This is a genomic window from Salinicoccus sp. Marseille-QA3875 (assembly GCF_054950095.1).
Genome location: NZ_CM143103.1, coordinates 2,648,550 through 2,706,220 on the forward strand (window position 1 = coordinate 2,648,550; position 57,671 = coordinate 2,706,220).

A 57,671-nucleotide genomic window follows, 5' to 3' on the forward strand; every position below is an offset into this window, starting at 1 on the left:
TCGAAACAGCCAGTCTCATCAGTACAGTCAGTTCTGATGAAGATTCTACATTTGTCCATAAGGCTTATGTTTCACTTCAAAATGAAATTACTGAAAAATACACTTTGATTGATTCACCGGGAATCAACTCAATCAACCAGAGACATACGAAAGAAACAAGAAATATCATCGCAGACAGTGACCTTATCATCTATGTCTCATATTATAATCACGTCTTCTCAAGAAGCGATGAAGCATTTTTAAAGTATATCCAATCAATCAAAGGGGAAAATTTCCCGATCATATTCATTATCAATGCGGTGGATCTCATGAAAAATGAAGCAGATAAAAATCAGGTCATCGACTACATGTCGAATGCATTGATTTCTCTCGGCATCACCAACATGATTTTCCCTGTTTCAAGCAAGCGTGCGCTCAACTCAGAAGACAGCATGTTCAATGAAGCTAAAGAGAACATACTGAACATCACTGATAAGCTCGCTTCCAATGTCCAGGTACAGTCCATCAGAGAGACCGCGGAGCAGCTCAAGTTAAATATTGAAAGCAACATCCGCCAGTATGAAAATGCGGATCTTGAACGCACACGCATTGAAAGCACCAGACACAATATTTTCACTGACCTGGAGACTTTCAGTGCACTCGATATAAAGAGTAACCTATACCAGGAGATAGATGTACTGCTGGCATTCATCACAAAACGGTTTGAATTGAAGTTGTACGATTATATGAAGGGGCTTATTACAGTTTCCGATATACAGGATAAAAACTATCTGGTCAAAAATCAGTCGCTCATTAAAAATGAGCTTGAACATTTCCTGACGATTGAAGTCAGTACTGTCTTCAATACCGTATACCGCCAGGCTGAAGAGCTGATGATTCAAAATATTACCCAGTTCAATGAAAGACTCAGTGCGGCGAATACTACGCATTCACTGGTGTTCAACCGCCAGGCTGAAGAGGAACCAAAAATATCGGTTGATGTATCTGAATTTGGTAAGTATGGCAAACTGCTTCACCAGGCACGCAATAACCAAAAAGCATTCAGAGACAGCCTTTTGGACTTTGCCGGACATATAAGCACTACACTGGACATAGATGGACTGAGCGCTGATATGAAGCACTTGATTGACGAATATTTGAATAAAGTTCAGGAAGATATTTCAGAACAGAAACCTGTAATGATCGAGGAGTTGAAGAAACCACTCCCGGTCATCGAAGAAAGTGATTACGAAGAGGACCAGAAGCTTCTTGAATCTTTATCTGAAATTAAGGGTGATTAAATGTCTATTGTAAATAAAAATGATTTGAAAAAAATGAATCAATCCAACACAATACTCGTTGACTGCCGGAATATAATGGATAAGTTTGACGAGTCAAAGCAACTTGTGCAATCGGATAAGATAAGCCGGGCTGTTCATATTCCACAGATGCCGTTCATGTTTAAATTCGATGGGATTAATGAAGGCAGGCATCCCTTGCCGGACCAGAATGTCATAGATGATTTATACCATACACTGTCAAAAGAAGGCAGATATGAGCTGCTGCTGTTTGCAGATGATAACAGCTTCTTCCATACGCGCTTGTATTATCTTTTCCTGCTGTACGGCCATGATGTTTATTTATTCAATGATGATCTGAATATAATCAAAGGGCAATCGGAGGAATTTCATGACATTGATGTTGAACTGCCGATCCAATTTGATTCGGGAGATTCTATATTCAAGCGTGACATCCATTATTCCATGGAAGCTCTTGAAGGGATAATCAATGAAAATATACTGCTCATTGATGTTAGAAGCGAAGACAGATACTTGGGAATTACAGAACCGATCGATTATAAAAAAGGGCATATCCCAGGCGCGGTAAATATACCGAACAGTCTGATTTATACGGACGGTCTTCTGAACCTTAATGCGCTTGACCATGCTTTGGAAAAATTTAAAGAGTATGACGAAGTAATTGTCTACTGCGGTTCCGGCATGAGTGCGACACCTATGTTCACACTGCTCAATCACTACGGCATCAATGTCAAAGTTTACACAGGCAGTTTCTCAGAATGGATTACAGATGACTCCAATACAGTGGAAACATCGCCAAATACTATAGAGGGTGTTCATTTTAATGATAAATAAGACTTTGGTAATAGATGGCATGGCATTATTATTCCGACATTTCTATGCAACAAGTTTCAGGAACCAGTTTATGATCAACAGCAAAAACATTCCAACAAACGGAATCCAGGGCCTCATCAGACATACGATGAAGCTCATTGAAATCACCCGGCCTGAAAACTTGGTAATCACATGGGACATGGGAAAAGAGACGATACGCAACGAATGGTTCAAAGGTTATAAAGCAAACCGTACAGCGCCTCCGGAAGAGATGATACCCCAGTTTGATTATGTCAAAGAAATCATTCATGATATGGGGATTTATCAACTCGGCATACACGGCTATGAAGCGGATGATATCATCGGCACACTCGCAGTGAATTATGATGATCTGATCATAGTCAGCGGAGACCGGGACTTACTGCAGCTGCTCGGAAAGAATAATGATATATGGTTAACGAAAAAAGGGTTCACCGAATATCATTACTATGACGAGGAAAAATTCGTAGAGGAATATGACATCACTCCGGAGCAATTTGTAGATGTCAAAGCATTGATGGGTGATTCCGGGGATGGCTATTTTGGGGTGAAAGGCATCGGGGAAAAGACGGCATTGAAATTAATCAGAGAGTACTCGAATGTAGAAAACATCATTGAAAATATTGATTCGCTGAGTAAAGGTCTCCAGACTAAAATATTGAATGATATGTCATCGCTTCAGATCTCCCACAAGCTGGCCAAAATCATTACAGATGTCGAGTTCTCACACGATGAATATATGGACCACCGCAAATTGGTCATCGATAAGGAAAAGATTGATCAGACACTCGTCGACCATGACCTGCGCATCACCCAGAAATATATCCATACTTTAAATATATAGGAGGACAAGATGGCACTTATATATACCGATGCTGCGGCCAGACAGAACCCGGCGTATGCTGCAGGTGCTGCGGTCATCAATGATGAAGGGTCGAGGCATGAATTCAAATTTGATCTGGGCGCACTTGATAATCATGAAGCGGAGTGGGCAGTACTCGATAAAGCTGTCGATGAGGCGATTGCATTAAACATTACATCTGTCATCCTCCATACTGATTCTAAAATAATCAGCGACAGTTTTGACAGACATTTTGTTAAAAATAAAAAATTTCAGCCATATTTCAACAGTATCCGAAAAAAATCTGTGCAATTTGATTTGTTTCTGGTCACTCATATACCAAGAAACAGAAATAAATCAGCAGATCATCTTGCGAAAGAAGCCCTTTATAAGTACACAAAGAGATGATGAAAGTCATTTCTTTTTTTATCTCGTGCTTTTCTGTATAATTAATTAAGGAGGTTGAAGATGAAACAGGAAACATTATATAAAATCAACCAACTTGAAGAAAAATATTGTCATGGCTGTTTATTGAAAAAGTTAAACCGCGACCGGGGAAATCACACGAGTGCACATAAATTTTGCATCAGCGAATGTTCTGTCGGTCTGAAAATCCGCAGCCACGGCAACCAATTACAATAGGAGGATATATTAAATGGAAATTATAAGAATTGAACCAACACCAAGTCCAAATACTATGAAAATTACTGTGAGTGAAGAGAAAGAGGATATGAAATCAGCGACATACAGAAAAGCTTCTGATGAAGCGCCTGAATTCATCAACAGAGTATTGGAACTTGAAGATGTTACAAGTGTCTTTCATGCAATGAATTTCATTTCAGTGGATAAATCTCCAAAAGCTGACTGGGAAACATTGATTCCTGAAATTGAAAACACTTTTAATGCAGACAGCAATGATTCCGATGTAAAAAAAAACCAATAAATAGTTCCCCCTTTGGTGAAGTAAATGTTCAAGTACTGACTTTCAAAGGGATTCCTTATCAGATTAAGCTCAATGACGGGGAAGAACACAGGCAACAACTGGATGAGAGGTTCGTAAACGCTGTTGAAGAAGCTACTCTGCCCGAAGATAACATTATCATGGGCCGCAAGTGGGAACAGAATTCAACACGTTACGGTACACCTGATGAAGTTTTCACTGAAGTCATTGAAGAGATCAACGCACTTTATAATGAGGAAACCCTTCAAAAGTTGGTTGAGGAAGCAAAAAGCAAACTACCGCCGGCTCCAAAAGAGTACCGTAAAGTGAGCGTCCAGGAATTCAAAGACGCAGAGGACTGGAAAGAGCGCCTGAACCTGCTTGACCATATGGAAAACCCGACCAAGGATGATTATGAACTGCTTGAACTGGCATTGCAGGATGAAAAAATGCAGATCAGAAGAACAGCAGTATATTTACTTGCCATGATTGAAGATAAAGAGACTCTGACTTATTTAAAAGCAGGACTTGAAGATAAAGCTGTACCTGTAAGAAGAACAGCAGGAGACGGCTACAGTGATCTCGGATTAAAAGAGGGATTGGAAGACATGTATCCACTGCTTGATGACAGAAGCCCAATCGTCCGCTGGCGGGCTGCAATGTTCATCTATGAAGTAGGCGATAATGACAGTCTGCCTTATTTGTATGAATATCAGGATGATTCGCAGTATGATGTCAAGTTACAAAAAGAGATTGCAATCGCACGCATAGAAAAAGGCGAAGAAGCCATGGGCAGTGTGTGGAAACAAATTCAGGAAAGGGAGAGATAGATTGAATCCTTATGAAGAGTACATGAAGGAAGTAGCGAAGCCGATGCGGGATGAACTGACAAATCGCAACTTTGAAGATTTGACGACACCTGAGACTGTGGATGAATTCATGGATACTGTAAAAGAGGACGAGACAGCATTCGTCGTCATCAACAGTGTCTGCGGCTGTGCAGCAGGTCTTGCACGTCCGGCTGCAGTTACAGTTGCTGAACAAAACCCAAAACAGCCCCATCATAAAGCAACAGTTTTTGCCGGACAGGACAGAGAGGCGACAGCACGTCTGAGAGAATTCATCGGAAAAGAACCGTCCAGCCCGTCATACGCATTATTCAAAGGTAAGAACCTTGTTCATTTCATGCCTCGTGAACAGATTGAAGGCCGGGATATCAACGATATAATGATGGATATCAAAGAATCATTCGACGAAAATATTTCATAAAAAAACCAGGAATAATATTCCTGGTCATCATTTATCCTATTCAGTAATGCACAGTGATACGAACCATGCTGCCATCAGGGCTAATCCAATTGAAAGTATCATTTCCATGAGTCAACACTCCAAGTAGTCATTTTTATTATCATAATCAATTATATAGAAGTTCAGTGAAAAAGAAAAGAGGGGTATCATGAATAATTTTGACAAGGTCTATCATCAACTTCTCGAACGTGTCAAATCAGAGGGCGCTTTTAAAGATGACCGCACCGGCACAGGCACGTATTCTGTTTTCGGTCATCAGATGCGTTTTGATTTATCGGAAGGTTTCCCTTTACTTACTACAAAAAAAGTCCTGTTTAAAATGATTGCAACAGAGCTCATCTGGTTTATACGTGGAGATACGAATATAAAATTCTTACTCGAATACAATAATAATATATGGAATGAGTGGGCTTTTAAAAATTGGGTTGAGTCGGCTGAGTTCGATGGTCCGGATATGACCGATTTCGGCCGCAGAGCATTGCAGGATGAAGTATTCAATGAAACATATAAAAAGGAAATGGATAAGTTCAAAGAACGGATTCTGACTGATGAATCATTCAGTGAAAAATACGGTAATCTGGGCAATGTCTACGGGAAACAGTGGAGAGACTGGATCGGTCCGGACGGAAATTCAATAGATCAGTTGAAGAATGTAATCGAAGCGCTTAAAACAAACCCTGATTCCAGAAGACATATCGTCACCGCTTGGAATCCTGCTGAAATTGATACGATGGCTCTTCCGCCATGTCATTCCTTTTTCCAATTTTACGTCAATGACGGCAGACTGAGTCTGCAGCTGTATCAAAGAAGTGCAGATATATTTCTGGGTGTACCATTCAATATAGCGAGCTACTCACTGCTGCTTCTGATGGTTGCCAAAGAATGTGGTTTAGAAGCAGGCGAATTCGTGCATACTATGGGTGACGCACATATATATTCCAATCATTTGGAGGCTGTGGACAAACAGTTATCAAGAAACAGCTATGAACCGCCTGCGTTAAAGATAAACAGCGACGCTTCTATTTTTGAAATTGAATATGAAGACTTTGAAGTGGTGGATTATAAATCACATCCATACATCAAAGCAGCAATTGCAGTCTGATCAAGGAGGGTTAAAATGGTATCACTAATCGTAGCGCATGCAAATCAGAATGTTATCGGTTTTAACGGGGATATGCCCTGGCATCTCCCTGCAGATCTGAAAAACCTTAAAAATCTGACTGAAGGTAACACGATTGTAATGGGCCGTAAAACTTTGGAAACTTTAAAAAAACCATTGCCGAACCGCAAAAATGTCGTATTGACACGGAATAAGGATTACGAATTTGATAATGTAGAAATCATTCATGATATCGATGAAATAAAAAATCTTGAAGGCAAGGTCTTTATTTTCGGCGGCAGCAACGTCTATAAACAGACTATGCATCTTGTAGATGAAATGTTCATCACAAAAATTCACGAAACTTTTGCCGGTGATACTTTCTTTCCTGAATATGATGTAACTGAATGGGAAATTGAAAAGATTGTCCCGGGAACAGTTGATGAAAAAAATAAATATGCACATGAATTTATGCATCTGAAAAGAAACCTGTAAAGTGTAAAGACGATGAATATCTGGAAATGGGCATTTATAAGTCTTTTGTTGTTCAATATACTTGCAGTCGGTGCACTTTATATATTTTTAACAGGAAATTATGATGAAGTGGATATCGGGGAAACCGGTGAATCTTCAGCTGAACATGTTGTGATATTACAAAATAACAGCGTAGAAACTATATTGAATTCTTTCTTACGGGAAGACTCAGCAAATGATATCTCGGTTTCTATTGATGAGAACAACATTGAACTTTTTTCTGAAAATGAATATTTGAATATGAATTTTGATACGACATTCAATCTGAACCCGCAAATAACCGACAGCTCCATCATATTTGAAATCAGTGATATTTCAGTGGGACAGCTGCCTTTAACAGAAGATATGCTGTACACCTTAATAAGAACCAGTGCCGATCTGCCAGATGGTATTGTATTCAGTACAAATTCGAAAGCATTGATAATAGATAAATCACTGTTCGATGATTATAGTGATTTATCATTGGATATTGAAGAAATAGATCATCAGAATAATGCGTGGTATTTTTCTATTGAAAATTTAAACTGAGGTGAATTAATTTGACAAAAGCAACATTGGGAGGCGGTTGTTTCTGGTGTCTCGTTAAACCTTTTGATCAGTGGGATGGCGTAAATGAGGTCCTCTCAGGCTATTCAAACGGTGAAGTGGACAACCCGACCTATGCCCAGGTGAGTACAGGAACAACCGGCCATATAGAAGTAGTACAGATTGACTATGAAGAAGATATCATCAGTTTTAAAGAAATTTTGAAAATATTCTTTAAAACTTTTGATCCGACTGACACTGAAGGACAATTCGGTGACCGTGGAAGCCAGTATATGCCGGCTATTCTTTACCATGATGACGATCAGAAAAAAACTGCTGAAAAAGTAATAGAGGAAATAGACAACAGCGGCGTATTCGATAAACCGATCAATACACCTGTCATACCGCTAAAATCATTTTATGCAGCAGAAGAGGAACATCAGGATTTTTACAAGAAGAACCGTGGACATTATAATGCATATTATAAAGGCTCCGGACGTAAAGCATTCATAGAAAATCATTGGGGTGAATCGTAATGAGTGTAAGAAAAAATATTGATGAATTAAGTTCAACAGAATACAATGTAATGAAGGAACAAGGCACAGAACCGCCATTTCAAAACGAGTATTGGGACCATTTCGAAGACGGTATCTATGTTGATAAAATTAGTGGAAAACCATTATTTACATCGAAGGATAAGTTCCATTCTTCATGCGGCTGGCCAAGTTTTTCAAAAGGTGCATCCGATGATATCACGGAACATTTTGATGATTCCTTCGGTATGAGACGCACAGAAGTGCGCAGTTCAGAATCAGACAGCCACCTGGGACATGTGTTTGAAGATGGACCGGAAGAGCTCGGTGGACTACGTTATTGTATTAATTCTGCGGCAGTGACTTTTATACCCAAGAATGAACTTGAAGAAAAAGGGTATAATGAATACGTAGATTACTTTAATGACTAAATAGGAGTTGATTCAAATGTTCAAGAATTTATTCGGGAAAAAAGACGAATCACCTGTCGATAGTACACTTGAAATTAAAAGTCCTTTTAACGGAAAATATGTAAAACTGGAAGATATACCTGATCCGGTATTCGCTGAAAAGATGATGGGGGAAGGCTTTGGTATCGAACCCTCTGAAGGTGAAGTCGTATCACCGGCTGCTGGTGAAGTAATGCAGGTTTTCCCGACAAACCACGCGATAGGTATAAAAACAGCAAATGGAATTGAACTTTTGATTCATATCGGCCTGGAAACTGTCGCAATGGAAGGTGAAGGCTTTACAGGACATGTAAGCGAAGGCGACAGCGTCGAAGTCGGGGATAAGCTGGTCACTTTTGATATGGAGCTTGTAAAAAAAGAAGCGAACAGTACTATTTCACCAGTCATAGTCACTAACAGCGACATTTTAAAATCGTTCGAAATAGTTGAAACCGGAGATGTCAGCAAAGCATACACTGTTGTTGCCAAAGCTGAAGTGAATTAATGAAAAATTATTCATATTATCAGTATATTAAAATACGGGCCGGTGAAAAATCCGATATCGGTATTTTGAGTGATTTTATTAAAAATGACAGCATGTTTCCCAAACAGGAAACCGACTACCATCAACTTAGTGATTATTTAGAAAGAAACCCTTATCCTGATATAAAATTAAGTGCATTCGATGAATCCTACCAGAACTATCAAAATTGGTTAAACCACTGACAAAAGGAGATTTAAAATGAGTATCCATATTAACGCGCAAAAAGGTGACATAGCAGAAACAATTTTACTGCCGGGAGACCCGTTACGTGCAAAATATATTGCCGAAAATTTTTTGGAAGATGTGACCTGCTACAACGAAGTCAGAAACATGTTAGGTTTTACAGGAACTTATAAAGGTAAACGCATTTCTGTGCAGGGCACAGGTATGGGTGTACCATCCATTTCAATCTACATCCATGAATTGATGGAAGAATACGGTGTTAAAAATCTTATCCGTGTCGGTACTTGCGGTGCAATTCAAAAAGATGTAAAAGTCCGCGATGTCATATTGGCACAAAGTGCATCAACAGACTCTTTCCAAAACAGGAAATTATTCGGAAACTTTGATTATGCTCCGACTTCCGACTTTGATCTATTACTTTCAAGTTACAATGAAGCAAAGAAAAAGGGTCTGGAAGTCAAAGTGGGTAACGTATTCACTGCTGATTCTTTCTACGATGAAAAAGGCGATGTGGAAATGATGGCCAAATACGGTGTTCTTGCTTTGGAGATGGAATCTTCGGCACTATTTACGATCAGCAAAAAGTTTGATGCAAGAGCTTTAGCCATTTTGACAGTTTCTGATCATGTACTGACAGGCGAAGCGACTTCAAGTGAAGAAAGACAGACAACATTCAATGAGATGATTGAAGTAGCACTTGATGCTGCACTGCCATTTGCAGGTGAATAATTTTTCAATAATTTATAATTTATTAAAGAACAGTGGATTTTCCACTGTTCTTTTTCTTTTAATATTGTCAACTACCTGATAAACTATAAGATATTATGCTCTTTGAAGTTAGGTGTGTGTAATTTGGACGAGAATAAAAATAATAATGAAACAAGCCATAAATCCAAAAGAATAAGTATCAATCCTTTTTGGCTGATTATAACCATATTGGCCGCCGTCATACTTTCCAGTGTGATTACGGCGTTAAGCCTGGAAGCCGGCTCTGAGAAGGCTGTCAATGTCGGCACTGATACAAGAAGTGAATTCTCGAAATTGTATAGTGTATATGATACGATTTCCACAGATTTTTATGATGAAGTCGATAATGAGGAATTGATTGAATCCGCCATAGAAGGTATGGTGCAGGGTTTGGATGATCCTTATAGTGAATATATGAACATGGATGATACTGAAGCATTCCAGGAAACTGTCACCGGAGATTTCGAAGGCATCGGTGCTGAAGTGATGCAGGAAGGCAATCGTATTGTAGTGACGTCCCCGATGAGGGGCTCACCTGCAGAAGCTGCTGGAGTTGAACCGGGAGACCAGATCATTGCAGTTGACGGTGAGAGCATAGAAGGCATGACGACCACGGAAGCTGTCCAGCTGATCCGGGGTGAAAAAGGCACGGATGTAGTATTATCAATCGTTCGCGGTGAAGGCGAGCCGATGGACATAACAGTGACGAGAGATACCATTCACATTGAGAGTGTCACTTATGAAGAGATTGATAATGTTGGCCATATCAGTATAAACAGGTTCCAGGAAGGAACAACTGACGAGTTTGAAGAAAGCATCAATCAGGCTTCAGAAGATGAGGTCGAAGATATCATTGTCGATTTCAGATATAATCCTGGCGGATTGCTTTCTGAAGCTGTATCAATGATCAATCAGTTCATACCGAAGAATGAAGTTGCCCTGATGCTGGAGGACAGCAATGGTGAGCGAGTCGAACTCGAAACTGAAAACCGTCGAAATGACAATACAGAAGATATGAATGTTTATATTTTGATAAATGAGGGTTCTGCGAGTGCTTCGGAAGTATTCACAGGTGCTCTCGATGATCATTTTGATGATGTTGTCATTGCCGGCACTCAATCTTTCGGTAAAGGTGTCGTACAGCAGACACAGAACTTCAATGACAACTCCATGTTGAAATACACAAATACCAAATGGTTGACACCGGAAGGTACATGGGTTCATGAAGAGGGCATTACACCGGATATTGAACTGGTCAATCCTGATTATTACCGTGTGGAAGTACTTGATGAAGACGATGTCTTTACAGAAGGACAGGAAAGCGAGACAATTACGTCCATAAAAGTGGCCCTTGAAACTCTCGGCTATGATGTCGGAACTATCAATGAAACTTTCGATGAGAAATTGAATGATGCAGTCAAAAGCTTCCAGGAAGATAATGATATGGAAGCAGACGGTAATGTGACGGGCGATACTTCAGTAAATCTGATGTCTGAGCTAAGAGAATTCATCAATGAAAATGATGCACAGCTGGAATATCTCGTTGATTACATCAATGGGGAGCACAGCGCAGAAGAAATAGAAGATGAAGCACAGGAAAATGCACAAAATATTGAAATCAAATCAATAGAAGAGCTTCAGGAAGAAGCTGAACAATAACCATTCCCAGTCGCACAAAATTTTTTGTGCGACTTTTATTGTGCCAAAACTCTAAATGGTTTAAAGTTATATCATAAAGATAAATGGAGGTTATTATGGAAACTTCAAAAAGAAAGGTTATTTTAACCGGCGGTGGGACAGTAGGCCACGTCATGTTGAATAAATTACTTATTCCCAGTTTCCTGAATAACAATGTCGAACCCGTCTACATAGGTTCTAAAACTGGAATTGAAAAAGAAATTATCAGCTCTACTTCAATAAGATATTGTAATATTTCCAGCGGTAAATTAAGGAGATATCTTTCATTTGAAAACTTGAAGGATATCTTCAAAGTGGCAAAAGGAATATTCGATGCCCGTAAAATATTAAAAAAGGAAGGTCCTGATCTAGTGTTTTCCAAGGGAGGTTTTGTAAGCGTACCGGTTGTACTTGCTGCAAAATCTTTGAATATACCGGTTTATATTCATGAATCTGATTTGACACCGGGACTTGCAAATAAAATTTCAACAAAGTTTGCCACTAAATGCTATGTCACGTTCGAAAAAACGATGGACTATCTTCCAGAAGAGAAGACCGAATATCTCGGACCTGTCATCCGGGATGAATTATTGAATGGCTACAGCGAAAAAGGCTACGAACTGTCCGGCTTTAATCCGGAGAAACCGGTTATCATGTTCATGGGCGGGTCGCTCGGTTCAAAATCCATAAACGAATTTGTCAGAGAGAATATTGATATTCTGACACAGGAGTTTCAAATAATTCACCTTTGCGGCAAAGATAATATCGACGGAAGTCTGACCCAAAATGACAATTACATCCAGTTTGAGTTCGTCAAAGACGAACTTGCCCATTTCATTAACATTTCAGATATTGTCATCGGCCGCAGCGGATCCAATGCCATATATGAATTGCTTTTAAATCTCAAGCCAATGATACTGATACCTTTACCTCTCACTCAAAGCAGGGGTGATCAGTTGGAAAATGCACAGTACTTTTCAGAAATGGGCTATGCGAAAGTCATTCAGGAAGATGATTTGACACTGCAGAATTTCAATTCTGCCGTCAATGATATTAACGAGACACGTCATGACATCATTATGAATATGAAACAATATAAAGGCGGGTTTAAACCTGACACATTGGTCTCAAAGCTGCTAAATGAGGAGGAAGTTTAGTGAGCCGATTAAAAAAATTATCATTGTTCCTGGTATTCACTTTAATATTCGGCGTCATTGCCGTCTTCCACGAATCCAGACTTGGACAATGGATAGACAGAGAAGTATATGAATTCATATATGCCTCGGAAAGTTTCATCACAACAGCATTCATGCTCGGCTTCACTCAAATAGGAGAAGTGCTGACCATGGTGATCCTTTCCATCATCATGATTGCCATACTGATGCTCTACAAACTTAAATTCCATACTCTGTTCTTTATCATTTCAATGCTGGCAAGCAGTATAATGATACCTGTGATGAAAAATGCTTTCGACAGGGAAAGACCTTCATTATTAAGATTGATAGATATCTCAGGCTTCAGTTTTCCGAGTGGGCATGCCACAGGCTCTACGATATTCTTCGGCTCCCTTATGGCGATTATAAATAAAACTTCTTTGAATAATAAAAGTGTGCTGTACGCTTTATGTGCGTTCTTTATCCTGATGATTTCTTCATCAAGAGTATATCTGGGCGTCCATTATCCTACAGATGTCATAGCAGGCATAACAATCGGTACAGCTGCAGTTATAGGTACAAGCTATCTGCTTCACAACAAATTTAAGAAAAGTCAATATGTCTAATATTGAATGGCAATGCAAACATTTTTGCATTGCCATTTTTCATTCACACAATTATAATTAATCTGCATTATATAATTGTAAAGAAGGTGATTTCAAATGGCTGTAAATCTATATGAATCCATTACGCTTGAAAATGAAAGGATCAGGCTCGTCCCACTTCAACTGAGCCACGCAAATGAACTTCAGGACATCAACCATGAAAGTATATGGTCATACATGTTATTTCAAGCAACGACGCTTCCTCTCATGACAGAATGGATTAAAAGTGCCATCGAACTTAGAAATCAATTGGAAAGTATACCTTTTGCAGTTATATTGAAAACTACGGGAGAAGTGGTCGGCAGCACGAGAATACAATATATTGACTATGAACGTCAAAGCTGTGAAATCGGTGCGACCTGGTTCGGTACAAAATCACACCGCTCCTTCGTAAACTCAGACAGCAAGTTCCTGCTGCTCGAATTCTGTTTTGAAACTTTAAATATGATGAGAGTTCAAATCAGGGTGGATGAAAGAAATGTCAGAAGCAACCGGGCAGTTGAAAGACTAGGCTTCACCAAAGAAGGTGTGCTGAGAAAAGAGCGTAAATTACACGGTATTCCGCGTAACTTGATCGTCTATTCCATAATCGATGACGAATGGGCCGATGTTAAGATGAATTTGATGATAAAACAGCAGAATTACATGCTGGATGTGCCTGATTCTACGGCAAGCTGACACATAATTCATATTATGTGTCTTTTATTTTTCATATAAATAAAAAATGGTATGATAGCACAAAGGAAGTGAATGAATTGAAGCATGTACTGGTTATAGAGGATGAGCTCAATCTGGCACGCTTTATAGAGCTTGAGCTGACTCATGAGGGGTACTCCGTCACTTTGAGTGCGGACGGTGAAGATGGGCTCGATAAAGCATTGAATTATGATTACGACTGTATCTTATTAGATTTGATGCTGCCTGCTTTAAATGGTCTTGAAGTCTGCCGCAGAATCCGAAAATCCAAAAACACTCCAATCATCATGATTACTGCTAAAGGTGAAACTTATGACAAAGTGGTGGGGCTGGATTACGGTGCAGATGACTACATAGTCAAACCATTTGAAATCGAAGAGCTTCTCGCAAGAATCCGCGTGATGCTCAGAAGAACAAACGATCCTGAAACTAACAATAATAAAATCCTTTCACTTCATGGCATTTCAGTCGATATATCTGCTTACAGAGTAACGATTGATGATACAGAACTGGAACTGACCAAGACGGAATATGAGCTGCTTCACCTGCTTATTAAAAATGTGGGAATCGTTCTTAGGCGTGAACAGATACTGGAACATGTCTGGGGATATGACAGTGAAGTGGAAACTAATGTGGTAGATGTCTATATAAGGTATTTACGCAATAAGCTTAAACCGTTCAACAAACATAAAGTGATTGAAACTGTCAGGGGAGTCGGGTACGTGATCAGGGCATGAACAAAAACTCTCTGAAGTATAAATGGCTGAGGTTGTCCACGCTGATAATATCATTTACCTATCTGATATTCAGTACTCTCTTGATTTATTTTACAAGTCTTTATTTAAAAGACCTGGAAGAAAGGGCATTGGACAGAAGTCTTGAGGAACTGCAGCATATTTACGAAACACAACCGTACAATACAATCTCAAGAAACGATATTATCACGAGTCTTTATGACGAACAGACAATGGTTCTTTATACACGCAGTGGAAATATTGTTTCTACTGAACCTGCAAATCAGTTAAACGGTCTGCAGATAGACTTTATCCCTGTCAGTGATAAAGTCATTACGTCACACGAAACCGAAGATGGAAATTTCCTGGTTGGCCGGTCGAATATTGATACTATGTATTGGAATGGATATTTAACCGTCATTCATCCACTCGACAATTATTATCTGATCATTCGAACCATGGTCCTTATAGCATTGATCATCGGTTTCATGTCAATATTATTTACATCAATCGTAAGTTATTTCTTCTCTACACAGATGGTCAAACCGATTAGAAGCATTGCCAATCAGTTGAAACGGATAGAGGGTGAAGGGGTATCAGAACGTCTTACGTTATCTACCGACACAGAGGAAACCGACTATATGGTCACCTCATTCAATAACATGATGGATTCCCTTGAAGAGTCATTCAATCAGCAGAAGCAATTCGTGGAAGACGCTTCCCACGAACTGAGAACCCCATTGCAGATCATCCAGGGACATTTGAAACTTATCAACCGGTGGGGGAAAAATGACCCGAAAATACTAGAGGAATCCCTGGATATATCAATCGATGAATTACACCGCATCAATAAGCTTGTTGAAGAATTATTACTGTTGACTAAAAATAATCCCAGACAGCTTGAAGAGATTGAAACCGTAAATATCATTGATGAAATCAACTCCCGGGTCGACAGTATGAAAAAGATACATCCAGACTATCACTTTGCAGTCGAACACTCGGATGATTCAATTCCATTTCAGATAAACAATCATCATTTAGAGCAATTATTGCTTATATTTTTAGATAATGCTGTAAAGTATGATACTGAGTATAAATATATTATTACAAAAACAAAAAAATATATTGATTATTTTGATATCATAATAATGGACCATGGTATAGGTATACCTGAGGAAGATCTTGAAAATGTTTTCAATAGATTTTACAGAGTGGATAAATCCCGCAGCAGACAGCAGGGTGGCAACGGGCTGGGGTTATCCATCGGCAAAAAATTAATTGAAAATTATAAAGGCAAAGTATGGTTTGAAAGTGAAGAAGGAAATTTTACAAAAGTTATTATCAGATTCCCTTTAAATATAGGCAATTCATAAAGTTGCCACCTTTAAAATAGATTTAAGTAGTGCTAAAATGGGAATGTATAATATATAAAACATATAAAACTAAAGAGGTGCTGCAAAGATGGAAGGGAAAGCCTATGAAGAGGCTCCAATGAGATTCGGTATGAATCTTGGTTTACTCCTTGATATTCATGATTCTTATTTAGAAAATCCAAACAATGTCAGCGAAGAAATGCGCACATTGTTTGAAAGTCTTGGAACATCCCAAGATGGTAGTTTAAGTCAGGATGCGAAGCAAAATGTAAAGGGTATGTTAAGACTTTTGGACGAGATTCGACTTTTCGGTCACCTGGAAGCCGATATCTATCCTGTATATGAACCAGAGATTAAAAATAAACCTTCTTTAGACTTTAAAGAACATGGTATTTCTGATGAATTGTTGAAGAATGTACCTGCGTCACTGGTAAGTCCCCACTTAGGATCTTTATATGACAATGCAAGCGAAGCTTTCAATCATTTGTATGAAGTCTATACAGGACCTATTGCGTACCAGTTCATGCACATCAATGATTCAAAAGAAAGACAGTGGCTCAAAGAAACGATTGAAAATCAAGATGAAGTCAATTTGAAAACAGATGAAAAAATCGAATTATTTAAAACACTATCAAAAGTTGAAGGATTTGAAAAATACCTTCATAAAAACTTTGTCGGAGCTAAACGCTTTTCCATTGAAGGTTTGGATACTATGGTGCCGATGCTCGAGCACCTTTTGAAACTGATGGCTAAAGAAAATATTCCGAATCTTCAAATTGGTATGGCTCACAGAGGGCGTTTGAATGTACTGACTCATATTTTAGAAAAACCATATGAAATGATGCTCAGTGAGTTCATGCACACTGACCCTATGAAGTTCCTGCCGGAGGATAATTCACTATCACTGACTTCCGGATGGGTCGGAGACGTCAAATATCACCTTGGCGGTTCCAAATTGAGAACCGACAATGGAATAGATCAGCAGATCACACTCGCAAACAACCCGAGTCACCTTGAAGTTGTCAGCCCTGTAGTTCAGGGGAAAACCAGAGCAGACCAGGAAGACACTGACCATAATGGTCTGCCAAACTTGGATTTCAACCGCTCATTGGCAGTTCTGGTACACGGTGATGCTGCATTTCCTGCACAAGGAGTCGTATTCGAATCATTGAACCTCGGAAAATTGGACGGCTATACGACAGGCGGTTCCATTCATATTGTCGCCAATAACAGAGTCGGTTTTACGACTGAGGAATTCGATGCCCGTTCAACTGACCATGCTTCAGATGCTGCCCTCAGCTTCAATCTGCCGGTGTTCCACGTTAACGCAGACAAGCCCGAGCACGTACTGAGAACGATTGAACTCGCTCTTAAGTATCGTCAGGAATTCAACAAAGATGCGGTCATCAATTTAATCGGATACCGCCGTTACGGCCATAATGAAATGGACGAACCAAGCACGACCAATCCTATGCTCTATAAAGAAGTGAAAGCTCACGATACAATTGAGCATATATATGGCAGTCAGCTGGTTGAAGAAAAAATCATTTCAAAAGAAGAAAAAGAAGATATCATCGAAGATGCACAAAAGGAAATGCGTGCGGCACATGATAAGATTGATAAAAAGGATACCGTCATAAAATCTGAAATCGAGGTGCCTGAAACAATTCAGGAAGGTTTCGAGAACGAACCGGAACGGGAAATCACATACGACCGATTGAAAGAGATCAATGATGCTTTATTCGAGTATCCGGAAGATTTTACAGTTTTCAAAAAGTTGAAGCAGGTTCTTGACCGCCGCAAACTGCCTTTTGAAGACGACTCGGCGCTTGTAGACTGGGCACATGCAGAAGCACTGGCATTTGCAACCATTAATCAGGATGGTACACCAATCAGACTGACTGGTCAGGATTCTCAAAGAGGTACTTTTGCACACAGACATGCTGTGCTGCATGACTCTGAAAATGGAAATGAATACATTCCGCTGCATCATGTACCGGATGTAAAAGCAACGTTTGATATTCATAACTCACCATTATCCGAAGCAGCGGTTGTCGGTTTTGATTATGGGTATAATGTTGAAAATAAAGAAGCACTCGTGATCTGGGAAGCACAATATGGTGACTTTGCCAATATGGCACAAGTTTACTTTGATAACTTCATGTCATCCGGTAATGCAAAATGGGGAGAAACAAGTGGCTTCACTTTGTTCCTGCCACATGGGCAGGAAGGTTCCGGCCCAGAGCATTCAAGTGCAAGACTGGAAAGATTCCTGCATTTAGGGGCAAATCAGAATATGACAGTAGTCAATCTGACAAGTACTGCAAATTATTTCTATTTGTTGAGAAGACAGGCTAAATATCTGAATACTGATAAGATGAGACCACTGGTGGTCATGTCACCTAAAAGCTTACTCAGAAATCAACTTGTCAGTAATCCTGTAGAAAATTTCATCGGCAATCATTTCAGAGAAATAATCGTCGAAGAACATGATAAATCCAAAGTTAAGAAAGTACTTCTGGCTCACGGTAAAATGGCAGTCGATCTGCTGAATCATCAAAAGGATAATAACCCTGAAGAAATCGTCCTCATCAGAATTGAACAGCTCTATCCTTTCCCAGGTGAAGAGATAAAGGATGTTCTGGACAGCATCGAAAATCTGGACGAAGTAAGATTCGTACAGGAAGAACCGAAAAACATGGGCGCGTACAGCTCTGTACTACCAAAAATCCTTGATATTCTACCGCAAAATGTAAAAAGGTCATATGTTGGCCGCCCGGTTTCATCATCACCTGCTGAAGGTGATGGCGAAACTTATAAAATGATTCAACAAAATATTATAGAAAATGCAATGAAAGTGCAGGAGGATTAATAATGGCTGAAATAAAAATACCTGAATTGGCAGAATCGATATCGGAAGGAACAATTGCGTCATGGTTAAAAGGCGTGGGTGACTCTGTAGAACAGGGTGAAAATATATTAGAGCTTGAAACTGATAAAGTCAACGTTGAAGTGATCAGTGAAGAAGCCGGTGTAATTACAGAATTAAAAGCAGAAGAGGGTGACACTGTCGAAGTAGGACAAGTCGTTGCTGTTGTTGGTGAAGGCGAAGCAGCACCTTCAGAAGATAAAAAAGAAGAAAAGAAAGATGATAAACAGGAATCTTCGAAAGAAGAAGATTCAAAATCTGAAGATGAGTCAGAGTCGGCAGATACTGAAAAATCTGAAGAAAAATCAGATGACGCAGAAGGTTCGGATCGTATCATCGCTTCTCCTGCAGCAAGAAAACTGGCGAGAGAAAAAGGCCTTTCTCTTAAAGAAATCAATGCTGGTGACCCAAGAGGGCATGTCCGTTCCCAGGATGTAGAAAACCATGAAGCATCACAGGCAAACCAAAAATCAGAAAGTAAGAAATCTGAAGAGAAGTCAGCTTCCAAGCCTGCAAACACACAGCCTGAAAAACCTGTAATCAGAGAAAAAATGTCAAGACGCCGCCAAACAATTGCGAAACGTTTACATGAAGTCAAGCAAAATACGGCAATGCTGACAACTTTCAATGAAGTGGATATGACGAATGTCATGGAGCTCAGGAAACGTAAAAAGGAATCATTCCAGGAAAAGCATGATGGTACACGTCTTGGTTTCATGTCATTCTTCACTAAAGCTTCAGTTGCAGCACTAAGACAATTCCCGGCTGTCAATGCTGAAATTGATGGAGATGAAATGATCTACAAACAGTTCTATGATGTCGGTGTGGCAGTGTCAACTGACGAAGGGCTTGTAGTCCCTGTTGTAAGAAATTGTGACCGCAAAACATTTGCTGAAATCGAAGCTGATATTGCAGGTCTGGCGAATAAGGCAATCGAGAAAAAACTATCACTTGATGAAATGACCGGAGGTTCATTCACTATAACGAATGGCGGTGTATTCGGATCATTATTATCAACACCGATCATGAACGGTACTCAGGCAGGTATCCTCGGCATGCACACAATTCAAAAACGTCCTGTTGCAATGCCTGACGGCTCCATCGAAGTACGTCCGATGATGTACATCGCATTGAGCTACGACCACAGAGTGATTGATGGTAAAGAGTCAGTTAACTTCCTGAAGACAATCAAAGAACTGATTGAGAACCCGGAAGACTTATTATTAGAAGGTTAAGATAGAAAGCAAGATACTGTTTCTGGTATCTTGCTTTTTTATGTTAAAATATAATGACTTTACTAATTAGAAATGGAGAATGGTTAATGATGTTACATGAGACATGGCAAAATAAAAATTTAAGAACTGTCCAGGTGAAACATACTGATGCTAAGAAATATAAGGTGGATGATATGTTGACTCAAGGAAAGACATATACAGTAGTAAATGAAACTGAAGAGTATATTTTTGTCATAGATAACTCCGGTAAAGTCGGCGGTTACTATAAGACATATTTTGAAGATGTGACAGACTGATATGGATAAGCATAAGTTTGAACATGAAGATTCAACGATTAGAGAGGATTCCCTGAATATTCTGAGGCTGAGTAAAAACCTTTTATTGAAAGGTCCGACAGGAGCGGGGAAGACCCGGCTCGCTGACGACCTTTCTTCTGAACTGGAGCAGGAGATGATCAGTATCAACTGTTCAGTCGATATCGACATTGAAGCCTTACTCGGCTTTAAAACAATCGAGTATGAAGATGGCAGGCAGGAGATAGTTTTCGTCGATGGACCGGTAATCCGTGCAATGAAGAATGGGTTCATCCTTTATATTGATGAGATAAACATGGCTAAACCTGAGGTGCTTCCAATACTCAACGCGGCATTGGATTACAGGAGAACTATGACAAACCCGCTAACAGGCGAGAAGATTGTTGCAGATGAAAATTTTTTAGTCATTGCAGCCATAAATATCGGTTATGCCGGAACAATGCCAATGAATGAAGCGCTGCTCAACCGTTTTAATATTGTAGAAATCGATTATGTTTCAGATGATGCGCTTTTAGAGATTTTACAAAACCAGAGCATTCAGGATGACAACGATATTTTAAGTAAACTGACCGATTTTCATAAAGATCTGGTCACAATGACTAAACAGGGACAAATATCGAAAGAGTCATCCAGTGTCAGAAGTTTAATAGATCTTGCTGATCTAACCACTCTTATCACTGAATCCAGAGCAATAAAAAGAACTATAATAGATAAACTTGATAATGACCAGGAAAAAACAGCTATTTATAATGCTTTTAAACTACATTTTGAGTTGTGATTAAAATATGAACTATTCTTTTATTAAATTCAATGATGAACTTGTTGACTCAAGAAATATGATGGAGTTGACCGATTTGGCACGACTGCTTTTTAAAAATCCAAGTTTAACTGTCAATGTCCGAAAGCATTCATATTACAATCCTCTGAAGAATATCATGAATTTCAGCATGTTTTGGAAGCACCGTACTGATATAACTGAACTGGACGGATTCAAGCATGATATTTTTACACATTATGCAGCGGAGGAAACTCTTAACTATGCTGAATATGATACATTGAAAAATAAAGATACTCTGATTCAACAATTATTTTTGTCTATTGAATATTTAAGACTCAGGAAAAAGAGTATTGAAAAAAGACCTGTAATAAAAAAACTTTTAGAACCCGGGGACTGGATTCTAAAAGGAAATTATTCAAAGAAAGCTCGAAATGAAGCAGATGATTTCTTATATTTGATGAACTTGAAAATATTGGATTTTAAAGAAGAAATGGAATTCGAAAATTTGACTTTCAATTTTTCTTCCGATTCAACTGAAGAGAGTATTGAACTGGCTTTAAATATATACGAACGGATGTCTGACCATTTAGGCTTAGATGAAATGTCAGTGTCCACATTGCATGACATATCATTCAGTGATTTATATGAATTTAATAAAGCTGACGAGTTCAGGAAAGATCCAAAAAGTCTATCTTCTGATGACAGCTGGGATGATGAAGAGGATAAAGATGATGTAGACACCAAAACCAGTGGTGCTGCAAAAGAAGCAACAATGCTTGGAGAAGTTGGTGACGCACTCAACTCTCAAAAATCCGACAGTAAGAAAATAAATATGTACGATGATGAGATCAGTGAATTTAATGAGGGATTTGGAAAAAATACCGGAAGTAATCAATTCAGGGATCTGTCATCCACAAACCAGCATGCACTGATTGAAGTTTCAAAGCCTAAAGTGAAATTGAGTGATTATCATAAGTACCGTGGTCTATATAATCGTTACGGAGAAATTACAAAACATGTAATAGGAGATATACAGCAGCTGCTGAATTTTAAACGAAATGATATTCGCAAGCATCAATCAAGTGGGAAAATAATGAAAAACCCAGTGCTCCCTATAATAGAAGGCAGTCATAAACTATTTATAAAGGAGGATTCAGAATCTGTTGACATCGATGCTGTCTTCACGCTGGTCATCGATCAGTCGTTTTCCATGGAATCTCATTTGGAAGAGACCATTTCAGCAGTGATTGTTTTCAATCATATATTGAAATCATTGAACATCAAACATCGTATCATTTCGCATCATGAAGACACTTTCGAAGTGAGTCCGAATAATTTCCCTAATAAAATTTATGAGCACCTTTCTGTTGAAAAATCCAGATATTATTATCCTGTATCAATTCTTGATATAGAATCGTCAGGCGATAACAGAGATGGTTTCATCCTGAAGCATGAAATATCACTGATTGAAAAACATGATGAAACGGATAAGTTTATCATCATGTTTTCAGACGGACTGCCAAGCGCTGAAAATTATAATCAAAATGGCATTGTAGACACACATGAAGCAGTAAATATTGCGAACAGAAAGAATATAAATATTATCAATGTTTTTATAAATGAAGACAGTGATGACCAGACTCTCGCATCAATCAAAGATATTTATGGAAACAATACAATAATTGTTGAGCATCCGGCAGATATACCTCATGCCACTGCAAATTTGCTGAATAAAATCCTATTATCGATTACCAGATAATTATTCTAAATGACAAATCTGTCAAAAATCTGAAAGTTTTAAATCTTATGGACATTAGTTCGTTTATCGTGTAAACTGGTTCTATAATTTATGTTTACACGGAGGTTCGCAGATGAGTAATAAGAATGTTTTTGTAGTAGGTTTTATGCTGTTTGCAATGTTCTTTGGTGCAGGTAACTTGATATTTCCGCCTGGCCTCGGATTTGTAAGTGGCGAGCATTTTTGGCTGGCAATTCTTGGTTTTGTCATTACCGGAGTGGGGCTGCCACTATTGGGTGTTATCGTAGGGTCGATTTCCAAAGAAGGTTATAAAGAATCTTTAAAAGCGATTCATCCAGCTTTTGCTATCGGGTTACTGGTAGTCATCTATTTAACGATCGGACCGTTCTTTGCGATTCCCAGAACAGCAACAACGGCTTATGAAATGGCACTTATCCCATTTCTCGATTCGCCAGGTGCGATTGCATTATTAGTATTTTCTCTGGTGTTTTTTTTAATAGTATTTGCATTAAGCTGGAGTCCGGGTACTTTGGCTGACAGTATAGGTAAAGTTCTAACACCTCTATTGTTGATTTCAATATTACTGCTTGTTGGTACTGCCATTGCAATGTACATATCAAACCCTGTCAATCCGGCAGGAGAAAGCTTTAACGCAAATGCGCCATTCGTCGCAGGCTTCCAGGAAGGTTACTTGACAATGGATGCCATTGCCGCCATTGCTTTCTCAGTAATCGTTCTGAATGCTATCCGTGCTACAGGCGTCAAAGATAGAAAATCATTGTTGTTTGGTACAATCAAATCTGCATCACTTGCAGCGTTGTTACTTGGTTTGGTCTACGTTTCATTGGGCTGGCTGGGTAATAGAGTAGATTTGGCAGGAGCAGTGCCGGATGAACAAAACCTGGGTACATTCCTGCTCACTTTCATTTCTTCTGATGCATATGGTGGATTCGGAGCTATTCTTCTGGGTATAATTGTACTGCTCGCATGTATAACTACAGGTGCAGGACTTATAGTTGCAGTGAGTGAGTATTTCAACAGTATTGTTCCTAAAATACCTTACAGAGCTTTTGTAGTCATCTTTACATTGATTTCATTTGGCTTGGCTAACCAGGGTCTCGATCAGGTAATTACAACAAGTGTACCTGTTCTGTCCATCATTTATCCTATAGCGATGGCATCTGTACTCTTGTTAATCTTCAGTTACTTTGTACCATCACCTAGAATGGCTCTGCAAATACCAATCGTACTGATTATTATTACAAGTATTTTTGCAGTGGTTCATAGAAATGAATGGGCAAATTTCTCATTCTTGGAAGCTATGCCTTTATTTGATTCATCATTTGAATGGATTCCATTATTGATTATCGGTTATATTATCGGCTACCTGATTGGAATGAAAAAAGAAAAAGTATCCTACACTTAAAATACAATAATCAGAGAAGAGCGCTGCTCTTCTCTTTTTTTATCATTTATAATAAGTTTTTCATATATGACGTTCACTATTTCTTATCGATAAAAAATGATATAATAAGGATAACTTATGATATAGAAAAGAGATGATAGGAATTGAACTATATCATTCCTGTTTTTATGGACGTTATCGTCCCTATTTTAATCCTTCTGGGAATTGGGCTTTTATTGCAGAAGAAGTTCCAATTCCGGCTGAGACCGATAGCTAACCTGGTCACGTACTGTTTTATGCCCGCAGCAGTTTTCATTAACATCTACCATGCTGAAATCAACCTTTCCCTTGTGATTCAACTGTTTTTATATTTGACTTTATTCATATCTATTTTAATCATACTGAGCAATATTCTCACCCGTCTTTTGAATCTGGAAAAGGCGGAGGCAACTGCCCTTAAAAACAGCATATCACTGATGAATTCAGGAAATTACGGTCTGCCGGTCAGCCAACTGGTATTCAGTTCGAATCCGCTGGGTGTATCAGTGCAGATCATTGTACTCGTAGTACAGAACTTATTAACGTTCACTTATGGTTTGTATAACTTGATTTCGACTTCTAAAACCATTTTTGAACTTTTAAAAGATTTACTCAAATTACCGATCATTCATGCTTTGTTCATTGCGCTTCTCTTTAAAATTTTCGAGGCTCCGATACCGACATTCCTTCTTGTACCGATAGAACAGCTGGCCGGCGGATTTGCAGCACTGGCACTGATTCTGCTTGGTGCGCAGCTTGAAAGTATTAAGATCAAATCTTTTCACAAGGTTATCCCATGGAGTTTGGCCGGCAGACTCATAATGGGGCCGGTCGTCGCACTTATTTTAATATTCACCCTTGGCATTGACGGTGTGATTGCCCAATCATTACTCATTGCGAGTGCATTTCCAACATCAAGGAACACGGCAACGCTTGCGCTTGAATATGATGTTGAGCCGGAACTCCATGCTCAGGTTGTACTCTACAGTACGCTGCTCAGCAGTATTACAGTCACATTTGTCATTTACCTTGCAATGCAGCTCTTTTAACATATATGGCTTTACTGTAGGATGATATATAACAAATCATTACAGAAGGAGGCATTATTCATATCGAAAATTCAGCAGGTTTTTGGATACGTCTGGGTGCGAGAGTCATCGATGTGATTGTCATTGGTGTTATAATATTTTTATTCATCGCCATTTTCTCATTAGATACACAGAGCAGGGCGGTGCAGTCATTCGAGGGAGTGTTTACACTTCTGTATTATGTGCTGCTGCCTGTAATATGGACAGGATACACACTTGGCAAACGTGCTTTAGGTATCAGAATAATCAAAGATGATCATTCAGAAGTGGGCTTGATTCAAATGATTATCAGAGATTTCCTGACACCGTTACTTTATGCAATCACTTTGGGGCTTTTAGCAATCGTATCTGCAATTATGATTGGTGTCAGAGAAGATAAAAAAGCCATACACGATATATTTGCCAAAACTAAAGTTGTATACAGAAAATAACTGGATAGAAATTTAAATCCGGAGCATCCCAAATAGCAGGGTGCTCCGGATTTTCATTTAAATATGAATATTATCAGTATCTATGGTCTTCTTTAAGCTGCAGCAGTCTCGTCTTCAAATCTTCTTCCATCTGTACAAGCTCTGTTTCGGCTTCTTTACGTTTCTGAGAGCCTTCTGCCTGAATCTGCAGCGTTTCTTCAATTGTAGTTACCAGATTGTCCTGTGTTACTTTCAGCGTTTCGATGTCTACGATGCCTCTTTCATTTTCGCGGGCTGTTCTTAACGAGTTTTGTTTAAGCATTTCAGAATTCTTCGTCAGCAACTCATTTGTCGTATTTGTCACTGCCTGCTGGGCTTTTGATGCTGATTCCTGGCGCAGAAGCGTCAGTGCAATGGCCATCTGATTTTTCCAAAGCGGTATACTTGTCAGTATGGAACTTTGAATTTTTTCAGCAAGAGTCTGGTTGATGTTTTGTATCATACGGATCTGCGGCGCTGATTGTAGTGTGATCTGTCTGGATAACTTCAGATCATGGAGTCTCTTTTCCAGACGGTTGACGTACTGCATCATATCATTGACATCCTGCACTTCCATCTGGTTGCCGGATTGATCTGCCTTTTCTCTTAATGCCGGCAGCACTTCTGTCTCGATTTCTTCCTTTTTCAGTTCTGCAGCGGCGATATAAATATTGATTGCATCAAAATAATCTTTGTTCTGGTCATAGAGATTATCAAGTAAATGAACATCTTTGACAAGAATTTCTTTTGCATGTTCGAGCTGGATGCTGATACGGTCCACCTGTGATGCCACACTTTGATGTTTTGAAATTAATTCATTGACCGATTTCTTCATGCGTCCGAATAGACGGCTGACGATATTTTTCTTATCGTTGGTCAATTCATCGGGATCAATCTCCTTCAGCTTTTTCATTAAACTTTCCAATGTATCACCGATGGGGCCGACATCTTTTGACTGGACCTCGTTCAACATTTGATGCGAAAACTTGGACAGAGCCTCTTGGGCGTTTGACCCGTAAGTAATGAGCGCATCGTTGTCCAATGGTTGAATCTTGGATTTTATATCCTGAATACGTTTCATATCATCTTCGCTGAATCGCTCTTTGAATGTGGTCAAAACACTTTTTGAACCATCCTGTACCGGCTCTGAACTTTCAGGCTGAAGAGAAGGCACATCAGAAGACTGGGTTGTTGCGAAAGGATCGCTCAAAAGCTCGTCCTTTAAATCTTTTTTATTATCTTGATTCATTATTTTCACTCCTAGGGACTTTTACTTTTTCCTGTTCTTTTTTTGGCATTTTCACTTTTTGCCGATGCAACTTGTTATCGAGCTGCATCTTTTTGTCAGTTCTACGCTTATTCATACTTATAATTTCTTTTTCTACTTCGAGCGATTGATAAGTAGAACGGTTCATGTGGGATAGATTTGCCTGCAGCGTTCTTTTAAGCTCTAATAAAGAAAGACGGGTTTCATGCAGTTTGATTTTTTCATCTTTGGATTTTCCAGGCATCTTATATAAGAATAGATATTGCTCAATCGTGTTAACAGCTGAATCCAGGTTGGAATGGAAAAATTGCTGCACATTGTAGAATATTTTTGGATCATCTTCGACTGTATTGATTATCGATTTTACAATACGGTTAATATCAAATATCAACTTCGCATCTTTTAACGTACGAATATTATAGTAGCTCTGTCTGAGGCGATTCAGCTTTTCTTTAGCCTCTTTTATCTGATTTTGAATATACTTGTATTCGCTTTTAGTCAAACCGTATTCTTTTAATTGTCTATTCAGGCTTAAAGATTGAGTAGGCAGATAAGCTGCAAAAAATCCACCGGCACCAACCAACATATCATAGAAAAGGTGGATATCCAAAGCGAGCATAGAAATTAAACCAGTAACAATTGAAACTGGTACAGCCACAATCGATGCAGTCCAATGTGAAATTTTAAATTTCATTTGTAACACCTGCAATCATTATAATGTTTTAAATTTTTTGTATTTGGCATCTGTTTCAACAGATTTTACAGTGTAGTCTTCAACATGGGAACTGGGGGAGGCACCATCGGCCACTTGCTTTATAAAGGCTTCAACAGCTTCTTTTTTGCCCTGGGCCATGATTTCAACATCTTCTGTTAAATTCTTTGCATATCCTGTAATACCGTGTTTATCAGCGATTATTTTACTGTGGTATCTAAATCCTACACCTTGCACTCTTCCAGTTAAAGTAATTAGTTTTGCTTCCATATTCCCACCTCTTATATATAATTATAAAACCTTCTCCTTGATATTGCTAATTATTCGCGTATATAATATGACTATTATCTTATTATAATAGATAGGGGTTTTAAAAATGTATCAAGTGGCCGTTTTAAAAGCTGATTACGAAGGTTGGTGGCTATTTGAAGGATGGCAGGACGACTTAATCAACATCAAAGACTTTAATTCTGAAATAAGCATGATGGATTACTACGAAAAATTAGTCGGACAGATGGTTGAAGATTACCATACTTATCAAAAGGGAAAGTATCATCTGATTGCGTTTTACAATACATGTGAACTCGAATATTGTGAAGACTGTGAAGAAGATCTTCAAATATTTTATACGCCATTATGCATGAAAAATAACGTTTTTATGGAAGTGCCGAAGATTATGAATATTTTATGAAATTAGGTTTGCAAAAGTGTACATTGTCTAGTATACTTTAGTTATCAATAGATGATAGAACATATTAAAGAAAGACTAGACTATCTATTTTTTCAGAATTATGATTTTATGCACTATTGTAATATAGTCTTTTTGGAGGAACAATTAATGAAACAAGGTACAGTAAAATGGTTTAATGCAGAAAAAGGTTTTGGTTTTATCGAGATCGAAGGAGAAAACGATGTATTCGTTCACTTCTCAGCAATCAATCAAGAAGGTTACAAATCTCTTGAAGAAGGTCAATCAGTAGAATTTGAAGTAGTTGAAGGCGACCGCGGTCCACAGGCTGCAAACGTTGTTAAACTATAATTTGAAAATTTAATTAACGATTGTCATAGATTGTCAATTAAACCCCATTACTTTTATAGTAATGGGGTTATTTTTGTCCTTCTATTCTTCTATGAGTATATCGTTCTGTATCAGCTGATCCAGAGTCTGTCTTTTGACCACTTGTTTTACACCATGAGGGGAGATGAAGATGACTGCAGGTTTTTGCATCTGATTGTAATTCGACGCCATGGAGTAGTGGTAGGCACCCGTTGTCTTGACAGCTACATAGTCACCTCGTCCAATATTTGAAGGCAGAGGTTTATTTTTGCCTATAATGTCACCTGACTCGCAAAGTTTACCGACTACATGCGTAGATACGTCCTCAATGTCATCAGTTTGCTGTTTAACGGGTATAATATCGTATTCCGCCCCGTACAGCGGCGTACGTATATGATCGCTCATGCCGCCGTTAATTGACACATACTTGCTGACACCCGGTATTTTTTTGACCGTGCCGACTTTATAAACTGTAATTGCCGCTTCAGCAGCAATCGAACGTCCGGGTTCAATCATGACATGGGGGAGCGCCTGATCATACTGGCTGCAGACTTTTTTCAGCTGTGTAAGAATTTCCTCAAATCCTTCTTCGATTGGAAATCTGATATCTTCTTCTGTATATTTTACACCAAATCCTCCGCCCATATTTAATATCTCTATTTCGACTTCATGATCATTCAGCCAATCATAGACGGCCGTCAGTGCATTGACGAACGGAGCAGGTCCGGATAACTGGCTGCCAAGGTGATAATGTATCCCTTTAAAGTTCAAATTATCCGCTTTGCCTATATCCATTACTGCTTTCAGCGCAGTACCATCGGCGATTGACATACCAAATTTACTGTCTGTCTGACCTGTGGAGATAAACTCATGTGTATCCACATCCACACCTGGGTTCACTCTGATTAATACGTCGACAGGTGTTTTTGCGAGATCATTGATCAATTTCACTTCGTCAAGAGAGTCGATGATGAATAATCCGACCCCCTGATCAAGTGCAAATTCCAATTCTTCCACAGTTTTATTGTTGCCGTGAAACTTAATCAATGACGGAGAGAACCCACCTTTTACAGCTGTATATAATTCACCCGCGGAGACCACATCAATTTCCATATCTTCTTCTTTTAATAAATTGATCATCTGCAGAGCTGTAAATGCTTTTGATGCGTATGATACAGAATAATTGTCCAGATGAGATGAAAGTACTGCATGAAACCGCCTCATCATATCGCGCATATGGACTTCATCATAAATGATGAGCGGTGTACCAAACTGGTCAGCCAGATTAGTGACGTCCTGTCCGCTGAACTGAAGTTTGTTATTATGATATTCAAGAGTCATGTATAATCTCCTTCGTTAAAGTATTGTAGTTTAATGTAGCAAGCTGTTCGGAGTTTGCGCCGACACCTTTAATCGTGTACTCATCCAGCCTCATTTCAGGATGATATATATATACTTTATCATTTATGGAAACCTCTTCGTCAACTTCTACAATCATATGGCTCATCATTAAACTGACGATCGGGTATCTTTTCCCATTGATCAGACAGTCATATGACGCACGTTTTCTGAGTATCCCGTCACCGTAACCGATATCCACTACAGCCACCTTGGTGTTCCTGTCAGCGACAAAGGAGCCGCCGTAGCCCATGGGCATATCCTTATCCATATCCCTGATCTGTACAACAGTGGAATACAGTTCAAACGGCTGAATGAATAAATCATCATTTAAACCTGAATAGGGCTTTGAACCATATAACCCTATACCGAGTCTCGTATGTGTATGGCCCTCAAGCAGTCCATCCCTTGAGAAACTCGCTGTATTTTGAGAATGGATATAACTTGTCTCTATGTCCTGCTCTTTGAAATGACTGATAAACTTCAGCCAATGTTTCCGTTCAGTCTCATAAGTGCCGTCAAATTCATCAGCATAGCCGAAATGGCACCAGACGCCCTGAATATTGAAACGTTCATGCTCATCAAGAGTCTCTTGATGATTGAGCACTTCCTGCACTTCACTGAAGGATTCGAACCCTGACCGGTTAAATAACCCTGCATATTCTATATGAACATTAATCCCGTTTAAATTCCCGTAATAGTTTTGATAGTACTCGAGGGAGGGGAGGGTCATGCTTAAGTTCAATGATTTTACGAGTTCGAATTCATAAGTGGGATTCAATAGAAACACCATTGAATCTTCAGTGATTTTTCTTATCGCTTCCGCTTCTTTCAAAGAGGTTGTTGCAAAAGCGCTGATACCCGCTTCTAAAAATGCGCGGACTGCAAGTTCCAATCCGAAGTTATAGGCATTGTTTTTCACGACAGCAATCGTTGGTGTGCCGCTTTGCATCTGTTTTGCCTGTTTGACAAGTTTTTCTCTGTTTATCGTCAATATCCCGCTCATATTATCAACCTCAGTTAGTGTAATTCTTTAATATACTCTCATAATAATCAGCGACTTTAATAAGCACTGATTCATCAAAGTTAAATGTAGAAGTATGCAGACTGCTTGTATAACCCAGCGCCTCATCTTCTGCACCGATAAATATAAAATATGTTTTTGCAATCTCATCATAAAAACTGAAATCTTCGCCGAAAAGGTAAGGCTTATCTTTTATGACGGCTTCCAGGCCTGTCTCCTGAACACTCTCGTACACGATATCCTGTAAAGCAGGCGTGTTTTTAACAGGTGGATAACCTTCATTGAAAGTCAGCTCTATTTCGCAGTCATATAAATTCATCGCGCTCGTCTTTATTTTTTCCATATGATTTTTAATGATGCTCAGATCATTTTCCTCATATGTTCTGATCGTACCTTCAAGATAGCCATTTGACGGTACGGTGTTAATGGCTTCACCTGCGTTCATCTGTCCGATGTGAATGATGTTGCGGTTCAGTCCATCCAGATGGAACTGCTGAATCTGAGTGATTTCCCCTGTGATGAACATCAAGGCCTGGGCAGCGGATTTACCGTTATGCTTATTTGCTACATGTGCAGACAGACCGTTGATATAAAATCTATATTCGGTTGCACTTGCAGTTAATTCATTATCTCTGAACAGGGCAAGACCTGTACTTTCGTCCGGCATGATGTGAATGCCGAAAATCGCATCAATCGCTTTCCTGTCCTTCCAATTATCTATCAGCTGCTTGGCTCCCGCCATCGTCTCTTCGCTCGGCTGGAATATGAAATAGCAATCATGCGGCAGTGAACCATTATCATGCAGACTTTTACACCTTTTGAGGAATAAAAGCAGGGCGGCCGTATGGCCGTCATGTCCGCAGGCATGCATTACGCCATCAGTTTTACTTCTGTAGGATATATCATTCTCTTCGTGTATAGGCAGTGCGTCAATATCAGCACGAAATCCAAGGGTCGTATCACTGTTCCCTTTTAAATACGCAACCACTCCTGTAGAAAGTGGTTGCGTATAATCAATCCCCAGAGATTCTATGATCTCTATTATATATGATGTTGTTTCGAACTCATTCATACTGAGTTCCGGATTTTCATGCAGATGTCTTCGATGTTTTGTTACAAACTCAATCTCAGTCATTTAATTTCCTTAAAGCTGAGACGATTTCTTTTTTCGACCCTTCAACTTCGCTGGCCTGCTTGATGACTTTTGCCGGTGTACCTGCTACCACTGCACCTTCAGGAACATCATCAGTGACAATGGCACCTGCCGCTACAATTGCGCCTTTACCAACAGTGACGCCTTCAAGTATTACTGCATTTGCACCGATCAATACATCATCTTCAATGACAACCGGAGATGCACTTGGCGGTTCAATGACACCTGCCAGCACTGCACCGGCACCGACGTGAACATTTTTACCTGTTGTCGCACGGCCGCCGAGTGAGGCATTCATATCAATCATCGTACCTTCTCCGACGATTGCACCGATATTGATTGTTGCACCCATCATGATGACTGCACCGTCTTCTATTACTGCATGCTCACGGATGAATGCACCAGGCTCGATTCGTGCTTTTGTGTTTGTCAGATCTTTTAATGGAATAGCTGAATTTCTGCGATCGTGTTCAATTTCTACCTCTGTAAAAATATTTTTATTTTCATTATGGAATTCTTTGAATTCATCATAATCTGCAAAGATGGTCTTTGAGCTCTTGCATCCAAAAACTTTGAAGCTTTCAGGAAACGTTACATCCCCAAAACTTCCATTTGCATATACTTTTACTGGTGTTTCCTTCTTAGCGTCCGATATATATTGAATGATGTCCTCTGCTGTAAACTTTTCCATCAATTATTCTCCTTTAAATAAATTATTATAATCATAAAAGCCATTATCTTTTTTCTGTAATACTTCTGCCGCTTTTATCGCGCCATTTGCAAAAATCTCTTTGGACTGGGCGCGATGTCTGATTTCTATCACTTCATCAAGTCCTGCAAAGAGAGCTGTATGTTCACCGACAATGGTCCCGCCTCTGATCGCAGATACACCAATTTCCTTTTCATTTCTCTGCTGATATACATCAGAACGGTCATAGACAGCATGACTGCCGTTGCGATGTTCAAGTGCCGTATCGAGAAGTTTGACCAGTGTACCGCTTGGAGCGTCAACTTTTTTATTGTGATGTGCTTCGATGAGTTCAAGGTCGTAATCGTCCAGCTGTTCCAGTGCGCTTTGCAGCAGGTTGTCCAGTACATGTACACCGTAGCTCATATTTGCACTGAAAAAAACCGGAGCGTTTTGACTTTTTGATTTTAATATGTCGACAATTGTTTCTTTTTCACCCGTCGTAGCAACAACAATCGGTGTTTTAAAATCTTTTTCAATCAATGGCAGCAGCAGCTCCGGATTGGAAAAATCTATCGCTACATCTGCACCGGCATCATCGATATTTTCATATTCCGGGTAGTCTGAAGTATTTGTCCGTGCAATGACGCCGATAACTTCGTGTCCCGCTTCTGTCAGCAGACGTTCAGTTATTTTATTCATTGCTCCGTAACCGATGAGGAGTACTCTCATACTTTTGATCCCTCTTTGAAATTTTCATATGCTCTCACAATTTCCTGGCGGATCTGTGATTCCACAGGAAGAAGTGGCAGTCTCAGTTCATAGTTGCCGAAACCGAATTCGCTTGTCAGCACTTTGATTGGGATAGGGTTGACGTCGACCTGCACGGCATCTATTACTGGCATGAGGCTTGTAAATGTGTGCTTTGCAGTATAGTCTCCGGAAACAATTCTCTCGTATACATTTTGAAGTTCTCCGGGGATGACATTACCCACAACGCTGATCAGACCTTTGCCGCCGAGCTGGATGAAATCAGTAAGATTATCATCATTTCCGCTGTACAGTACAAACTCATCCTGGTCGATCAGATTTAATACTTTGATTGTATAGTTCAAATCTCCGACTGCATCTTTCAAAGCGACTATATTAGGATGGCTGCTCAATTCAAGCACAGTCTCAGGTTCGATGGTCATGCCGGTTCTGCCAGGTACATTGTAGAGGATTACAGGTATATCAATTGCATCTGCAATCGCACTGAAGTGTGCCACAAGACCTTTCTGATTTGATTTATTATAGTACGGTGTAATCAGCATTACACCGTCCGCACCGGCCTCCATTGCAAACTTGGACAGTTCAATAGAATTCATGGTCGAATTCGTACCTGTGCCGGCGATGACCGGTACACGGCCGGCGGCTGTTTCGATTCCCACTTCAATCAACCGTCTGATCTCTTTACTTGTAAGGGTGGGGGATTCACCTGTCGTACCGTTGATGATCAATGCCTGTGCATCGTTTTCTATCAAATATTCAATATGTCTTTTAAATGCGTCATAGTCAACTTCGTTATTATTGAACGGGGTGGTCATTGCAACACCAATACCTTCAAAAATCGGGTTCATATACAACACTCCTATTAATTATTATTGTCCATTAATGACTTCAGAATCTGAACAGTGTTCTGTGCCGCACCTTTTAATAAGTTATCTCCTACGCACCAGACATGGAATGTGTTCGGTAAGGTAGGATCTCTGCGAATTCTGCCGACAAAGATCTCTGAACGGTTTGCAGCATCAAGCGGTGTCGGATATTCGTTCTTTTTTGGATTATCCATAAGTACGATGTGAGGAAAACCATCGAATGCTTCTTTCACTTCGTCCACTGTTGCATCTTTATCCAGCGTGACATTCATCTGGACTGCATGACTCGTGATGATTGGCACTCTGACACAAGTTGCTGTGACTTCGATTGAATCATCTTCCAGTATTTTCTTCGTTTCATCTATCATTTTCTTTTCTTCTTTTGTATATCCGTCCTCAAGGAAATCATCGATATGAGGAAGTACGTTGTTGAAGATCGGGTGAGGGTATGTCGTCGGTTCAGCACCATTGGCACCTTCTTCCAAGTCACGTATGCCGCCTTCACCTGAACCTGAAACGCTCTGGTAAGTTGCATAATGGACTCTCTTGACTCCAAATTCATCCTGCAGCGGCTGCAGGGCAACAACCGATTGAATCGTTGAACAGTTCGGGTTCGCTATGATATTTCTTTTGAATTTCGGTTTATTGATTTCGGGAACGATCAAGTCCACATCTTCTTTCATTCTCCAGTGACTGGAGTTGTCTATGACGATTGCACCGCTTTCTTCAAATAGCGGGGCGAATTTTTCACTCGTTGAACCGCCGGCACTCATGACGACGTAATCAAAGTTCTCTTTCGCTCTTTCTTCAGTAAGTTCTTGAATAACATATTTTTGTCCACCGACTGAAAGTTCCTTGCCGCTGGATCTTTTAGAAGCGAATAATACCAAGTCATCATATTTAATTTCATAATGCTCCAACATTTCAATTAATTTGCTACCTACAACGCCGGTAGCACCAACAACTGCAACTTTTACCATTAAAATTCCTCCTAAAATGTTATTAAAGAACGAGATATTGTCAGATAATAAAAAAACAAGTCCGGAATGCCGGACTTGTTTTTATAGTTTATATACAAGTGATGCACTCCATTATCATTACAATAATGACAAGTCATTAGCTCTTAACCTAGTGACCCAACAATATACTTCTCGAAAAATATACCATTTCGGCATCTTACCCTTTCACTTATTATAATCCCCGAGAATTAATGCTAATAAGTTACTGATGATCGATGCGCCTCATCTCGCTATTTAATTATTAAATATGATTATACGCACAAATATTCAGAAAGTAAACCTTAAACTTTCAAAACACCTTTATCCTTCAGATATTCCTCATAAGTGGACTCTTTGACGATAGCACCTTCCGGCTTAAGTTCTATCACTGTGTTCGCGATCGTATTGATGAATTCGAAGTCGTGGGAAGTGAATATGATCGAGCCTTTGAATTTCTTGAGCCCCTCGTTCACCGCTGTAATACTTTCCAGATCAAGGTGGTTTGTCGGCTCATCAAGCAGAATGACGTTCGCTTTTGATAACATCATCTTGCTCAGCATTGCACGCATTTTCTCTCCACCTGATAATACGCTTGCTTTTTTCTTCGCTTCTTCACCGCTGAAGAGCATTCTCCCCAGGAACCCCCGGATGAATGTCTCAGTCTGTTCATCTTCAGGTGCATATTGGCGCAGCCATTCGACCAGGTCGATATTTACACCTTCAAAATACTCTGAGTTATCTTTAGGCATGTAGCTTTGGGTAGTTGTTACGCCGAATCTCACTTCACCTTCGTCAGGTGTAATTTCACCTGCAAGGATTCTAAGGAGGGTAGTGCGGGCAACTTCAGTATGTCCCATGAGCACAGCTTTATCATAAGGATTTAAAGTGAAACTGACATTATCAAGTACTTTTTTGCCATCGATCGAGTGGGTCAGACCGTTGACATACAATAAATCATTGCCGATTTCACGCTCAGGAGTGAAGTTGACGAAAGGATACTTTCTGGATGAAGGTTTGATATCATCCAGTTCGATCTTTTCGAGTGTTTTTTTACGGCTCGTCGCCTGTTTGGACTTTGATGCGTTCGCACTGAAGCGTGCAACGAAATCCTTAAGTTCTTTGATCTTCTCTTCTTTTTTCTTATTCTGATCCTGTGCCATCTGCAGTGCAAGCTGGCTGGACTGATACCAGAAATCATAATTCCCTACATATAACTGTATCTTTCCAAAATCCAGGTCAGCAATATGAGTGCATATGTTATTCAGAAAATGACGGTCGTGGGAAACGACGATAACTGTGTTCTCAAAATTGATCAGGAAATCTTCCAGCCATTGGATTGCTTCAATATCAAGACCGTTTGTCGGCTCATCCAGCAGTAATATGTCAGGATTCCCGAACAGGCTCTGGGCAAGCAGCACTTTAACTTTTTGACTGTTTTCAAGTTCCGACATGTTCTTATCAACTAAAGAATTGTCGATACCCAGACCGTGCAGAAGGCTTTCTGCGTCACTTTCAGCAGTCCATCCGCCCATCTCTCCATATTCGGCTTCCAGCTCAGCTGCTCTGATGCCGTCTTCATCCGAGAAGTCAGGTTTCATATATATTTCATTTTTTTCATTCATTATATCGTAAAGCTCCTGGTGTCCCATCAATACTACATCCAGAACACGGTGCTCTTCATAACCGAACTGGTCCTGTTTCAAAACAGCAAGGCGCTCATCCTTACCCATGGAAATGTGACCTGACTGAGCGTCAAGTTCACCTGATAAAATTTTCAGGAAAGTAGATTTCCCGGCACCATTTGCTCCGATTAAACCATAACAGTTTCCAGGTGTGAATTTAATATTCACATCTTCGAAAAGTTTACGGTCACCAAAGCGTAAACTTACGTCACTTACTTGTAACATACACATTCTCCTTAAATATATTCCTTAAGCGATAATACCACAAATATGATACTATTAAAATAACATATAAGAGGAGAAAAGTGATGAAACAGCAATATCAACAACTATCCGATATCATTTCAGATTCGGATAACATTGTCTTTTTCACAGGCGCCGGTGTTTCTGTCGCAAGTGGCATACCCGATTTTAGAAGCATGGGCGGTTTGTTTGATGAAATTTCCGCTGATGGACATTCGCCGGAATATTTACTCAGCATCAATCATTTAGAAGATGATCCTGATAGTTTTATCAATTTTTACAAAAAAAGATTATTACTTGCAGATAAGCTGCCAAACACAGTCCATGAGTTTATTTCCAAACTGGAAAAATCCGGAAAATCCAACGGCGTGATCACACAAAATATCGATGGACTCCATCGTGATGCAGGCAGCAGAGATGTCGATGAGTTACACGGCTCACTTAATGAGTTTTATTGTATAGAATGTAAAAACACATACCATAAAACAGAGATCATGAAAAATGATATTTCACATTGTGAGTGCGGCGGGGTTGTGAGGCCCAACATTGTACTGTACGGTGAAACATTAAATGAGTTGACTGTGTTGAGTGCGATGTCTAAACTGCAGGCAGCAGACACTCTAATCGTTTTAGGTACTTCGCTTGTCGTTAATCCCGCTGCTTATTTAACTACTTATTTCAGCGGTGAAAACTTTGTCATAATCAATCAGGATGATACACCATTGGATGATGAAGCAAATCTGGTCATCAATGATGATATGACAGATGTGATTAACGCAATTATATGACAAATATTTAGGGGACATATTATGGATAACATATCAGGAACAGTGCAATTTTTAGAAGTGATTAAAAAAGAAGGTTCAACTTATCATTTGAAATATGATAATAATACATTCATCCGCATGAACGCTTCAGCAACGGAAGAAGAACATGAAATCGGTGATGAAATCAGTGCGTTCATCTATCCGAACAGGAGTGGCGAACTTTTCGCGGTGCCGATTGTACCGCCGGTGGCAGTCGATAAATTCGGCTTTGCTGAAGTAGTGGAAGTAAACAGGGACGGTGCGTATATTAATATAGGCTCTCCGAGGGATATCCTTATCCCTTGGGTGGATTTGCCCAAAGTGAAGGATGTATGGCCAAAAGAGGGTGATGAAGTATATACCCAGCTGAGAGCAGAGTCGGATAATCAGCTCTTTGGAAAGTTGATTTCAGAAGAAGAAGTCGCAGAACGTTTTACCCCCTTCAAACAGGAAGAATTTGAAACAATCAAGAATAAATGGTTTGAAGCAAGACCATACCGGCTGCTCAGAGTCGGAACATTTCTATTGACGCCTGAGGGACAGAAAGTATTCATCCATGAATCTGAAAGAGAAAAAGAACCAAGACTCGGTGAACTCGTAAAATTCAGGGCAATCGGCGTAAATGACAAAGGTGAAATCAATGGTTCGTTTTTACAGCAGGCCTATAAGAAAATGGACGATGATGCAGAGAAGATTCTGGACTATATCACTAAAAATGACGGCATGATGCCTATGACGGACAAATCAGATCCTGAAGATATTAAAGAAGCATTCAATATGTCAAAAGGTTCATTTAAACGCGCATTAGGCAGACTGATGAAAGAACGCAAAGTCGAACAGCGTGACGGCGAAACATATTTGAAGTGACTGTATGTTAAAATATAATGATCAATTAAGGTATGACATTTGGTGTTGTACCTTATTTTTATATATAAAAGGGTATAGTTTAATATATTTATCTACCTACCGGTCAAATTTTTACTATAAACAATCATGAGTTATAATATTATTGTGTGAGTTTTGATTAATCAATAAAAATAGGTGCTTGGAGTGCGGCTTATCTTTGTTAGAACCAAATAAAACTGAAAGGAGGCTGACTGATGGAAAGTGATTTTGATAAATTAAAAGATTTAATTCTCGGCTTTCAGGATAACATGAATATGAAATTCGAAGCAGTTGATAGGAAATTCGAGATTATTGATCACAGATTTGAAGCCATGGATCAACGATTTGATTCCATTGACCAAAAATTCAAAGCAAACGATTTACGCTTCGATGTAATAGAGCAAAGACTGGATGGTATGGATCAGCGATTTGATGCAGTGGATAAAAGATTTGATGGCATGGATTTACGTTTCGAGGGGATTGATCAACATTTCGAGGGGATTGATCAACATTTCGAGGGGATTGATCAACATTTCGAGGGGATTGATCAGCGTTTCGATGAATTAAAACATGAGCTAGGGGAAGTCAGGTCAGACATTTCTGTTGTACAGAGCCAGGTGGTGGCTAATTCAGAGGGTATAACAGACCTGGGTGAAACAACTTTGGAAATTCTTGAAGAACAAAGGTATTTTAACGATAAAAAAGAAGAATTTGACCGCCGGCTCAGCAAGGTCGAACGCCTTGTCAAAGCATTATGATATAAGTTAAATACCTGTCTGCGCAAGGTGCAGACAGGTATCTTTTTGTTTCCTTATTCAAATTCATTCAAATGCAATTTGCGTATGATTTCTTTTTCCTCTTTCGGTGTTTTCATAAATAATGCCAGTATAAATGCTGTAAAAGCGAGGAACGTGCTGCCCATAAAGGCCCATTCAAATCCTACGACCTGGGCCACGCGGCCTGCGAGTTCCTGAGGCATATCCATACCTGGTACAAAACTGTCTGCCCCCATTGATACAAGTGTAATAAGCATCGCCGTACCGATAGCTGCAGAGATCTGCTGCATGGTGTTCGTCATGGCAGAGGCATGTGAATACCACTTCGGAGGGAGCTGATTAAGTGCTGAAGTGATCACCGGCATAAGCGCCATGGACAGCCCGAACATACGAATGGCATAAATGATTGTTAAATAAGTGAACGTTGTATCCAGTGACAGGTTGGTAAACATGAATGTCGTAACTGTCACGATTGAAAGACCTGTCAATGCCAGCCACTTTGCCCCGTACCGGTCATATAGCCTGCCGGTAATCGGTGACATGATCCCGATGACAATTGCTCCAGGGAGTAACATCATACCGGATTCGAGCGGTGTGAATTCAAGCACATTCTGCATGAATAACGGCAGCAGTGTCTCAGCACCGATCAAAGAAACCATTACAGTCATTGAAATGATGATTGCAAGTGTAAATATTTTAAACTTAAAGACTCTGAACTCGAGCATCGGAGTTTCCAGAATAAGCTGTCTCCAAACGAATAACCCGATAATTATGACGCCGAGGGCGAGAGTAGTGAGAACGACCGGGCTGGTCCATCCTTCATTTGATGCGATGCTGAAACCATATAGAAACGAACCAAAACCGACTGAAGATAAAATAATCGACAGTATATCTATTTTCGGTTTTCTGAGATCAGTCACATTGTGAAGGAATAAGTAGGCAATAATCATGGTCACTGCGACAATCGGCAGTACTGTGATGAATAATGAGCGCCATGAGAAGTATTCCAATAAAAAACCTGATAATGTCGGCCCGATTGCAGGACCAAATGCGATGACTATACCAATCATGCCCATGGCTGTACCGCGTTTATTAACAGGGATGACTGCAAGTAATACTGTCATTAAAAGAGGCAGCATAATACCTGAACCAGAAGCCTGGACAATACGGGCGAGCAGAAGCACCGGGTAAACCTGCGCGATTGATGCAATTAAAGTACCTAAACCAAATAATCCAATTGCGGTTAAAAATAAACCCCTGGTAGAAAATCGGTCAATCAAAAATGCCGAAATGGGTATCATAATACCATTTGCCATTAAAAATGCAGTGGTCATCCACTGGACCTCCGCCTGTGTAATTCCAAATGCTTCCTGTATGGAAGGCAGAGCTGTTGCAAGTAAAGTTTCATTAATGATGCCCATGAAAGCACCTGTTAACAGGGCGGCAATCATTAATGCTTTATCTTTTTTGGGCAGATCCCAAGAGTTCGCAGTATGGTCCATTTTATATCTCCTTTACATTATGTAAGCTTTAAAACACAAAAGAGATAATACCATAATCTTAATCACTATAGCAATTAAATGAGAAATAAAGTTTTAAAAAGCAAAAGAAAACATCCGTACGTTTTCTTTCCTGGGGCATCGCGCAAGCCTGTAGTCTTGCGCTGATGCTATTCCCCTAGGAGTAAAACGTACGGATTTTTTGTCCATCAGCCGGTATATTATCTTTTTATAGACTTATGTCACAGCTCCTTTTCTATCCTTCAATTTCTTCAGTCAATTTCTCAAGCTCGTCCACCAATTCACCAATGTATGCGATTGTATCTTTTAAAGGCTTGTCGGTAGTGATATCAATCCCGGCCATTTTGGCAAGTTCGACCGGCGATTTTGTACCGCCTGATTTTAAAACTTTCAGCCAATCATCAACGGCCGGCTGTCCTTCGTTCAACACACGTCTGCTCATCTGGGTCGCAATTGTCAGTCCCGCCGAGTAGGTGTAAGGATATAACCCCATGTAATAGTGAGGCTGCCTCATCCATGTCAGTTCTGCATTTTCTGAAATGACCACATCATCTCCCCAGAAGTCTTCAATTACCCGGCGCTTTAACTGATTTAAATCATTGGCGCCTACACTTTCGTGATTGTCCACTTTCTTATAGACTTCACGCTGATATGCAGCTTCCAACAAGTGAGTGACAAAGTTGTGGTAATAAGTTCTGGAAATGATCGAACTGATCACCCAGCGCTTGAATTTAGGATCATCCGAGTTTTTGAGAAGATGATTCGCCATCAGCATTTCATTCATTGTACTCGGTGCTTCGACAAAGTACATGGAGCTTCTTGCATCAAATACATTCTGTTCACGGTTTGCATTATAAAAATGACCGGCATGACCGAGTTCATGGGCCAATACAAACACTTCTGTCATCAATGAAGTCCAGGAGATTAATATGAACGGATGTGAACCATAAGGACTTGCACAAAATGCACCTGTAGATTTCCCTTTGTTTTTAACGAAATCTATCCATCTTTCATCGTAAGAGCGGTTGAGCATCTCTGTATAATCTTCTCCCATGATACTGAGAGCATCCATTATATATTTTCTCGAATCTTCAACGCTTATTTCAGGTTCACTTGAAGGATCCAATGAAATCTTAAGGTCTTCGTAACGCATTTCATCCAGACCATTCACTTTTTTCAGCAATTTTGCATACTTTCTCATATGCGGAGCCAGGTCATTCATGATCAGATCAATTTGACGATGGTATAATTCACTGTCCACTTCCTGTGGATGCAGAAGATAGTCGATTACTGAATCAAACCCTCTCAAATCCGCTGTCGTTTTTTCTTTTTTAAGGTGGATATCATAAGTGCCGGCAGTCGTATGCTCATATTCTTTCAGTTTACTGTAAAATTTTTTATAGGCATTGCGTCTTACTTCAGTGTCCTGATGACTTTCAAGTTCACCTTCATATGCAAGGTAGGATAAAGGTATCTCTTTACCATTCGCTTTGAATGTGCCAAAGTCTATATCCAGTAGTTTCGTCTTCTGGTATAAACCATAAGGCCCATTGAATACGTTGGAATAGGCAGCAAGTGCTTTTTCCACTTTCGCATCCAACTGGTAAGGCTTGTTCCGGAGCAGATCATCCACGAATTTTTCGAACTCTGAATCTTTTTCTTTGATGGAATTTAAAAATGATTCATCCTGTGCGAGCAGGTCACTTCTTAAAAAGCTCGTTGCTGTACTGAATTTTGCGCTTGCATTACTCACTTTGCTGCTTAATTTTTGAGCCTCTGAATCACTTTGATCTGCCGATAGCCTCAAGCTCGCATATGTACCGATAGGAACCATTTTCTCAACTAATTGTCTGAAGCCATCAATCGCAGTGACTGTTGTATTGACATCATTTAATTTTCCCTCATACTCTGCTGCGAATCCAGATACTTCTTCCTGAAACTTCTCAATTGCGCTTTCACATGCCGCATCCGACTCAAATAGCGGTGCTAGATCCCACGTATAATTTTCATCCACTTCATGTCTTGATTTTAGTTCTCCCATTACTTTGACACTCCTTTATAATTTCGGAAACCGAAGTATAATATTATTATACATGAATATTCTGATAAAACACACTCATTTATATGAAAATTGTTTTAATAGAATTAAATGGGATATTATAAAAAGTAAGGGGTGAGGCAATGATAGGAGATATCTGGTTTTACGTGAACAGTATTCTTATGGTGATAATACTTTCTTTTTTAATTCCTTTTCTTAAAATGAAATTCTGGTGGCTGATGCCTGCAGCTTCATTGATTTTAATGAGTCTTGCAGGATTCATTCTTCCGAATTTTTATGAAGAACTGAGCTGGCAGCCGTTAGTCGGTTATGCTGCTTTCTTAACAGTATTGTCAATCACCGTGACAATACTGACAGTGTTGTATGTCCGTAAAAGAAAGAGAGAGAAGAAAGCAAAACAGGCAGAAGAACAGACATGAATAAGGAAGAGGAAAATATTTGAAGAGACTCAAAGTTCAACCGATTATGTCGGATGGACTTTTTTTTAGCATGACTTCCATCAAAAAGTTACTTTTTACTTTATTTAACTGATTGAATTCGTCATAATTAGAGAGGCCAGGGAGGGATTTATATGAAAGTATCAAAATTTGAAAATGTGTACCAGATTACAATCTTCCCCAAAATATTCCCGATCAATTGTTTTGTAATAGAAAAGGACACTCACTTGATTGTTATTGATATGGGCATGACGAATTTTATAAAGGAAGTGCAGTCCATATCCAATAAAACCAATAAGCCCGTGAGTCATCTTCTACTGACGCATGCACATGCCGATCACACCAACGGGGTCAGCCAATTTAAAGAAGAGTTTCCAACCGCAAAAGTTGGTATATCTGAACGTGATCAAAAATTACTTGATGGTGATTTTACATTAAGGGGAGGGGAAGCTGAGGAAAAGATCAAAGGCGGGTTTTCCAAAAAAACAGTCCCGACTGATTTTAATTTTGAAGAAACCGTCGAAGATATATCCATCATTGAAACACCCGGCCACACGCCGGGCTCTGTATCATTTTTGGATAATGAAACAAAGTTCATATTTACTGGCGATGCTTTTCAAACAAAAGGCGGGCTTGCAGTTTCAGGCAAATTAAACATTACATTCCCATTCCCAAAATTTGCAACATGGAGTTACGAGACTGCGGTCTCCAGCGCAAAAATAATCATTGATAAACAACCGGCTGCTTTATATGTCGGTCATGGTGACATGATCAAGAATCCGGTTGATCAGATGAAAAAGGCTGTAAAGACTGCACAGACTAAGTTGAAATGAAAAGCTGATAAAATGCCAGAATAGGGGGTTCATTTTCAATATATAAAAAGGATACACTTAACTTGTAAGTATATCCTTAAATATGTATTTTGAGTGACTCCGAGTGGTATCGAACCACCGACCTCTTGCATGTCAAGCAAGCGCTCTCCCGCTGAGCTACGGAGTCCTATTTTTAATGTCTAATTAATAATGTATATTGGTTTGGATGATATGTCAATTCATCTTTTTAAATCCTCTGTATTAAAAGTGTAAATTCACTTCAATAGAGTGAAGTGACATAAATAATAAGAGGGCAGTCATATGTTAGTAAATATAAACCGGTAAAGGAGCTGTTTAATAAATTCATGCACTGGACATGATAAAAAGGTGATTGATGTGTTTTGCGATCCAAGCTGACCGATATTAAGACTTCATTTGAAAGTGCACCGATAGTCTACGAAGGTACCACTTTGCGAAAGAGATTGAAGTTCAGCAATGCAGGATAACATTGACGAGAGGCTGACAGAATGATGACTCATATGGATCTGGAAGATGCTGCGGGCTTTGCAGCATTTCACGACTGCATACAAGCGGTAATGACCGAACTAAAGGGTACACATCTCAAAAGACGTATTTTGGTTAATAATGATGGTGATACTCATATAAGGGGACATATGTCCTCAATTTTCAACTGCGACATATAACTTCCTATAATATATGTTATGTAAACTTTAGTATGTGTTTTAAAAGGATGTCTGATTTATGGTATAATTACCGTATTAATCTGATATTTGGAGCGATTATTTGTGGGTTTAATAATATTGATCTTTGTGCTGATAGTTTCTGCGTTTGTCGTACTTCAAAATGCTAAAGAATTTGAGTCTGATGTTGAAACAGCCAAAGAAAATAAGTTAAGTAAAAAGTTCATCATTACAGTCGTTGGTTCATTTGCATTTCTGATCATTGTTTTTACAGTTGCATTTTTACTTTTATGACGTCATTAAAAATCTGATCAGTCCGAGGTGACATCAACGCTGCTGCAGTCATTAATACTGCAAGCAGATATAATGCGTAATCATTAAATACTTCTGCCAGAAATATAAAATGTACGCCGACAATCAGTGCGATCCACGGTGCTGTGTATTCTCTTTTTTTCATACGGAATAATACAATTACACCTATAGTGCCTATAACTATTTCCAACCAAAAAACTTTGATATATGTCGTCAAAGAATCGTTATTTCTTAAAGCACTTGCTGCATCCCAATTTGTCACACTTAAGTAAACACCTGACAAACCGAGCAGCAATGCGATACCCGAAGCTATGCCTATATATGCCCGCCATCTTTTTCTCGGTGCTTCCTGCGCCCATCCGAACCACACAAAACTCATTATCCCGAAAACTGCTGCATACATTACATAATCACTTATGTATTCAATCTCCATGATTCTCCCCCCTACTCATAATCCCATTATTTACTTTTTACCATAAAAAAGTATTATTTTCAAAGTTGGAAGTGAAAAAAAGGAGAGAAAATTTACAATTTTTCTCCCCTACCGATGCTATATTTTATTTAATTTTCTTGCCAGATTGAATATTAATTTATTGAAGACTTTATCAAATGTTCCCGGCAGTTCTTCAATATCGATATTATAACCTTTTTTGAACCTGTAAACACCATAGTCTTTGGCTTCTTCAGTAAAATCGCCTGTCAAACCGAAGAAATTAAAACGTTCAAGACCAAGTTCTTTCGCTTTCTTGATCATTTCCCATGTTGCATAGTTCGTTCCTTTAAAGAATGACAGTTCCGGATAACTGCCGCTGAACAGATACACCATCTCGTGATTATTATAATAATACATACCTGCGGATAAGTTTAAATCCGTACCAAAGTCCTTTTTATAGCCTTCGATCTTTTCAATTCTGGAATGTTTGCTGTTCAACTGCTGCTCAATCTGTTCCAGTTTCTTCTTCTGGCCTTTGGTTGCAGTGCCCTCTTTTTCTTTTTGTAATATGTGATTTTTTTCATCTGCAAGTTCATCACGTTCTGCAGCAAGCTGGTCCAGATATTCATCCACGTTGACATATGTCATTACAAGATACATCTTCTCTTTAAGTGTTTTCAGCAGATTTTTAATCTTATGACCCGGCACCGGATCAAAACCGATCCGTTCTTCAGTTTCTTTATAAATATCTATGAACAGATCATACTCATCTTCATCCAGATACCGCAGTTTAACCGGCATGATTTCCGCCTGCTTGGTATTATACCTTGTTGTAGATTCCATGTTCTTCATCAAATCTTTTTCACTCGGTGTAATATCCAGTACACCCTGGTATCTGAGCAGTTCTTCTGTAATCAGTTCTTTTGTAAATCCATGGTGCTTATATCCTAGTTTTTCATATATATTAATAATAGCCGGGTTGTTTTTTTCATCTTCAATCAGGTTTCCGTCTTTATCATGCATCTGGTAAATATGATACGGAGAATGTATAAGCTGCAGCGCACCGTTTTTCTGAACGTACTTGTCAATTTCAGATAAGAAGAACGCCAGACGCTTATTATTGAAGTCCTTGATCAACGGTCCCGTATGAGATGTAAACAACCGGTACCTTTTCAGGACGGACGTTGCGCTCAGCATCGAAACACCGATGAGTTCTTCTTTTTCGTATAAACCGATCAAATGCGTCTCATATAGACCTGATATATAGTCATAATACAGATTATCATGAAGATAATGCATATAACTGTCATAGTCATCGATGAACTGTTTAAATGTTTGCTCACTTATCCTGGCGGTATGCATTTTAAGTTCAACCTTCCTTTATCATTACTTTGAAATCATCTGGCTTAACTTGGCTTTTACTTTATAAACATTATAAGGCACCGGTTTGATGACTTTGACGAAATCGCCGACCAGTTCTTCAATTTCAGCATTGAACCCGCGCTTGAACCTGTAGACGCCGTAGTCTTCGCCGTCTTCTGAAAAATCTCCGCTGACGCCGTAGAAATTATAACGGTCTATATCATTATCAATACAGTACTTCATCATTTCCAGATGCATCATATACGGCCCGACAAATTGAGGGTACTTGCTTGTACTCGCTCCGGAGTTGTAAACAAGTTCATAAGGCGTCTCAAAATAAATGCCCGCTGCAAGATCCAGAGTGTTGCCTTCGATTTTTTGAATCTCTCTGGCTTCTTCCAGATCTTCTTCAATCTTGTTGATCTGTTTTTCCATCTCTTTGATCTTATTTATCGTCTTATCATTTTTGTTCTCTTTCGAATCCTGCTGCGCGTGGCGTTTTTTAAGATCATCATTTTCTTTAGTCAGATTCTCAATGTATTCATCCAGCTCTATATAAGCCAGCGGCACCAGCAGCTTGTCTCCGTATGTCATTTTGAAGTAAGTGAAATACTTAAGCGGATCCGGATGTGTGAAAAAACCCTGGCGCTCTGAAGTCGCAAGATATAACTTCATGAACTTGTCCATTTCATCCACTTCTAAAAACCTGACTTTGACACCGAATTTCTGCGCCTTTTTAATATTTCTTTTACGCTGGGAATCAAATGTCTTAACTAGAGCGTTCACATCATCATACCCGCCTACATCAAGCACACTCATCCAGCGCGCCTGTGAAGTTTTGGAGTAGCCTCTTGTGAAGCCCTGATGTACGTATCCTTCTTCTTCCATAATTTGAATCAGTGCATCCTGTGCGTTATAATCTGTTTTTTCATTGACATCTTTATCATATTTTTTATAAATCCAGTTGGGATCGACTTTCACATATGAGCAGTTGTTATTCTTCAAGTACGTGGACAGTTCCTGAAAATAAAAACGCACCAGCTCATGGTTATGATAATTCATTACAGGCCCCCGGTTGGAATAATAGAAGTACTGGCCGAGACCTGTCGATTTAAGACTGAACAGACTTGCAGCAATCACTTCACCCGAATCATCTTTGACACCGAGAAGCCGGACAGACTGATCCTCTTCAAGCTTCCGGTTTGCTTTATTCTCTATCATTTGGAAAAAGGCAGACTCCTCCCCTTTTTCGATGTAACGTTGATATTCCAAATCAGTTAATTCCGTAAAAATCATCTTCATCCTACCTTCCTAGTTTGTGACGCACTTTATTCATGGACTGATACAGAAGATATGCAGGCTTATTGATCGGCTGTACAAAATCTCCGATGTATTCGTTCACTTTGGCGTTGAATCCTTTTTTGAACTGAACAACCCCGGCGTCTTCTGCCTCCGGTGTAAAGTCACCGCTGATGCCATAGAAATTATATATATCAATATTGTTTTCAATTGCGTAATTGATCATCTTCCACTGGATCAGATAGCTCCCTGCGAAATGGCGGAATTCATTGTCACTGCCTCCCGCGAGATAGACCACTTCATGCGGCGTCACAAAATAATACGCACTTGCGACCGGCAGTTCTTTGCCGTGCTTTTCAAGCAATTCCTTACCTTCTTTAAGTTTGTCTTCAATATTTGAAAGCTGTTCGCTCAAATTGACAATCTTCTTTTGCTGCTTTTCATTTGAAGGATCCTTTTCAACAGCATTCTGCGCCTTTTCAATATTCTTCTGCAACTTATCAATGTCTTTCTGAGTCGTTTCATTGTAGCTTTCCAGGTCGACATAGACGAGCGGAATCAGCACATTATCTTTAAAGTATTTTTTACGGCTGATGTAATACTCATCATCCCTGTCGACGAATTCTTTCATCTCGGAAGTATCTTTCATAAATTTACGGAAAACATCGATCTCATCCAAATCTAAAAATTTTATGCCGAGACCATGTTTTTCAGCTTTTTTAATGTTTCTCTTTCTTAAACTGTCCATATCATTCAGCACATCTTCCGGTGTTTTATCGGAAAGGTCCAATACCGAATGCCAGCGGATCTGGATGACAGGATCAAACCCTACCGAGAAACCATCGTGGCGGAAACCATGTGCCTTGAAGTAATCGAAAATATATCTGTTGCCCATATCCTTCGTGATTTCACCTTCATGGCTGCGTTCGTTGATGACTTCATAAGGATCGACTCTGAGATGCAATACTTTTTTAGTTTTCAAAAACTTTTTCAGACCGGTAAAGAAAATGTCGAATGCCCTTTTATCGCTGTAATCCATTACAGGACCGCGGTTTGTATAGGCATACTTCATCACTTTCATTACAGGGGTCAAAGTGACTAAACATGCCGCACGGACTGCGTCTTCATGTTTAACACCGACCAGATAAGTCTCTATACCGCCTTCTGTTTTCAGCCGGTAGTTTTCCTCTGTCTGGGTAAAATGGCTGAAATTGCTGCGTGTGAAGTGATTAAACTCTTCTATTGTTAATTCTGTAAATTCCATTTTGGCACTCCTGTTCACATTTTTCACTTATGTATATTAACAAATTTCATTATAAAATTCATCTTTATTCGTACTTCCATCCAATTCGTCTATTTGAACGAATTATATATTATTCGCTTATTTAAACGAATTTAAGTATAATGGGCATACCTTATATATTATATCATTAAACACAAGGAGGGCTAGCGATGATATCTATATTAATAATGGATGTCAGCGGCAGTACTAAAGCCGCTCAAGATTTGTCAAAAGAGATAAAATGGCTTGAAAAAGAAATTTCCGGCTGGCTTGACCATCAGGAAAAGTCTTATGTAAATTACCGTATGGGTGATGAATTATTCATCATTTCCTCTAAACCTCACTATACCCTATTCATCGCACTCTATGCCAAATTATTGTGGCGGAAAAACAGTTTTCCTTTGAAGTGCAGCTTTCACACGATTGATCTGGAATATCCCAAAACAGATCCCGAAGAATGGACACATTCAGCCATAAAGGACATACGGAACGCACTGGATGAAGTGAAAAAATCGAACATCCAGGATTTTACCGGTCTGGATATTGACGGCTCTATTGATGTTGCACTCATGTATGTCACGGATATTCTGCACAGTCTGACAGAACTCCAGCGTGAAGTCCTGCTGCTGAAAATGTCAGGACTGACACAAAAGGAGGTTGCAGAAACTTTGAATAAAAGCCACTCGACCATATCCGCACATCTCCAGAAATCCAGAGGCCGCCAGCTTGAAGTTATTCTCGATTTCCTGGAATCACACTATGAAAATGAAGTGGATCTTTCAAAACTGCAGCATAAAGTCACCCAATCTTTCAGAAAGTCAGGTGACAGATGATGTGGATTATTGCAGCAGGCATTCTATTTTATATATTAAGCGGAATGCTGATTAAGCTGTTTCTAGAATTACTGTCCGGTGAGAAAAACACGGAAACAGATTATATCGGCATGACAATCGGTTATTCAGAACGACTCATCATTATCGTTTTTGTTGTTCTGAATCAATACACGGCACTCGGACTGATCATTGCTGCAAAATCCATTCTGAGATTTTCCGGTGATAAATCCGATGAAAACGTCCAAAAACAAAGTGAATACGTCCTCGTCGGCACCATGGTATCCCTCATCCTCGGTGTGGCAAACGGCCTGATGTTCTTATGGGGATTCAAAGAAGTTCTCGGATAGTTTATTCACTTTCACCGGTCCACTCTTCCCGCAAAATGCCCATTCTGATCGAGTCATAATAGCGGCCTTCGTAATAGCGGACTTTGCGGATTCTCGCTTCCATCTGCATACCGAGTTTTTCTGCGACCCGGATCATGCGCTCATTTCCGGACCAGGTCGTCAGACCGACACGGACGAGCGGCAGTGTGTTGAATAAATGATCTATCCACATTTTTAAAGTTCGTGTGCCGATGCCAGCGCCCCAATTACCCGGCTGATACAGGACGATGCCGACCTCCAACCATTTGGAAGCCTCATCTTCCCAATAATAGGATACGGTACCGATAACAACGTCATCCACTTCAACCAGCCAGCGGTTGTCTTTATTAATCCACGGGTTTGAACCTCTTAAAAATTCCTCATATGTCAATGAAGAATGGGGAAAGTATGGCGCATCCCACTTCTTCCACTCAGGCGCTTCATCTTTAAATATAAGTGTCCAAATTTTAAATAAATCCTCTTCTTGAATCGGCCGAATCATTAACTCATTGTCCCTGTGCATGTAATGTGTCCCCTTGTATGTTCAGATATTTTTATCGTACCATACACAGTTTCGATTTGAACTAATGATTCGTCAATTCAAATCGGTTTGCTCAACAGCTGACCCGAGTATATTGTGATTCCCCCTGATTTACGCCCCTCAAGCCACTCTACCTCTTATGACCCGCAATCAGGCCTTCACGCAGTTTCAGTGTAGATGCGTCGGTCCGGCTGAGTGCGCGCATGACGGACAGCTGGCCATACTTCACTTTCAGCTCATCAATCGTTTTTACCAGGGCTTCTTCTTTCAGCACTTCCTCCATATCTTCAAAGAGTGAGACCTGCTTGACGCTGTCGGGGATGAAATTGGTGAGCGACACACTGATTGTCCGGTACAGTGCAGCGGGATCCGCCATCTGCGTCAGATGTCCCCACACCGTTTTCATCATATCATTCTCGTTATTGGTGCCTTCCTTGACTGTAAACTGTTTCCGATAGACTTCACCGTCTTTTGTGCCGACTGAAAACTGTACGGTTCTCGCAAGCCGGTGCGCGAGTCGCAGCCGGTGGGCAACTTCATCTATCTGTTCAAATAAAACGACATAGATTTCTTCGAATTCATAATCTCTCATCAGAATCTGGCTTTTCGCGATGGACGGGGAATGGACGACATGCTTTTCCCTTATGACACTGAAATCTATACCGTTGGCATGAAGATGCCAGTCGACGCCGACAACACCGAAATCGCGTTTAAGATGCGCCGGGTTATAACGCGCCAGATCTCCGATATTGAAAATGCCGCGCTGGTTGAGCTTCACTTCACTGCGCCGGTTGATCCCCCAAAATTCTCTCAGCGGTGTAATCGGCCACAGCTTTTCAGGCACATCATGGTACCGCCACTCTGCGATTCCGTCACTCATTTTCTTCGCTTCGATATCCAGTGATAATTTACTGAGCAGCATATTTTCTCCAATGCCGATGGCACTGTCAATTTTCGTGGCTTCATAGATTTCTCTTCTTATTCTCCTCGCCAGAAGATACGGTGACTCCTCAAACAAATGATAACTTTCTGTAACATCCATAAAAAACTCATCGATGGAATATTGATGGAAATCTTCAGGCGCAACATACTTCAATGCCACTTCAGTGATCTTACCGGAATAGTCCAGATAGATTTTCATCGATGGATTAATGATATAAATATCAGGGCGGTTTGGAATTTCAAAAAGACGCGACCCTGTCTTGATGCCCAGCTTTTTCAATTCCGGTGTTGCAGCGAGTACCACCGAACCGATACTCTTAGTGTCCCCGACGACCGCCAGTTTCGTCGTCATCGGATCCAGCCCTTTTAAAATACAGGACACACTCGCAAAAAAACTTTTTAAATCCACACATAAAATATCCCGGTGCGGACAAATATAATAGTTATACATAACCCCGCCTCCTTACGAACGTATGTTCGTATATAATATAACATATCATCCGCATCGCGTCACTATAAAAAAGACGCCTTTCGGCGTCTGTCTGAAAACTATTCCTGCGGCACTTCCCCGTCAGGTTCCGGCTGTTCTGCCTCTGTATCCTCCAGTTCATCATCCAGGAACTGATGCAATACTTCACTGTTCCAATCGTAATCAAGATCGATCACGCTGCCGGCGTGGTAAGTATCGACGAATTGGTATGAGCCGTCGACAGGCAGTGTCAGTGAGTCGATATCCTTATCACCACGCACTAGAAATGAGCCGGCCATGCGGTAGAGTTCAGCTTCGCTCATGCTCGTATTGACGTATCCCATACCTGTGCCCATGGCATTCGGCAGATTGAATACACCGCCGACGGTCAATATTTCATCTTTGACCGCACCGATGACCTGCTGCTGGCGTCTGACCCTTCCGAAATCCCCTTCTGAATCCTGACGGAAGCGGGCATACTCAAGCAGGTCTGAACCGCCCAACCGCTGTTCTCCTTTATACAGTTCAGTCGTAATCTTCTCGGACATGTCTTTTTCGACGTCAATCATAATGCCATCATCGTCAATTGCATCCACAACTGACTCAAACGCCTGATAATCGACAACAATATAATCTTCCACCTGGACATCAAAATTAGTCTCCAGCGTCTGTCTCAACAGTTCAACGCCGCCTAAAGAATAGACGGAGTTTATTTTGTAATTCTGATAGCCGGGAATATCGACATAAACATCTCTCATTATCGATGCCAGCTTCAAATCTTTCTTCATATAATCATACTGGCCGAGCATGATGACGTCCGTCCGTGTGACACCCTCATCTTCCCTGTCGGCACCGAGCAGCAGAAATGTTTTCTTGCCATCGTTGTTATCCGTTCCGTTAAATGTCATCTCTTCGTGATCCACGCCGTTTTCCTCTGCAGTCCTTAACCCTGACTGATAAGACAGGAATATATATAAAATTGCTATGATCAATAATATAATTAAAATTAATGGTATATACGCTCTTTTACGCAGCTTCAGCTTCTTACGTGTGACCGTATCATTCTTATCCACACGTTTATATTCATTATTCATATTCAGGCTCCTAAAATTTCTCTAAAAGATATTCTACTCTTAAACGATAAAATAATAAAGTAAATATAATAAGGCGGTAAAAAATTGTGTTAAAATCTGCTCTGTAGTAAAATTGATGAAAATCGAATGAAAAGAGGATTATTATGTATAAAAAGTTTACTCTGCTGGCTATGGCAGTGTTATTGATATCCATTATACCAACAACTTTGAAGGCAGCTTCCGAATGGGATAATGCCGTGACGATATATGGTGCAGCGCTTGAAAATGACGACAATCTGCGCGAAGAAACAAGTACCCTTCTGGAAGCGGAAGATAATGATGAAACAGGATATGTGTATTCCGAGGATCTGCAGAATTATTTGAACGTTTCCTATGATGACAGTGTATTGAAATCCAGTATCCGTATCATTCAGAGAGACCCGGGCCACGGCCTGAATATTACACTCAATGAAGAAATGGGTGAAGTGACCAAGATCACCGAAGAAACATATCAGAATGCGTTGATTACTTCGGGTGTGACGGATGCTGATGTCACAATCGCGGCGGCTGAAGATGTGACGGGTGAAAGCGCCCTGTCGGGTATATATAAGGCATATGAAGTACAGGGGGAAGACATTTCCGAAGAACGTACGCAGAATGCACAGGATGAACTCGAAGCCATTACAGATATATCAGATGAAAACAGTGATGTTGACGGATTTTCACAAGTTCAGCTGAACAAGATGATAACAGAAATTAAAATCGAAATCGTCAATAACTACGATGGTGAAGTCACAGAGGAAGACGTCAGAAACATCGTCGATGAAAAAATGCAGGAAAACGGCCTGGATGGCATTTTATCCCAGGATCAGATCGACCGCATCATTGTAATCATAATGAACATTCAGGACTCCGGAATATTCTCCGGTGAAGAAGCGGACAGATTAATCGAATCATCACGCAACCTGGTGGACCAGATCACTTCAAGCGATGCCTTCAGCGACGCACAGGACAGAGCAGAAGAAATTGGACAGGAAATACAGGAATCAGGCGCCTGGGACTCATTCGTCACAGCGCTCCGCAACTTCTTCAACAATATCGTTGAATTTTTCAGAAACTTATTTTAAACAGAAAATGACCGCACACAAAAAATGTCTGCGGTCATTTTTTATTTTTCTTTTTCAATTTTGTCGTAACGATCCCTGCCCCATTCTCCGATACCGTGTTTGTCGATATCGACATTATCTATATAAAAGACAGGACGTTTGCCGGCTTTCAGCTGGTCTGAATAATCTTTCGATACTGTAAAGACAATCTTGCTCAAGCCAATGATCGCCACAATATTTGTAACTGCCATCAGAGCCATGAATACGTCTGCAGTGTTCCATGCAAGCGTAATATCCATAACCGCCCCGATGTAAACCATGGCAATGACCAGCACCTTGAATACAAACAATACAACCGGATGTTCTTTTATGAAGTTGATGTTACTCTGTCCGTAGAAATAATTCCCCAATATCGAGCTGTAAGCAAAAAGTAAAATGATAATTGCTATAAAAACAGCACCGAAATCACCCATTTGGGCCGACATGGCTGCCTGTGTTACTTCAATGCCCTGGGTTGCATCTTCACCGAAGCTCAAATCAGTGTACATCAAAATGATAACTGCAGTCGCTGTACAGACGATCATCGTATCAAAGTAAACACCCAAAGACTGTATCAGCCCCTGCTTCACAGGATGGCTGACGGCGGCTGATGCTGCTGCATTCGGCACAGAACCCATTCCTGCCTCATTCGAAAATAACCCACGTTGGAATCCGTTCAAAATCGCTGCACCCACAGCACCTGCAAAAGCTTCCTGCAGACCAAACGCGCTTGCAAAAATCTGACCGATCATAGGAAGTACCAGATCATAGTTAATAATCAATATGAAAATTACAACAGCAAGATAAATAGTGGCCATAATCGGTACAATATAACTCGTTACATTCGCAATTCTTTTGGCACCTCCAAAGATGACTGCAGCTGTAACAACAGCGAGAATAATGCCGATGATATTACGGTCGATACCGAAAGCACCATTATATGCAGCAGCGATGGTGTTCGCTTGAAGCCCGTTGAATGCAAACCCGAAAGTGATAGTAATTAAAACAGCGAAAAACACAGCCAGCCATTTCTGATTCAGCCCTTTATCCATATAATATGCAGGACCACCGCGAAAACCGCCTTCTTTGTCTTTCACTTTATACAGCTGGCCCAAAGTGGATTCAAAAAATGCAGTCCCTGCACCGATGAACGCAATGACCCACATCCAGAACACAGCACCCGGGCCCCCGAGCACGATTGCTGTTGCCACCCCGGCAACATTACCGGTGCCGACACGGGAAGCGGCACTGATTGTAAACGCCTTAAACGCGGAAATACCTTTCGTGCCGTCAGGCAGCGTCTCAGGTTTATCTTTTAATACTGTGAACATTTGTTTAAGCCATCTGAGCTGAACAAAACGAGAGGATAAAGTGAAATAAAGTCCTGCAACGATCAGAATTCCGACCAGAAAGTCCCCCCACAGCAAATCATTCATGACTCCAATGACGTTTTCAAAAGCACTGATGAAATTTTCCATTAAAAAAAAGCCCCCTTTATGTTAATGAATTATAACATTGGGAGCTGAAAATAAAACTATTATTTTTATATATTATCATCAAAATGTACATCGATCACTTCGCCGAACTGATCTTCATCCACTACAAACGAACC

At 39.9% G+C, this 57,671-nt stretch carries 63 protein-coding genes, 1 tRNA gene and 1 riboswitch (2 of these 65 cut by a window edge); of the genes, 41 read left to right on the forward strand and 23 right to left on the reverse strand.

Features of this window, described 5'->3' with window-relative positions; translation table 11 throughout:
- The 30 genes from ACY8DT_RS13495 to ACY8DT_RS13640 form a co-directional block, all read left to right on the forward strand.
- Positions 1-1,280, forward strand: the final stretch of a protein-coding gene (locus ACY8DT_RS13495; RefSeq protein WP_462420824.1) for a dynamin family protein. Its footprint begins 2,095 nt before the window's first position; the window shows 1,280 of its 3,375 coding nt (coding positions 2,096-3,375); the start codon falls outside the window, past its left edge; its stop codon occupies positions 1,278-1,280.
- Complete coding sequence (locus ACY8DT_RS13500) at positions 1,281-2,132, forward strand: sulfurtransferase (RefSeq protein WP_462420825.1); 852 nt, start codon at positions 1,281-1,283, stop codon at positions 2,130-2,132. It begins immediately after the preceding gene.
- A complete protein-coding gene (locus ACY8DT_RS13505) occupies positions 2,122-2,994 on the forward strand; it encodes a 5'-3' exonuclease (protein ID WP_462420826.1) in 873 nt (290 codons plus the stop codon). Before ACY8DT_RS13500 ends, ACY8DT_RS13505 begins: the two co-directional genes overlap by 11 nt.
- A 9-nt stretch (positions 2,995-3,003) precedes the next feature.
- The gene (locus ACY8DT_RS13510; RefSeq protein WP_462420827.1) at positions 3,004-3,399 is read left to right on the forward strand and encodes a ribonuclease HI family protein; all 396 of its coding nucleotides are present in this window, start codon (positions 3,004-3,006) and stop codon (positions 3,397-3,399) included.
- A gap of 60 nt (positions 3,400-3,459) precedes the next feature.
- Positions 3,460-3,633, forward strand: a complete 174-nt coding sequence (locus ACY8DT_RS13515; protein ID WP_462420828.1) for a zinc-finger domain-containing protein — start codon at positions 3,460-3,462, stop codon at positions 3,631-3,633.
- Positions 3,634-3,646: 13 nt separating this feature from the next.
- On the forward strand, positions 3,647-3,934 hold the full coding sequence (locus tag ACY8DT_RS13520) for a NifU N-terminal domain-containing protein (RefSeq protein WP_462420829.1): 288 nt from the start codon (positions 3,647-3,649) through the stop codon (positions 3,932-3,934).
- A gap of 98 nt (positions 3,935-4,032) precedes the next feature.
- Positions 4,033-4,761, forward strand: a complete 729-nt coding sequence (locus tag ACY8DT_RS13525) for a virulence factor (protein WP_462422282.1) — start codon at positions 4,033-4,035, stop codon at positions 4,759-4,761.
- Between the two features lies 1 nt (position 4,762).
- Positions 4,763-5,200: a BrxA/BrxB family bacilliredoxin gene (locus tag ACY8DT_RS13530; protein ID WP_462420830.1), complete on the forward strand. Its 438-nt coding sequence runs from the start codon at positions 4,763-4,765 to the stop codon at positions 5,198-5,200.
- A 184-nt stretch (positions 5,201-5,384) separates the two neighbouring features.
- Complete coding sequence (locus ACY8DT_RS13535) at positions 5,385-6,341, forward strand: thymidylate synthase (RefSeq protein ID WP_462422283.1); 957 nt, start codon at positions 5,385-5,387, stop codon at positions 6,339-6,341.
- Positions 6,342-6,356: 15 nt separating this feature from the next.
- Positions 6,357-6,833, forward strand: coding sequence for a dihydrofolate reductase (locus tag ACY8DT_RS13540; RefSeq protein ID WP_462420831.1), 477 nt, complete (start codon positions 6,357-6,359; stop codon positions 6,831-6,833).
- Positions 6,834-6,845: 12 nt separating this feature from the next.
- A complete protein-coding gene (locus tag ACY8DT_RS13545) occupies positions 6,846-7,400 on the forward strand; it encodes a DUF2140 family protein (RefSeq protein ID WP_462420832.1) in 555 nt (184 codons plus the stop codon).
- A gap of 11 nt (positions 7,401-7,411) precedes the next feature.
- Complete coding sequence (msrA, locus tag ACY8DT_RS13550) at positions 7,412-7,933, forward strand: peptide-methionine (S)-S-oxide reductase MsrA (protein WP_462420833.1); 522 nt, start codon at positions 7,412-7,414, stop codon at positions 7,931-7,933.
- Positions 7,933-8,361 carry a peptide-methionine (R)-S-oxide reductase MsrB gene (msrB, locus tag ACY8DT_RS13555; RefSeq protein ID WP_462420834.1) on the forward strand — a complete coding sequence of 143 codons (429 nt, stop codon included), beginning with the start codon at positions 7,933-7,935 and terminating at the stop codon, positions 8,359-8,361. The genes msrA and msrB overlap by 1 nt, the downstream gene beginning before the upstream one ends.
- A gap of 16 nt (positions 8,362-8,377) precedes the next feature.
- On the forward strand, positions 8,378-8,884 hold the full coding sequence (locus ACY8DT_RS13560; RefSeq protein WP_462420835.1) for a PTS sugar transporter subunit IIA: 507 nt from the start codon (positions 8,378-8,380) through the stop codon (positions 8,882-8,884).
- Positions 8,884-9,105 carry a YozE family protein gene (locus ACY8DT_RS13565; protein WP_462420836.1) on the forward strand — a complete coding sequence of 74 codons (222 nt, stop codon included), beginning with the start codon at positions 8,884-8,886 and terminating at the stop codon, positions 9,103-9,105. Before ACY8DT_RS13560 ends, ACY8DT_RS13565 begins: the two co-directional genes overlap by 1 nt.
- Before the next feature lie 16 nt (positions 9,106-9,121).
- On the forward strand, positions 9,122-9,835 hold the full coding sequence (deoD, locus tag ACY8DT_RS13570) for a purine-nucleoside phosphorylase (protein ID WP_462420837.1): 714 nt from the start codon (positions 9,122-9,124) through the stop codon (positions 9,833-9,835).
- 123 nt (positions 9,836-9,958) lie between these two features.
- Complete coding sequence (locus ACY8DT_RS13575) at positions 9,959-11,512, forward strand: S41 family peptidase (RefSeq protein ID WP_462420838.1); 1,554 nt, start codon at positions 9,959-9,961, stop codon at positions 11,510-11,512.
- Positions 11,513-11,607: 95 nt separating this feature from the next.
- Positions 11,608-12,687 (forward strand): undecaprenyldiphospho-muramoylpentapeptide beta-N-acetylglucosaminyltransferase, encoded by a 1,080-nt coding sequence (gene murG, locus ACY8DT_RS13580; protein ID WP_462420839.1) that lies wholly within the window; start codon positions 11,608-11,610, stop codon positions 12,685-12,687.
- Positions 12,687-13,310, forward strand: coding sequence for a phosphatase PAP2 family protein (locus tag ACY8DT_RS13585; protein WP_462420840.1), 624 nt, complete (start codon positions 12,687-12,689; stop codon positions 13,308-13,310). The genes murG and ACY8DT_RS13585 overlap by 1 nt, the downstream gene beginning before the upstream one ends.
- Positions 13,311-13,406: 96 nt before the next feature.
- Positions 13,407-14,027 (forward strand): GNAT family N-acetyltransferase, encoded by a 621-nt coding sequence (locus ACY8DT_RS13590; RefSeq protein ID WP_462420841.1) that lies wholly within the window; start codon positions 13,407-13,409, stop codon positions 14,025-14,027.
- A gap of 77 nt (positions 14,028-14,104) precedes the next feature.
- Positions 14,105-14,782: a response regulator transcription factor gene (locus ACY8DT_RS13595; protein WP_462420842.1), complete on the forward strand. Its 678-nt coding sequence runs from the start codon at positions 14,105-14,107 to the stop codon at positions 14,780-14,782.
- A 128-nt stretch (positions 14,783-14,910) separates the two neighbouring features.
- A complete protein-coding gene (locus ACY8DT_RS13600; RefSeq protein WP_462420843.1) occupies positions 14,911-16,152 on the forward strand; it encodes a sensor histidine kinase in 1,242 nt (413 codons plus the stop codon).
- A gap of 88 nt (positions 16,153-16,240) precedes the next feature.
- The gene (locus ACY8DT_RS13605) at positions 16,241-19,024 is read left to right on the forward strand and encodes a 2-oxoglutarate dehydrogenase E1 component (protein ID WP_462420844.1); all 2,784 of its coding nucleotides are present in this window, start codon (positions 16,241-16,243) and stop codon (positions 19,022-19,024) included.
- 2 nt (positions 19,025-19,026) lie between these two features.
- Positions 19,027-20,316, forward strand: coding sequence for a 2-oxoglutarate dehydrogenase complex dihydrolipoyllysine-residue succinyltransferase (gene odhB, locus ACY8DT_RS13610; protein ID WP_462420845.1), 1,290 nt, complete (start codon positions 19,027-19,029; stop codon positions 20,314-20,316).
- An 89-nt stretch (positions 20,317-20,405) separates the two neighbouring features.
- The gene (locus ACY8DT_RS13615; protein ID WP_462422284.1) at positions 20,406-20,612 is read left to right on the forward strand and encodes a DUF6501 family protein; all 207 of its coding nucleotides are present in this window, start codon (positions 20,406-20,408) and stop codon (positions 20,610-20,612) included.
- A 1-nt stretch (position 20,613) separates the two neighbouring features.
- Positions 20,614-21,408, forward strand: coding sequence for an ATP-binding protein (locus ACY8DT_RS13620; RefSeq protein WP_462420846.1), 795 nt, complete (start codon positions 20,614-20,616; stop codon positions 21,406-21,408).
- Positions 21,409-21,415: 7 nt separating this feature from the next.
- Entirely contained in the window at positions 21,416-23,167 is a 1,752-nt protein-coding gene (locus tag ACY8DT_RS13625; RefSeq protein WP_462420847.1) for a vWA domain-containing protein, read from the forward strand.
- Between the two features lie 112 nt (positions 23,168-23,279).
- Complete coding sequence (gene brnQ / locus ACY8DT_RS13630; protein ID WP_462420848.1) at positions 23,280-24,593, forward strand: branched-chain amino acid transport system II carrier protein; 1,314 nt, start codon at positions 23,280-23,282, stop codon at positions 24,591-24,593.
- Between the two features lie 167 nt (positions 24,594-24,760).
- Entirely contained in the window at positions 24,761-25,660 is a 900-nt protein-coding gene (locus tag ACY8DT_RS13635) for an AEC family transporter (RefSeq protein ID WP_462422285.1), read from the forward strand.
- Positions 25,661-25,773: 113 nt separating this feature from the next.
- Entirely contained in the window at positions 25,774-26,130 is a 357-nt protein-coding gene (locus ACY8DT_RS13640) for an RDD family protein (RefSeq protein ID WP_462420849.1), read from the forward strand.
- Positions 26,131-26,203: 73 nt separating this feature from the next.
- Here ACY8DT_RS13640 and ACY8DT_RS13645 read toward each other — a convergent pair whose 3' ends face one another.
- The 3 genes from ACY8DT_RS13645 to ACY8DT_RS13655 all read right to left on the reverse strand — a co-directional run bounded on the left by ACY8DT_RS13645 (position 26,204) and on the right by ACY8DT_RS13655 (position 28,397).
- A complete protein-coding gene (locus ACY8DT_RS13645; protein WP_462422286.1) occupies positions 26,204-27,229 on the reverse strand; it encodes a toxic anion resistance protein in 1,026 nt (341 codons plus the stop codon).
- Between the two features lie 154 nt (positions 27,230-27,383).
- Positions 27,384-28,109, reverse strand: a complete 726-nt coding sequence (locus ACY8DT_RS13650; protein WP_462420850.1) for a 5-bromo-4-chloroindolyl phosphate hydrolysis family protein — start codon at positions 28,107-28,109, stop codon at positions 27,384-27,386.
- 18 nt (positions 28,110-28,127) lie between these two features.
- Positions 28,128-28,397, reverse strand: coding sequence for an acylphosphatase (locus ACY8DT_RS13655; protein WP_462420851.1), 270 nt, complete (start codon positions 28,395-28,397; stop codon positions 28,128-28,130).
- Positions 28,398-28,503: 106 nt separating this feature from the next.
- Between ACY8DT_RS13655 and ACY8DT_RS13660 the strand changes: the two genes are divergently transcribed.
- On the forward strand, positions 28,504-28,818 hold the full coding sequence (locus ACY8DT_RS13660; RefSeq protein WP_462420852.1) for a DUF1033 family protein: 315 nt from the start codon (positions 28,504-28,506) through the stop codon (positions 28,816-28,818).
- A 147-nt stretch (positions 28,819-28,965) separates the two neighbouring features.
- Positions 28,966-29,166: a cold shock protein CspA gene (gene cspA / locus ACY8DT_RS13665; protein ID WP_017548994.1), complete on the forward strand. Its 201-nt coding sequence runs from the start codon at positions 28,966-28,968 to the stop codon at positions 29,164-29,166.
- Between the two features lie 81 nt (positions 29,167-29,247).
- On the opposite strand, the gene lysA is transcribed toward cspA, so the two are convergent.
- The 8 genes from lysA to ACY8DT_RS13705 all read right to left on the reverse strand — a co-directional run bounded on the left by lysA (position 29,248) and on the right by ACY8DT_RS13705 (position 37,989).
- Positions 29,248-30,525, reverse strand: coding sequence for a diaminopimelate decarboxylase (lysA, locus tag ACY8DT_RS13670; RefSeq protein WP_462420853.1), 1,278 nt, complete (start codon positions 30,523-30,525; stop codon positions 29,248-29,250).
- Complete coding sequence (locus ACY8DT_RS13675; protein ID WP_462420854.1) at positions 30,515-31,588, reverse strand: alanine racemase; 1,074 nt, start codon at positions 31,586-31,588, stop codon at positions 30,515-30,517. Before ACY8DT_RS13675 ends, lysA begins: the two co-directional genes overlap by 11 nt.
- A gap of 10 nt (positions 31,589-31,598) precedes the next feature.
- Positions 31,599-32,741, reverse strand: coding sequence for a M20 metallopeptidase family protein (locus ACY8DT_RS13680; protein WP_462420855.1), 1,143 nt, complete (start codon positions 32,739-32,741; stop codon positions 31,599-31,601).
- On the reverse strand, positions 32,734-33,450 hold the full coding sequence (gene dapD / locus ACY8DT_RS13685; RefSeq protein WP_462420856.1) for a 2,3,4,5-tetrahydropyridine-2,6-dicarboxylate N-acetyltransferase: 717 nt from the start codon (positions 33,448-33,450) through the stop codon (positions 32,734-32,736). The genes ACY8DT_RS13680 and dapD overlap by 8 nt, the downstream gene beginning before the upstream one ends.
- Positions 33,451-33,453: 3 nt before the next feature.
- On the reverse strand, positions 33,454-34,179 hold the full coding sequence (dapB, locus tag ACY8DT_RS13690; RefSeq protein WP_462420857.1) for a 4-hydroxy-tetrahydrodipicolinate reductase: 726 nt from the start codon (positions 34,177-34,179) through the stop codon (positions 33,454-33,456).
- Positions 34,176-35,066: a 4-hydroxy-tetrahydrodipicolinate synthase gene (gene dapA, locus ACY8DT_RS13695; RefSeq protein ID WP_462420858.1), complete on the reverse strand. Its 891-nt coding sequence runs from the start codon at positions 35,064-35,066 to the stop codon at positions 34,176-34,178. The genes dapB and dapA overlap by 4 nt, the downstream gene beginning before the upstream one ends.
- A gap of 14 nt (positions 35,067-35,080) precedes the next feature.
- Positions 35,081-36,064: an aspartate-semialdehyde dehydrogenase gene (locus ACY8DT_RS13700; RefSeq protein WP_462420859.1), complete on the reverse strand. Its 984-nt coding sequence runs from the start codon at positions 36,062-36,064 to the stop codon at positions 35,081-35,083.
- A gap of 93 nt (positions 36,065-36,157) precedes the next feature.
- Positions 36,158-36,337, reverse strand: a riboswitch (Lysine riboswitch).
- Between the two features lie 47 nt (positions 36,338-36,384).
- Complete coding sequence (locus tag ACY8DT_RS13705; RefSeq protein WP_462420860.1) at positions 36,385-37,989, reverse strand: ABC-F family ATP-binding cassette domain-containing protein; 1,605 nt, start codon at positions 37,987-37,989, stop codon at positions 36,385-36,387.
- 80 nt (positions 37,990-38,069) lie between these two features.
- Here ACY8DT_RS13705 and ACY8DT_RS13710 point away from each other — a divergent pair, with 80 nt between their 5' ends.
- The 3 genes from ACY8DT_RS13710 to ACY8DT_RS13720 all read left to right on the forward strand — a co-directional run bounded on the left by ACY8DT_RS13710 (position 38,070) and on the right by ACY8DT_RS13720 (position 40,456).
- Complete coding sequence (locus ACY8DT_RS13710) at positions 38,070-38,795, forward strand: NAD-dependent protein deacylase (RefSeq protein WP_462420861.1); 726 nt, start codon at positions 38,070-38,072, stop codon at positions 38,793-38,795.
- 21 nt (positions 38,796-38,816) lie between these two features.
- A complete protein-coding gene (locus ACY8DT_RS13715) occupies positions 38,817-39,680 on the forward strand; it encodes a CvfB family protein (RefSeq protein WP_462420862.1) in 864 nt (287 codons plus the stop codon).
- Between the two features lie 233 nt (positions 39,681-39,913).
- On the forward strand, positions 39,914-40,456 hold the full coding sequence (locus ACY8DT_RS13720; RefSeq protein WP_462420863.1) for a hypothetical protein: 543 nt from the start codon (positions 39,914-39,916) through the stop codon (positions 40,454-40,456).
- A gap of 53 nt (positions 40,457-40,509) precedes the next feature.
- On the opposite strand, the gene ACY8DT_RS13725 is transcribed toward ACY8DT_RS13720, so the two are convergent.
- Positions 40,510-41,976: an MDR family MFS transporter gene (locus ACY8DT_RS13725; RefSeq protein ID WP_462420864.1), complete on the reverse strand. Its 1,467-nt coding sequence runs from the start codon at positions 41,974-41,976 to the stop codon at positions 40,510-40,512.
- Positions 41,977-42,229: 253 nt separating this feature from the next.
- Positions 42,230-44,035, reverse strand: coding sequence for an oligoendopeptidase F (gene pepF, locus ACY8DT_RS13730; RefSeq protein ID WP_462420865.1), 1,806 nt, complete (start codon positions 44,033-44,035; stop codon positions 42,230-42,232).
- A 140-nt stretch (positions 44,036-44,175) separates the two neighbouring features.
- Between pepF and ACY8DT_RS13735 the strand changes: the two genes are divergently transcribed.
- Together ACY8DT_RS13735 and ACY8DT_RS13740 are read left to right on the forward strand one after the other, a co-directional pair.
- Positions 44,176-44,472, forward strand: coding sequence for a hypothetical protein (locus ACY8DT_RS13735; protein ID WP_462420866.1), 297 nt, complete (start codon positions 44,176-44,178; stop codon positions 44,470-44,472).
- Between the two features lie 152 nt (positions 44,473-44,624).
- On the forward strand, positions 44,625-45,323 hold the full coding sequence (locus ACY8DT_RS13740) for an MBL fold metallo-hydrolase (RefSeq protein WP_462420867.1): 699 nt from the start codon (positions 44,625-44,627) through the stop codon (positions 45,321-45,323).
- A gap of 94 nt (positions 45,324-45,417) precedes the next feature.
- Here ACY8DT_RS13740 and ACY8DT_RS13745 read toward each other — a convergent pair.
- Positions 45,418-45,489 (reverse strand) — tRNA-Val (locus tag ACY8DT_RS13745).
- A 619-nt stretch (positions 45,490-46,108) separates the two neighbouring features.
- On the opposite strand from ACY8DT_RS13745, the gene ACY8DT_RS13750 reads away from it, so the two are divergent.
- Positions 46,109-46,297 (forward strand): hypothetical protein, encoded by a 189-nt coding sequence (locus ACY8DT_RS13750; RefSeq protein WP_462420868.1) that lies wholly within the window; start codon positions 46,109-46,111, stop codon positions 46,295-46,297.
- Here ACY8DT_RS13750 and ACY8DT_RS13755 read toward each other — a convergent pair.
- From ACY8DT_RS13755 to ACY8DT_RS13770, 4 genes are all read right to left on the reverse strand, one after another.
- A complete protein-coding gene (locus ACY8DT_RS13755) occupies positions 46,272-46,748 on the reverse strand; it encodes a hypothetical protein (protein ID WP_462420869.1) in 477 nt (158 codons plus the stop codon). The two genes, ACY8DT_RS13750 and ACY8DT_RS13755, sit on opposite strands and share 26 nt — an antisense overlap.
- 117 nt (positions 46,749-46,865) lie before the next feature.
- Positions 46,866-48,110 (reverse strand): peptidoglycan bridge formation glycyltransferase FemA/FemB family protein, encoded by a 1,245-nt coding sequence (locus ACY8DT_RS13760; protein ID WP_462420870.1) that lies wholly within the window; start codon positions 48,108-48,110, stop codon positions 46,866-46,868.
- A 24-nt stretch (positions 48,111-48,134) separates the two neighbouring features.
- Positions 48,135-49,406: a peptidoglycan bridge formation glycyltransferase FemA/FemB family protein gene (locus ACY8DT_RS13765; RefSeq protein WP_462422287.1), complete on the reverse strand. Its 1,272-nt coding sequence runs from the start codon at positions 49,404-49,406 to the stop codon at positions 48,135-48,137.
- A gap of 7 nt (positions 49,407-49,413) precedes the next feature.
- Positions 49,414-50,673 (reverse strand): aminoacyltransferase, encoded by a 1,260-nt coding sequence (locus tag ACY8DT_RS13770; RefSeq protein ID WP_462420871.1) that lies wholly within the window; start codon positions 50,671-50,673, stop codon positions 49,414-49,416.
- Positions 50,674-50,861: 188 nt separating this feature from the next.
- Here ACY8DT_RS13770 and ACY8DT_RS13775 point away from each other — a divergent pair, with 188 nt between their 5' ends.
- On the forward strand, positions 50,862-51,524 hold the full coding sequence (locus ACY8DT_RS13775; RefSeq protein ID WP_462420872.1) for a sigma factor-like helix-turn-helix DNA-binding protein: 663 nt from the start codon (positions 50,862-50,864) through the stop codon (positions 51,522-51,524).
- Positions 51,524-51,871, forward strand: coding sequence for a hypothetical protein (locus tag ACY8DT_RS13780; protein ID WP_462420873.1), 348 nt, complete (start codon positions 51,524-51,526; stop codon positions 51,869-51,871). The genes ACY8DT_RS13775 and ACY8DT_RS13780 overlap by 1 nt, the downstream gene beginning before the upstream one ends.
- A 1-nt stretch (position 51,872) precedes the next feature.
- Here the strand turns inward: ACY8DT_RS13780 and ACY8DT_RS13785 are convergent, their stop codons facing one another.
- The 3 genes from ACY8DT_RS13785 to ACY8DT_RS13795 all read right to left on the reverse strand — a co-directional run bounded on the left by ACY8DT_RS13785 (position 51,873) and on the right by ACY8DT_RS13795 (position 54,935).
- Entirely contained in the window at positions 51,873-52,412 is a 540-nt protein-coding gene (locus ACY8DT_RS13785) for a GNAT family N-acetyltransferase (protein ID WP_462420874.1), read from the reverse strand.
- Between the two features lie 148 nt (positions 52,413-52,560).
- A complete protein-coding gene (locus ACY8DT_RS13790; RefSeq protein WP_462420875.1) occupies positions 52,561-53,823 on the reverse strand; it encodes a Y-family DNA polymerase in 1,263 nt (420 codons plus the stop codon).
- A gap of 98 nt (positions 53,824-53,921) precedes the next feature.
- Positions 53,922-54,935, reverse strand: coding sequence for an LCP family protein (locus ACY8DT_RS13795; RefSeq protein ID WP_462420876.1), 1,014 nt, complete (start codon positions 54,933-54,935; stop codon positions 53,922-53,924).
- Positions 54,936-55,078: 143 nt separating this feature from the next.
- Between ACY8DT_RS13795 and ACY8DT_RS13800 the strand changes: the two genes are divergently transcribed.
- The gene (locus tag ACY8DT_RS13800; RefSeq protein WP_462420877.1) at positions 55,079-56,041 is read left to right on the forward strand and encodes a DUF1002 domain-containing protein; all 963 of its coding nucleotides are present in this window, start codon (positions 55,079-55,081) and stop codon (positions 56,039-56,041) included.
- Positions 56,042-56,082: 41 nt separating this feature from the next.
- Here ACY8DT_RS13800 and ACY8DT_RS13805 read toward each other — a convergent pair whose 3' ends face one another.
- Positions 56,083-57,537: an alanine/glycine:cation symporter family protein gene (locus ACY8DT_RS13805; RefSeq protein ID WP_462420878.1), complete on the reverse strand. Its 1,455-nt coding sequence runs from the start codon at positions 57,535-57,537 to the stop codon at positions 56,083-56,085.
- Positions 57,538-57,602: 65 nt separating this feature from the next.
- On the reverse strand, positions 57,603-57,671 hold the final stretch of the coding sequence (gene parC, locus ACY8DT_RS13810) for a DNA topoisomerase IV subunit A (protein WP_462420879.1). It continues 2,343 nt past the right edge of the window; 69 of the gene's 2,412 nt are visible here — the last part of the coding sequence; its start codon lies off the right edge, out of view — the gene reads right to left on this strand; the stop codon is at positions 57,603-57,605.

What these genes read in the sequence shown, in the direction of transcription:
- ACY8DT_RS13680 (WP_462420855.1), bottom strand. Translation starts at nt 32,741, where the DNA reads ATGACTGAGATTGAGTTTGTAACAAAACATCGAAGACATCTGCATGAA.
- ACY8DT_RS13635 (WP_462422285.1), top strand. Translation starts at nt 24,761, where the DNA reads ATGGACGTTATCGTCCCTATTTTAATCCTTCTGGGAATTGGGCTTTTA.
- ACY8DT_RS13660 (WP_462420852.1), top strand. Translation starts at nt 28,504, where the DNA reads ATGTATCAAGTGGCCGTTTTAAAAGCTGATTACGAAGGTTGGTGGCTA.
- ACY8DT_RS13540 (WP_462420831.1), top strand. Translation starts at nt 6,357, where the DNA reads ATGGTATCACTAATCGTAGCGCATGCAAATCAGAATGTTATCGGTTTT.
- ACY8DT_RS13720 (WP_462420863.1), top strand. Translation starts at nt 39,914, where the DNA reads ATGGAAAGTGATTTTGATAAATTAAAAGATTTAATTCTCGGCTTTCAG.
- msrB (WP_462420834.1), top strand. Translation starts at nt 7,933, where the DNA reads ATGAGTGTAAGAAAAAATATTGATGAATTAAGTTCAACAGAATACAAT.
- ACY8DT_RS13775 (WP_462420872.1), top strand. Translation starts at nt 50,862, where the DNA reads ATGATATCTATATTAATAATGGATGTCAGCGGCAGTACTAAAGCCGCT.
- ACY8DT_RS13605 (WP_462420844.1), top strand. Translation starts at nt 16,241, where the DNA reads ATGGAAGGGAAAGCCTATGAAGAGGCTCCAATGAGATTCGGTATGAAT.
- ACY8DT_RS13740 (WP_462420867.1), top strand. Translation starts at nt 44,625, where the DNA reads ATGAAAGTATCAAAATTTGAAAATGTGTACCAGATTACAATCTTCCCC.
- dapB (WP_462420857.1), bottom strand. Translation starts at nt 34,179, where the DNA reads ATGAGAGTACTCCTCATCGGTTACGGAGCAATGAATAAAATAACTGAA.
- ACY8DT_RS13790 (WP_462420875.1), bottom strand. Translation starts at nt 53,823, where the DNA reads ATGTATAACTATTATATTTGTCCGCACCGGGATATTTTATGTGTGGAT.
- pepF (WP_462420865.1), bottom strand. Translation starts at nt 44,035, where the DNA reads ATGGGAGAACTAAAATCAAGACATGAAGTGGATGAAAATTATACGTGG.
- ACY8DT_RS13785 (WP_462420874.1), bottom strand. Translation starts at nt 52,412, where the DNA reads ATGCACAGGGACAATGAGTTAATGATTCGGCCGATTCAAGAAGAGGAT.
- ACY8DT_RS13795 (WP_462420876.1), bottom strand. Translation starts at nt 54,935, where the DNA reads ATGAATAATGAATATAAACGTGTGGATAAGAATGATACGGTCACACGT.
- ACY8DT_RS13625 (WP_462420847.1), top strand. Translation starts at nt 21,416, where the DNA reads ATGAACTATTCTTTTATTAAATTCAATGATGAACTTGTTGACTCAAGA.
- ACY8DT_RS13645 (WP_462422286.1), bottom strand. Translation starts at nt 27,229, where the DNA reads ATGAAACGTATTCAGGATATAAAATCCAAGATTCAACCATTGGACAAC.
- ACY8DT_RS13655 (WP_462420851.1), bottom strand. Translation starts at nt 28,397, where the DNA reads ATGGAAGCAAAACTAATTACTTTAACTGGAAGAGTGCAAGGTGTAGGA.
- ACY8DT_RS13615 (WP_462422284.1), top strand. Translation starts at nt 20,406, where the DNA reads ATGTTACATGAGACATGGCAAAATAAAAATTTAAGAACTGTCCAGGTG.
- ACY8DT_RS13735 (WP_462420866.1), top strand. Translation starts at nt 44,176, where the DNA reads ATGATAGGAGATATCTGGTTTTACGTGAACAGTATTCTTATGGTGATA.
- brnQ (WP_462420848.1), top strand. Translation starts at nt 23,280, where the DNA reads ATGAGTAATAAGAATGTTTTTGTAGTAGGTTTTATGCTGTTTGCAATG.
- odhB (WP_462420845.1), top strand. Translation starts at nt 19,027, where the DNA reads ATGGCTGAAATAAAAATACCTGAATTGGCAGAATCGATATCGGAAGGA.
- ACY8DT_RS13545 (WP_462420832.1), top strand. Translation starts at nt 6,846, where the DNA reads ATGAATATCTGGAAATGGGCATTTATAAGTCTTTTGTTGTTCAATATA.
- lysA (WP_462420853.1), bottom strand. Translation starts at nt 30,525, where the DNA reads ATGACTCTTGAATATCATAATAACAAACTTCAGTTCAGCGGACAGGAC.
- ACY8DT_RS13510 (WP_462420827.1), top strand. Translation starts at nt 3,004, where the DNA reads ATGGCACTTATATATACCGATGCTGCGGCCAGACAGAACCCGGCGTAT.
- dapA (WP_462420858.1), bottom strand. Translation starts at nt 35,066, where the DNA reads ATGAACCCGATTTTTGAAGGTATTGGTGTTGCAATGACCACCCCGTTC.
- murG (WP_462420839.1), top strand. Translation starts at nt 11,608, where the DNA reads ATGGAAACTTCAAAAAGAAAGGTTATTTTAACCGGCGGTGGGACAGTA.
- ACY8DT_RS13515 (WP_462420828.1), top strand. Translation starts at nt 3,460, where the DNA reads ATGAAACAGGAAACATTATATAAAATCAACCAACTTGAAGAAAAATAT.
- ACY8DT_RS13565 (WP_462420836.1), top strand. Translation starts at nt 8,884, where the DNA reads ATGAAAAATTATTCATATTATCAGTATATTAAAATACGGGCCGGTGAA.
- ACY8DT_RS13675 (WP_462420854.1), bottom strand. Translation starts at nt 31,588, where the DNA reads ATGAGCGGGATATTGACGATAAACAGAGAAAAACTTGTCAAACAGGCA.
- ACY8DT_RS13700 (WP_462420859.1), bottom strand. Translation starts at nt 36,064, where the DNA reads ATGGTAAAAGTTGCAGTTGTTGGTGCTACCGGCGTTGTAGGTAGCAAA.
- ACY8DT_RS13705 (WP_462420860.1), bottom strand. Translation starts at nt 37,989, where the DNA reads ATGTTACAAGTAAGTGACGTAAGTTTACGCTTTGGTGACCGTAAACTT.
- ACY8DT_RS13620 (WP_462420846.1), top strand. Translation starts at nt 20,614, where the DNA reads ATGGATAAGCATAAGTTTGAACATGAAGATTCAACGATTAGAGAGGAT.
- ACY8DT_RS13650 (WP_462420850.1), bottom strand. Translation starts at nt 28,109, where the DNA reads ATGAAATTTAAAATTTCACATTGGACTGCATCGATTGTGGCTGTACCA.
- ACY8DT_RS13765 (WP_462422287.1), bottom strand. Translation starts at nt 49,406, where the DNA reads ATGATTTTTACGGAATTAACTGATTTGGAATATCAACGTTACATCGAA.
- ACY8DT_RS13770 (WP_462420871.1), bottom strand. Translation starts at nt 50,673, where the DNA reads ATGGAATTTACAGAATTAACAATAGAAGAGTTTAATCACTTCACACGC.
- dapD (WP_462420856.1), bottom strand. Translation starts at nt 33,450, where the DNA reads ATGGAAAAGTTTACAGCAGAGGACATCATTCAATATATATCGGACGCT.
- cspA (WP_017548994.1), top strand. Translation starts at nt 28,966, where the DNA reads ATGAAACAAGGTACAGTAAAATGGTTTAATGCAGAAAAAGGTTTTGGT.
- ACY8DT_RS13805 (WP_462420878.1), bottom strand. Translation starts at nt 57,537, where the DNA reads ATGGAAAATTTCATCAGTGCTTTTGAAAACGTCATTGGAGTCATGAAT.
- ACY8DT_RS13800 (WP_462420877.1), top strand. Translation starts at nt 55,079, where the DNA reads ATGTATAAAAAGTTTACTCTGCTGGCTATGGCAGTGTTATTGATATCC.
- deoD (WP_462420837.1), top strand. Translation starts at nt 9,122, where the DNA reads ATGAGTATCCATATTAACGCGCAAAAAGGTGACATAGCAGAAACAATT.
- ACY8DT_RS13500 (WP_462420825.1), top strand. Translation starts at nt 1,281, where the DNA reads ATGTCTATTGTAAATAAAAATGATTTGAAAAAAATGAATCAATCCAAC.
- ACY8DT_RS13755 (WP_462420869.1), bottom strand. Translation starts at nt 46,748, where the DNA reads ATGGAGATTGAATACATAAGTGATTATGTAATGTATGCAGCAGTTTTC.
- ACY8DT_RS13715 (WP_462420862.1), top strand. Translation starts at nt 38,817, where the DNA reads ATGGATAACATATCAGGAACAGTGCAATTTTTAGAAGTGATTAAAAAA.
- ACY8DT_RS13780 (WP_462420873.1), top strand. Translation starts at nt 51,524, where the DNA reads ATGTGGATTATTGCAGCAGGCATTCTATTTTATATATTAAGCGGAATG.
- ACY8DT_RS13725 (WP_462420864.1), bottom strand. Translation starts at nt 41,976, where the DNA reads ATGGACCATACTGCGAACTCTTGGGATCTGCCCAAAAAAGATAAAGCA.
- ACY8DT_RS13760 (WP_462420870.1), bottom strand. Translation starts at nt 48,110, where the DNA reads ATGCATACCGCCAGGATAAGTGAGCAAACATTTAAACAGTTCATCGAT.
- ACY8DT_RS13520 (WP_462420829.1), top strand. Translation starts at nt 3,647, where the DNA reads ATGGAAATTATAAGAATTGAACCAACACCAAGTCCAAATACTATGAAA.
- ACY8DT_RS13560 (WP_462420835.1), top strand. Translation starts at nt 8,378, where the DNA reads ATGTTCAAGAATTTATTCGGGAAAAAAGACGAATCACCTGTCGATAGT.
- ACY8DT_RS13590 (WP_462420841.1), top strand. Translation starts at nt 13,407, where the DNA reads ATGGCTGTAAATCTATATGAATCCATTACGCTTGAAAATGAAAGGATC.
- ACY8DT_RS13505 (WP_462420826.1), top strand. Translation starts at nt 2,122, where the DNA reads ATGATAAATAAGACTTTGGTAATAGATGGCATGGCATTATTATTCCGA.